Source organism: Halodesulfovibrio sp. (assembly GCF_015482765.1).
Lineage (GTDB): Bacteria > Desulfobacterota > Desulfovibrionia > Desulfovibrionales > Desulfovibrionaceae > Halodesulfovibrio.
This window is the reverse complement of the sequence record NZ_JADMLB010000050.1, coordinates 1-57671: the sequence shown is the minus strand read 5'-3', so window position 1 is coordinate 57671 and position 57671 is coordinate 1. Positions and strand designations below refer to the sequence as shown.

The 57671-nt window shown below is 45.4% G+C and carries 54 protein-coding genes (1 of these 54 running past the window's edge); 21 read left to right on the top strand and 33 right to left on the bottom strand.

The window, feature by feature from the left end:
- The 7 genes from QZY95_RS07820 to QZY95_RS07790 all read right to left on the bottom strand — a co-directional run.
- Nucleotides 1-81, bottom strand: the beginning of a protein-coding gene (locus QZY95_RS07820) for an ATP synthase F0 subunit B (RefSeq protein WP_290921706.1). Its footprint begins 336 nt before the window's first position; 81 of the gene's 417 nt are visible here — the first part of the coding sequence; it begins with the start codon at nucleotides 79-81; the stop codon falls past the left edge of the window.
- A 522-nt stretch (nucleotides 82-603) separates the two neighbouring features.
- On the bottom strand, nucleotides 604-963 hold the full coding sequence (locus tag QZY95_RS07815) for a polymer-forming cytoskeletal protein (protein ID WP_290921703.1): 360 nt from the start codon (nucleotides 961-963) through the stop codon (nucleotides 604-606).
- 53 nt (nucleotides 964-1016) lie between these two features.
- Complete coding sequence (gene rodA, locus QZY95_RS07810; RefSeq protein ID WP_290921700.1) at nucleotides 1017-2132, bottom strand: rod shape-determining protein RodA; 1116 nt, start codon at nucleotides 2130-2132, stop codon at nucleotides 1017-1019.
- Entirely contained in the window at nucleotides 2129-3925 is a 1797-nt protein-coding gene (gene mrdA, locus QZY95_RS07805; RefSeq protein WP_290921695.1) for a penicillin-binding protein 2, read from the bottom strand. The genes rodA and mrdA overlap by 4 nt, the downstream gene beginning before the upstream one ends.
- Nucleotides 3909-4397: a hypothetical protein gene (locus tag QZY95_RS07800; protein ID WP_290921691.1), complete on the bottom strand. Its 489-nt coding sequence runs from the start codon at nucleotides 4395-4397 to the stop codon at nucleotides 3909-3911. The genes mrdA and QZY95_RS07800 overlap by 17 nt, the downstream gene beginning before the upstream one ends.
- Before the next feature lie 26 nt (nucleotides 4398-4423).
- Nucleotides 4424-5245 (bottom strand): rod shape-determining protein MreC, encoded by an 822-nt coding sequence (mreC, locus tag QZY95_RS07795; RefSeq protein WP_290921685.1) that lies wholly within the window; start codon nucleotides 5243-5245, stop codon nucleotides 4424-4426.
- A gap of 73 nt (nucleotides 5246-5318) precedes the next feature.
- Nucleotides 5319-6359: a rod shape-determining protein gene (locus tag QZY95_RS07790; protein ID WP_290921681.1), complete on the bottom strand. Its 1041-nt coding sequence runs from the start codon at nucleotides 6357-6359 to the stop codon at nucleotides 5319-5321.
- An 88-nt stretch (nucleotides 6360-6447) separates the two neighbouring features.
- Between QZY95_RS07790 and QZY95_RS07785 the strand changes: the two genes are divergently transcribed.
- From QZY95_RS07785 to QZY95_RS07775, 3 genes are all read left to right on the top strand, one after another.
- Nucleotides 6448-7470: a TIGR01212 family radical SAM protein gene (locus tag QZY95_RS07785; RefSeq protein WP_290921675.1), complete on the top strand. Its 1023-nt coding sequence runs from the start codon at nucleotides 6448-6450 to the stop codon at nucleotides 7468-7470.
- 29 nt (nucleotides 7471-7499) lie between these two features.
- Nucleotides 7500-7985, top strand: a complete 486-nt coding sequence (locus tag QZY95_RS07780; protein ID WP_290921671.1) for an MGMT family protein — start codon at nucleotides 7500-7502, stop codon at nucleotides 7983-7985.
- A gap of 156 nt (nucleotides 7986-8141) precedes the next feature.
- Nucleotides 8142-8495 carry a hypothetical protein gene (locus tag QZY95_RS07775; RefSeq protein WP_290921667.1) on the top strand — a complete coding sequence of 118 codons (354 nt, stop codon included), beginning with the start codon at nucleotides 8142-8144 and terminating at the stop codon, nucleotides 8493-8495.
- Here the strand turns inward: QZY95_RS07775 and zupT are convergent.
- The 4 genes from zupT to QZY95_RS07755 form a co-directional block, all read right to left on the bottom strand.
- Nucleotides 8473-9309: a zinc transporter ZupT gene (zupT, locus tag QZY95_RS07770; RefSeq protein WP_290921662.1), complete on the bottom strand. Its 837-nt coding sequence runs from the start codon at nucleotides 9307-9309 to the stop codon at nucleotides 8473-8475. The two genes, QZY95_RS07775 and zupT, sit on opposite strands and share 23 nt — an antisense overlap.
- 123 nt (nucleotides 9310-9432) lie before the next feature.
- Nucleotides 9433-9759, bottom strand: a complete 327-nt coding sequence (locus QZY95_RS07765) for a hypothetical protein (RefSeq protein ID WP_290921656.1) — start codon at nucleotides 9757-9759, stop codon at nucleotides 9433-9435.
- 41 nt (nucleotides 9760-9800) lie between these two features.
- Nucleotides 9801-10943 (bottom strand): diguanylate cyclase, encoded by a 1143-nt coding sequence (locus tag QZY95_RS07760; protein WP_290921651.1) that lies wholly within the window; start codon nucleotides 10941-10943, stop codon nucleotides 9801-9803.
- Nucleotides 10944-11121: 178 nt separating this feature from the next.
- Entirely contained in the window at nucleotides 11122-12321 is a 1200-nt protein-coding gene (locus QZY95_RS07755; protein ID WP_290921647.1) for an aminopeptidase, read from the bottom strand.
- 257 nt (nucleotides 12322-12578) lie between these two features.
- Here QZY95_RS07755 and QZY95_RS07750 point away from each other — a divergent pair, with 257 nt between their 5' ends.
- Entirely contained in the window at nucleotides 12579-13427 is an 849-nt protein-coding gene (locus QZY95_RS07750; RefSeq protein WP_290921644.1) for an MBL fold metallo-hydrolase, read from the top strand.
- 3 nt (nucleotides 13428-13430) lie between these two features.
- Here QZY95_RS07750 and QZY95_RS07745 read toward each other — a convergent pair whose 3' ends face one another.
- From QZY95_RS07745 to QZY95_RS07730, 4 genes are all read right to left on the bottom strand, one after another.
- Nucleotides 13431-13706: a hypothetical protein gene (locus QZY95_RS07745; protein WP_290921641.1), complete on the bottom strand. Its 276-nt coding sequence runs from the start codon at nucleotides 13704-13706 to the stop codon at nucleotides 13431-13433.
- Nucleotides 13707-14279: 573 nt separating this feature from the next.
- Nucleotides 14280-15323 carry a hypothetical protein gene (locus tag QZY95_RS07740; protein ID WP_290921638.1) on the bottom strand — a complete coding sequence of 348 codons (1044 nt, stop codon included), beginning with the start codon at nucleotides 15321-15323 and terminating at the stop codon, nucleotides 14280-14282.
- A 4-nt stretch (nucleotides 15324-15327) separates the two neighbouring features.
- Nucleotides 15328-15882 carry a hypothetical protein gene (locus QZY95_RS07735; protein ID WP_290921636.1) on the bottom strand — a complete coding sequence of 185 codons (555 nt, stop codon included), beginning with the start codon at nucleotides 15880-15882 and terminating at the stop codon, nucleotides 15328-15330.
- A gap of 15 nt (nucleotides 15883-15897) precedes the next feature.
- Nucleotides 15898-16365 carry a GyrI-like domain-containing protein gene (locus QZY95_RS07730; protein WP_290921632.1) on the bottom strand — a complete coding sequence of 156 codons (468 nt, stop codon included), beginning with the start codon at nucleotides 16363-16365 and terminating at the stop codon, nucleotides 15898-15900.
- Nucleotides 16366-16692: 327 nt separating this feature from the next.
- On the opposite strand from QZY95_RS07730, the gene QZY95_RS07725 reads away from it, so the two are divergent.
- The gene (locus QZY95_RS07725) at nucleotides 16693-16992 is read left to right on the top strand and encodes an HU family DNA-binding protein (RefSeq protein ID WP_290921962.1); all 300 of its coding nucleotides are present in this window, start codon (nucleotides 16693-16695) and stop codon (nucleotides 16990-16992) included.
- A 134-nt stretch (nucleotides 16993-17126) separates the two neighbouring features.
- Here QZY95_RS07725 and QZY95_RS07720 read toward each other — a convergent pair whose 3' ends face one another.
- The 5 genes from QZY95_RS07720 to QZY95_RS07700 all read right to left on the bottom strand — a co-directional run bounded on the left by QZY95_RS07720 (nucleotide 17127) and on the right by QZY95_RS07700 (nucleotide 22951).
- Nucleotides 17127-18455, bottom strand: coding sequence for a glycerate kinase (locus QZY95_RS07720; RefSeq protein ID WP_290921630.1), 1329 nt, complete (start codon nucleotides 18453-18455; stop codon nucleotides 17127-17129).
- 325 nt (nucleotides 18456-18780) lie between these two features.
- On the bottom strand, nucleotides 18781-19680 hold the full coding sequence (gene lipA, locus QZY95_RS07715; protein ID WP_290921627.1) for a lipoyl synthase: 900 nt from the start codon (nucleotides 19678-19680) through the stop codon (nucleotides 18781-18783).
- The gene (lipB, locus tag QZY95_RS07710; protein ID WP_290921624.1) at nucleotides 19622-20266 is read right to left on the bottom strand and encodes a lipoyl(octanoyl) transferase LipB; all 645 of its coding nucleotides are present in this window, start codon (nucleotides 20264-20266) and stop codon (nucleotides 19622-19624) included. The genes lipA and lipB overlap by 59 nt, the downstream gene beginning before the upstream one ends.
- A gap of 19 nt (nucleotides 20267-20285) precedes the next feature.
- A complete protein-coding gene (locus QZY95_RS07705; protein ID WP_290921621.1) occupies nucleotides 20286-21413 on the bottom strand; it encodes a small ribosomal subunit Rsm22 family protein in 1128 nt (375 codons plus the stop codon).
- Nucleotides 21410-22951, bottom strand: a complete 1542-nt coding sequence (locus QZY95_RS07700; protein WP_290921618.1) for an ASKHA domain-containing protein — start codon at nucleotides 22949-22951, stop codon at nucleotides 21410-21412. The genes QZY95_RS07705 and QZY95_RS07700 overlap by 4 nt, the downstream gene beginning before the upstream one ends.
- A gap of 168 nt (nucleotides 22952-23119) precedes the next feature.
- Here QZY95_RS07700 and QZY95_RS07695 point away from each other — a divergent pair, with 168 nt between their 5' ends.
- Nucleotides 23120-23575 carry a hypothetical protein gene (locus QZY95_RS07695; RefSeq protein ID WP_290921616.1) on the top strand — a complete coding sequence of 152 codons (456 nt, stop codon included), beginning with the start codon at nucleotides 23120-23122 and terminating at the stop codon, nucleotides 23573-23575.
- 210 nt (nucleotides 23576-23785) lie between these two features.
- Entirely contained in the window at nucleotides 23786-24766 is a 981-nt protein-coding gene (fliM, locus tag QZY95_RS07690) for a flagellar motor switch protein FliM (RefSeq protein WP_290921613.1), read from the top strand.
- A gap of 201 nt (nucleotides 24767-24967) precedes the next feature.
- Here fliM and truA read toward each other — a convergent pair whose 3' ends face one another.
- The 11 genes from truA to rlmD form a co-directional block, all read right to left on the bottom strand.
- Complete coding sequence (gene truA / locus QZY95_RS07685; RefSeq protein WP_290921610.1) at nucleotides 24968-25741, bottom strand: tRNA pseudouridine(38-40) synthase TruA; 774 nt, start codon at nucleotides 25739-25741, stop codon at nucleotides 24968-24970.
- Nucleotides 25742-25744: 3 nt separating this feature from the next.
- Nucleotides 25745-26467 carry a hypothetical protein gene (locus QZY95_RS07680; protein ID WP_290921607.1) on the bottom strand — a complete coding sequence of 241 codons (723 nt, stop codon included), beginning with the start codon at nucleotides 26465-26467 and terminating at the stop codon, nucleotides 25745-25747.
- Nucleotides 26394-26828, bottom strand: a complete 435-nt coding sequence (fliJ, locus tag QZY95_RS07675; RefSeq protein ID WP_290921604.1) for a flagellar export protein FliJ — start codon at nucleotides 26826-26828, stop codon at nucleotides 26394-26396. Before fliJ ends, QZY95_RS07680 begins: the two co-directional genes overlap by 74 nt.
- Nucleotides 26829-26936: 108 nt before the next feature.
- Nucleotides 26937-27674: an adenosylcobinamide-GDP ribazoletransferase gene (locus tag QZY95_RS07670; RefSeq protein ID WP_290921602.1), complete on the bottom strand. Its 738-nt coding sequence runs from the start codon at nucleotides 27672-27674 to the stop codon at nucleotides 26937-26939.
- A 2-nt stretch (nucleotides 27675-27676) separates the two neighbouring features.
- Complete coding sequence (locus QZY95_RS07665) at nucleotides 27677-28615, bottom strand: SAM-dependent chlorinase/fluorinase (RefSeq protein ID WP_290921600.1); 939 nt, start codon at nucleotides 28613-28615, stop codon at nucleotides 27677-27679.
- Nucleotides 28616-28747: 132 nt separating this feature from the next.
- A complete protein-coding gene (locus tag QZY95_RS07660) occupies nucleotides 28748-29392 on the bottom strand; it encodes a redox-sensing transcriptional repressor Rex (protein WP_290921597.1) in 645 nt (214 codons plus the stop codon).
- Between the two features lie 92 nt (nucleotides 29393-29484).
- Nucleotides 29485-29793 (bottom strand): ATP synthase F0 subunit C, encoded by a 309-nt coding sequence (locus QZY95_RS07655; protein ID WP_290921593.1) that lies wholly within the window; start codon nucleotides 29791-29793, stop codon nucleotides 29485-29487.
- A gap of 75 nt (nucleotides 29794-29868) precedes the next feature.
- On the bottom strand, nucleotides 29869-30570 hold the full coding sequence (gene atpB, locus QZY95_RS07650) for a F0F1 ATP synthase subunit A (RefSeq protein WP_290921590.1): 702 nt from the start codon (nucleotides 30568-30570) through the stop codon (nucleotides 29869-29871).
- Nucleotides 30571-30573: 3 nt separating this feature from the next.
- Nucleotides 30574-31005: an ATP synthase subunit I gene (locus tag QZY95_RS07645; RefSeq protein ID WP_290921588.1), complete on the bottom strand. Its 432-nt coding sequence runs from the start codon at nucleotides 31003-31005 to the stop codon at nucleotides 30574-30576.
- On the bottom strand, nucleotides 30980-31255 hold the full coding sequence (locus tag QZY95_RS07640) for an AtpZ/AtpI family protein (RefSeq protein ID WP_290921585.1): 276 nt from the start codon (nucleotides 31253-31255) through the stop codon (nucleotides 30980-30982). Before QZY95_RS07640 ends, QZY95_RS07645 begins: the two co-directional genes overlap by 26 nt.
- A gap of 349 nt (nucleotides 31256-31604) precedes the next feature.
- A complete protein-coding gene (gene rlmD, locus QZY95_RS07635; protein ID WP_290921582.1) occupies nucleotides 31605-33005 on the bottom strand; it encodes a 23S rRNA (uracil(1939)-C(5))-methyltransferase RlmD in 1401 nt (466 codons plus the stop codon).
- Between the two features lie 185 nt (nucleotides 33006-33190).
- Between rlmD and QZY95_RS07630 the strand changes: the two genes are divergently transcribed.
- Nucleotides 33191-33331 (top strand): hypothetical protein, encoded by a 141-nt coding sequence (locus QZY95_RS07630; protein WP_162859832.1) that lies wholly within the window; start codon nucleotides 33191-33193, stop codon nucleotides 33329-33331.
- Nucleotides 33332-33435: 104 nt separating this feature from the next.
- Here the strand turns inward: QZY95_RS07630 and rfbA are convergent, their stop codons facing one another.
- Entirely contained in the window at nucleotides 33436-34302 is an 867-nt protein-coding gene (rfbA, locus tag QZY95_RS07625; protein WP_290921575.1) for a glucose-1-phosphate thymidylyltransferase RfbA, read from the bottom strand.
- A 1834-nt stretch (nucleotides 34303-36136) separates the two neighbouring features.
- Here rfbA and rplU point away from each other — a divergent pair.
- The 13 genes from rplU (at nucleotide 36137) to QZY95_RS07560 (ending at nucleotide 56245) form a co-directional block, all read left to right on the top strand.
- Nucleotides 36137-36445: a 50S ribosomal protein L21 gene (rplU, locus tag QZY95_RS07620; protein WP_290921572.1), complete on the top strand. Its 309-nt coding sequence runs from the start codon at nucleotides 36137-36139 to the stop codon at nucleotides 36443-36445.
- Nucleotides 36446-36470: 25 nt separating this feature from the next.
- Nucleotides 36471-36743, top strand: a complete 273-nt coding sequence (gene rpmA, locus QZY95_RS07615; RefSeq protein ID WP_290921569.1) for a 50S ribosomal protein L27 — start codon at nucleotides 36471-36473, stop codon at nucleotides 36741-36743.
- Between the two features lie 300 nt (nucleotides 36744-37043).
- The gene (gene obgE / locus QZY95_RS07610; protein ID WP_290921564.1) at nucleotides 37044-38162 is read left to right on the top strand and encodes a GTPase ObgE; all 1119 of its coding nucleotides are present in this window, start codon (nucleotides 37044-37046) and stop codon (nucleotides 38160-38162) included.
- Nucleotides 38163-38176: 14 nt separating this feature from the next.
- Complete coding sequence (proB, locus tag QZY95_RS07605; protein ID WP_290921561.1) at nucleotides 38177-39319, top strand: glutamate 5-kinase; 1143 nt, start codon at nucleotides 38177-38179, stop codon at nucleotides 39317-39319.
- Between the two features lie 262 nt (nucleotides 39320-39581).
- Nucleotides 39582-40385 carry a bifunctional hydroxymethylpyrimidine kinase/phosphomethylpyrimidine kinase gene (gene thiD, locus QZY95_RS07600; RefSeq protein ID WP_290921558.1) on the top strand — a complete coding sequence of 268 codons (804 nt, stop codon included), beginning with the start codon at nucleotides 39582-39584 and terminating at the stop codon, nucleotides 40383-40385.
- Nucleotides 40386-40666: 281 nt separating this feature from the next.
- Entirely contained in the window at nucleotides 40667-41383 is a 717-nt protein-coding gene (locus QZY95_RS07595; RefSeq protein WP_290921554.1) for a response regulator, read from the top strand.
- A 233-nt stretch (nucleotides 41384-41616) separates the two neighbouring features.
- The gene (locus QZY95_RS07590) at nucleotides 41617-41919 is read left to right on the top strand and encodes a helix-turn-helix domain-containing protein (protein ID WP_290921551.1); all 303 of its coding nucleotides are present in this window, start codon (nucleotides 41617-41619) and stop codon (nucleotides 41917-41919) included.
- Nucleotides 41920-41930: 11 nt separating this feature from the next.
- Nucleotides 41931-42323, top strand: a complete 393-nt coding sequence (locus QZY95_RS07585; protein WP_290921547.1) for a hypothetical protein — start codon at nucleotides 41931-41933, stop codon at nucleotides 42321-42323.
- A 330-nt stretch (nucleotides 42324-42653) separates the two neighbouring features.
- Nucleotides 42654-43427, top strand: a complete 774-nt coding sequence (locus QZY95_RS07580; RefSeq protein WP_290921544.1) for a hypothetical protein — start codon at nucleotides 42654-42656, stop codon at nucleotides 43425-43427.
- Between the two features lie 19 nt (nucleotides 43428-43446).
- A complete protein-coding gene (locus QZY95_RS07575) occupies nucleotides 43447-44226 on the top strand; it encodes a GGDEF domain-containing protein (RefSeq protein ID WP_290921541.1) in 780 nt (259 codons plus the stop codon).
- Between the two features lie 251 nt (nucleotides 44227-44477).
- The gene (locus QZY95_RS07570) at nucleotides 44478-47390 is read left to right on the top strand and encodes an insulinase family protein (protein WP_290921537.1); all 2913 of its coding nucleotides are present in this window, start codon (nucleotides 44478-44480) and stop codon (nucleotides 47388-47390) included.
- Between the two features lie 88 nt (nucleotides 47391-47478).
- Nucleotides 47479-47916: a transcriptional repressor gene (locus QZY95_RS07565; RefSeq protein ID WP_290921534.1), complete on the top strand. Its 438-nt coding sequence runs from the start codon at nucleotides 47479-47481 to the stop codon at nucleotides 47914-47916.
- Nucleotides 47917-48283: 367 nt separating this feature from the next.
- On the top strand, nucleotides 48284-56245 hold the full coding sequence (locus tag QZY95_RS07560; RefSeq protein ID WP_290921532.1) for a VCBS domain-containing protein: 7962 nt from the start codon (nucleotides 48284-48286) through the stop codon (nucleotides 56243-56245).
- A 78-nt stretch (nucleotides 56246-56323) separates the two neighbouring features.
- Here QZY95_RS07560 and QZY95_RS07555 read toward each other — a convergent pair whose 3' ends face one another.
- A complete protein-coding gene (locus QZY95_RS07555; protein WP_290921529.1) occupies nucleotides 56324-57307 on the bottom strand; it encodes an ABC transporter ATP-binding protein in 984 nt (327 codons plus the stop codon).
- Between the last annotated feature and the right edge of the window lie 364 nt (nucleotides 57308-57671).

The window sequence follows — 57671 nt, the reverse complement described above, 5'->3', positions numbered from 1 at the left end:
GATCAGGAGTGCGTTCAAGCCAACCAGCACGATGAGGAAGTTCACCAATTGGATAAGTAACGTAATATCCAAATCGATCATGCCTGCTCCCTTGGTGAGGTTGTGAATTTAAGCTCAAAGTCGTTTCCGAATTAGCTGATTCACTATGTTGTGTCAAAACCTTTTTTAAAAAAAAGGGTTACTGTGCAATTAAACAGTCGCTCGGGAACGCTTGATAATCGTGCGTTCCCGAAATTTGCAATTCACGAGTGGGGCTGTTTAATCTGCCTAACTATGTGAGTTTGATGAGTTACGCAGGCGCGCATTATTGCACAAGGTGGGATGAAGAAATATATAATGGTTGTAAAAAGTTGTGGAGAAAGTTTTTTTATAAAATGTAACCGTACACATCAAAAAGCATCGAAGAATGATTTTTGGTTGAATTTCTCAACATCAAATCTAACGAAAAAAAGGCAAATATTTTTCCGCAGCTAGCAGAAGAATATTTGCCTTTTTGGCGATCATTGATCTAAAGATTTTTCCGTTATCGGGATGGAAAAATCATATTCGGTAATAGAGCACCGAATAACACTTTTTTTACAAATAGGAATTTTCCGGTACTGGTTATGCTGCCGGTTCGGTAACCATAGCTTCAGAAGCACCGTTCATGGAGATTTGGCCTTCCACTTTTGCGCCTTCTTCCATTACAAGAGCAGGGGTGTGCAGTGTGCCTACAAGGTTTGCAGTTTTGTGCAGCACAACACGGTCTGTAGCGTATACTTCCCCTGTGATATGTCCGGACAGGATCATCTGGCTTACACGGATCTGGCCTTTCATTTTGGCATCTTTACCAACTACCAGAGTACCTTCTGAGAACACTTCGCCGGTGAAGTTACCGTCGATGCGGACAGAACCCTGAAAGTTCAGCTTGCCTTCGTAAATGGTGCCAGAACCTAAAAAGGCGTTGATTTCGTCTTTAGCCATTGGGGGACTCCTTTCTACTCACGCACGTTGCGTATCAAAAAACGTATAACAGGTTAATCTGTTTTGAAAACAAATCGTCGCATCGAGACATTTAATACAAGGCCGATGAGGCACAGGTTAACCACCGTAGCACTACCGCCGTAGCTGATGAATGGTAGTGGAATACCAACTACCGGCATAAGTCCCATCACCATGCCCATGTTGATAAGGAACTGCCAGAAGAAGTAAAAGAAAACGCCGGCAGATAAAAAAGAGCCGAAACGGTCTTTTGCATCTCTGCTGGTGGTAAATATTGCCAGTAAGAACAGGCAGAATAGAGACAGCAGCAAAAGGCAGCCGATAAATCCCCATTCTTCTCCGAAAACTGCAATAGCAAAATCCGTATGCTTTTCCGGTAAAAAACGCAACTGTGACTGTGTACCGCCAAGGAATCCTTTACCGGTAAGTTGCCCGGAACCAATAGCAATTTGTGACTGAATAATCTGGTATCCGGCTCCGAGAGGGTCATCTCCCGGATTCAGGAATGTGAGGACTCGTTGGCGTTGATAGTCCAGCATACAGAGCCACGCCACAGGAATGAGGGAGGGGATGACAATTGCACATGTTTTAAAAACACGGCGTGTCAGACCACGGAACAAAATAATTCCGCCAACGTTAAGCAGCATATTCAATGTGGTACCAAGATCCGGCTGAATTAAAATTAATGCAGCTGGAATAGAGCAGATACCGAGCATTATGAATAACTCTTTCCAGTCCAGCGGATGTGCGGAGCGCGAAAGAAGACGTGCTGTAATAATGATGGTGGAAATTTTGGCGAGTTCACTCGGCTGGAAGTTGAAGAAGCCGAGATCAAGCCAGCGGCGTGCGCCGTAGATGGTTTTACCCGCTACAGGAACAAGTGCCAGCGCGATAATTGTGACAATAAAGATAGGCCATGCAAGGCTTTTAAGATGTCTGTAGTCAATAAGCATGGAGAGAACGAGAACACCGAGTCCCATGACGCCCCACACAAGTTGCTTCTGGTAATAGGCTGTTACCGCCATACCTTCCTGAGACATAAATGCACTTGCAGAGTAAAGGTTCAGAACACCGATACCAAACAGGAGGATTGTGATAAGAAGCAATCCCCAGTTCATGTGTGTCAGTAGACGTCTGTCAAATGCAATCATTCGTTATGCTCGTAAATGTAGTTCAATATGTTGCGAATAATTGGGCCTGCTGTTGAAGAACCGCCGCCGCCGTGTTCTACCATGGTGACAACGACAAACTTTTTCCCATTGAATTTTGCCCACGCAGCCATCCAAGCATGGTCACGCTGCCAATATTCAAGGTCTTCGTTTTTGAGGCGGTTATCGTTCGCGTCAATTTTCAGCTTCATAACCTGTGCAGTACCGGTCTTACCACCGACAATTGCTTTTTTGGTACGTAAGATACGTGCGGTACCGCGCTTTGCCTCAACTGTTTCCTGCATTGCTTTTACAATGAACTGTCGTTGGTCAGGAGTAAGTGGTGAAATGCCCTGAACAGTGCGAGGGGTATCCTTAAACAAGTTTGGTTTAAGAAGCTCACCATTATCATTAAGCAATGAGGAGATGAATACCGCAATTTGTACCGGTGTTACCAGTGTAAATCCCTGACCGATAGAAGTAATGACGGTTTCACCGCCCTGCCAAGGTTGGTTAAAGCGTCTACGCTTCCACGCTTTGGAAGGAACAAGCCCTGAACGCTCATGCGGGAGATCAATACCGGTTTTGGAGCCGAAGCCATTTTTTTTCGAAAACGCTTCGATTTTATCGATGCCGATACGTTGTCCCATTTCGTAAAAATATACGTCGCAGGAGTGGACAAGTGCTTCAGTTAAATTCTGCGGACCGTGTCCCCATTTCTTCCAGCAGCGGAATGTATGGTTGCCCAGCTTATATTTGCCTGTACATTTAACTGTTTCATTCGGATCAATGCCTTCTTGCAAATAGAGACCCGCCATAAGCAGTTTCCAAATAGAAGCAGGAGGGTAGACCGACTGGATAACTCTGTTCTGGAGCGGGAACTTCGGGTTGTCTCGCAGTGCATTCCATTCTTTATGGCTTAATCCGCGAGTAAACGCATTCGGGTCAAAGCTTGGTGCTGTTACTAGTGCGTAAAGTTCACCAGTATCTGGGTCCATAACAACGATGCAGCCAGCTTGTCCTTCAAGCTGTTTGGCAGCAATACGTTGAAGACCGAGGTCGATGGAAAGGGTGACAGATGATCCGGCTGAGGGTTCTTCCAAGGTCTGCGAGTTGTATTCACGACCTGAAATGTCCACTTCCATCTGGCGAAGCCCTTTGGTTCCGCGCAGCGTATCTTCTTTAATCAGTTCCAGTCCCTGTTTACCTACAGTATCACCGAGATCGAGTTCTTTATTTGCTTCAAGCTCTTTTTCGTTCGCTTCAGATACGTATCCGAGGATATGCGCAAAAAGCTCACCTTCAGGGTAGAAGCGTTGAGGACGGGTCATTACTTCCAGCCCCGGCCAATCCAGAGAGTTAGCCTCGATAATTGCAAGCTGGGAGAAATCAAGTGTTGGAACAAGTAAGAGGGGTTCAAAGGCTTTTGTGCGCCAACGACCCTTTTTATACCGTTTTTCGATGTTTTCGAGAGGAACACCAGTCCACAGGCTTATCTGCTTGAGTGTTGCGTCTACGTCTTTGACGTCTTCGCGCACAATTCCGAGACCGTATGCGGGACGGTTTTCAGCAAGCAACTCTCCTCCGCGCGCACGAAGCAGTCCACGTGGAGCATAGATTTGTGCTTGTCGAATTCTGTTGTCTCGGGCTTTTTTAGCAAAGTCGTCGCCATGGTGAACTTGCAGATACCAGAACCTAAGCAGAAATATGAGAAAAAGCAGAAGTACCAACCCCTGCAATAACCACAGACCTGTTTTGGGCGGTTGGTATCCTTCTGGATCAAGTTGCATTGACATTGCGCAGGAATCCTTGCCGTAATGAGTACAGAATAAGCCAGACGAGAGGAATAAGGCCGGCCAGCAGGCAGCTGTCGGCTACTAACAACTGGAGATTAACCTGAAAGGATTGCAGGTTTGCCATTAACAGGGTGAGGCCTACGTTCCATACACCCAACGCGCAGGAAACCAGTACAATGAAGAAGAAGTTGTTCGCATCGAACATCCATCGACCATAGTACATAAGCAGCAGGGCGGAACAATACCAGAGTGTAGAGGAGCCGAAAGCAATGGCTCCGGTGCCTTCCTGAATAAGGGCAAACATTGTGATGAGCCAGAATGTCTGGCGGGGATTTTCTTCCTGCATAGAGCAGATAACCGCAGGCATGAAGAAATCCACACCTGCGATTGCAAACTGCATCCAGATAGCTACGACTGTGTAGCCGAGCCACCAGAATATATTTTTAAAGAGGGGACGCTTACTTTTTCGCATGACCCTGTCCGCGCCTGTGAGCAGCGCTAGTTAGTTGCATTCTGTTCTGCGTTTGTCGAAGAAGCAGTTTCTCCGGATAAAGGCTCAAGGTTGGCTTCCAAAGCTTCCGGCGTAGGTTGAAGAAGGATAACCTCTTCAAGATTGCTCAGGCTTGCAAGCGGCACGGCCTTTACCGTTTTAAAAAGCGAAATATCCGAATGCGTAATGGATACAATTTTGGCAATTGGCAGCCCTTTTGGATATGCTCCAGCAAGGCCGGATGTAACGAGCAACTCGCCTTCCTCAAGCTCCGCGTTGATAGGAACGTACTTAAGTTGCAGTTCGTCGCGGGAACCGGAGCCCACAAGCAGACCTCTTGTTCTGTTGTTGCTGCTGATAACAGCTATGCGGCTGTTAAGATCGGTGAGCAGCAGGGCAGAAGAGGTGGTGGGGCCGGATTTGACAATACGTCCTACAACACCTTCGTGTGTAACAACGGGAGTGTTTTTGCCTGCGCCATCCATGTATCCTTTATCGAGGATAATGGAGTCCAGTTCTGCCTGAACTCCAATTCTATACGAAAGCACACGGGCAGCTACTCTACTCCACGTTGGCGGTGGAGAGAGGCTCATTAATGCCCTAAGTCGTTTTAACTCGGCAACGTTTTCTCTGGCATCTGCAAGCTCAAAACTTAAGTCTTTTACCTGCTTCAGCAGAAGTTCATTCTCCTTCTGCACACCCTGTAAGTAGATATACTGATCCCACAGGTCGGTTGCGTTTCGTACAACCCATTTACCGGGTTTGAGTACTGCACCGGTAAATTCAAGTCCTGTGTTGGCAGCAAACCGGTCTACCGCACCGGAACGCATGTTCCAAGAAAGTAACAGCAGGTACAGGAGGAGAGTAGCGAACAGAAAAACGAGGATGCGTTTCAGTGAGGAGTTAATCGACCGTTACCTCCTTCAAAATATCCAGATTATCAAGAGCACGACCGGTACCGATAACAACAGTAGAGAGCGGGTCGTCCACTACAGTAATCGGCAGGGAGGTTTCTTCCCTCAGGAGTTGGTCAAGCCCTTTGAGCAGTGCGCCGCCGCCTGTGAGAACAATACCGCGGTCAACGATGTCCGCTGCAAGTTCTGGAGGGGTCTGTTCAAGTGCAATACGTACAGCCTGAACAATGGAGTCTACCTGCTCGGCAATAGCTTTGCGGATTTCTTCAGAAGTAATAGTAATATGCTGCGGAATACCTGTTACAAGGTCGCGGCCTTTTACCTCGAGAGTTTCTTCTTCCGGCATGTTGTGTGCGGAAGCAATTTTAATTTTGATATCTTCTGCTGTGGCTTCACCGATGAGCATGCTGTATTTGCGCTTAACGTGTGTCATAATGGCTTCATCCATTTTGTCACCGCCAACGCGGACAGATTTGGAGTAAACAACACCGGAAAGAGAGATAACAGCTACCTCGGTTGTGCCGCCGCCGATGTCTACTACCATGTTGGAGGTAGGCTCCTGAATCGGCAGGTTCGCTCCGATTGCGGCAGCCATAGGCTCTTCAATAAGGTATACTTCACGTGCACCTGCGCTTTGAGCAGATTCTTTAACAGCACGTTTTTCAACCTGAGTAATGCCTGTCGGGACGCAGATGATAATTCTCGGACGCACAAGGCGGCGGGAGTTGTGGACTTTGGTGATGAAATGACGGAGCATAGCTTCCGTTATTTCAAAATCTGCGATAACGCCGTCTTTCATAGGGCGAATCGCTTGAATGTTGCCCGGGGTACGTCCAAGCATGCGCTTGGCATCTTGCCCTACAGCAAGTACAACGCTGCCGCCGCGGTTGTCTTTTTTAACAGCAACTACGGAAGGCTCGCGCAGCACAATGCCTTGGCCTTTTACGTAAACGCAGGTGTTTGCGGTACCAAGGTCAATAGCAAGGTCGTTGGAAAACATTCCAAGAAGAAAATTTAATGCGTTGGCCATATGCTCTCGCTTGCTTTGGTCAATAAGATGTGGCTTTTTACATCGTAACCTGTTGAAAACTTGTAAATCAGAGTACGAATTCAAAAAAATGAATAGATATCTCCAATTGGCAACTTACTTTCGCTACCGTTTTGGTGAGCGGGTACAAAAAATCCCTCTGGATGCCGGGGCGACCTGTCCCAACAGAGATGGTACTCTTTCCCGTGCCGGATGCATCTTTTGCAATCCGTCAGGATCGGGTTCTGGAATGGGTCTCCAGGGGATGAATTTGAATGATCAGTGGGATTCCTGGTATAATAAATATACACGCTCTCAAAACGCGAGATTGTTTATAGCCTATTTGCAGTCTTTTTCCAATACTTATGGGCCTGCTGAAAAACTCTCTAAAAATCTAACTTCTATTGCATCTTTACAGGGTGTTATGGGGGTCTCCATTGGTACTCGACCTGATTGTGTTGATGCAGAAAAATTAGATATTATTGCAGAGCAGGATTTGGACGAAATATGGCTTGAACTGGGGCTTCAGTCGGCACATGACCGTACTTTATCGCTTATAAACCGCGGTCATTCTTATCAAGATTTTGTGGATGCTGTGACCCTTGCGGCTGAGCGCGGGATTAAGGTTTGTGCACACCTTATTGCCGGACTTCCTGACGAAACCGCGGATGATTTTTTACGTACAGTGGAAATGGTGAGTAAGCTTCCAGTACGCGGAATTAAATTTCACAGCCTTTACGTTGCTGACGACACGGTTCTTGCGAAGATGTGGCGCGATGGTAAATATATTCCGATGACAGAGGATGAATTTATTGATGCCATTGCCCGTGCGGTTCCTAAAGTGCCAAGCACTGTTATTATCCAGCGGCTTACTGGGGATGCAATGGAGGGTGAGTTACTGGCTCCGCATTGGGGAACAGCAAAAAGGGCGTTGGTCGATAAAATTATGGCAGAACTTTCCAGTCGCGATGTCTGGCAGGGGAAAGAGGTAGATGCTCCGGATGGTGTTCCGTTATGGTTTACTATACGTGAGAATTTACCGCGGCGCATGCGGGACGAGTGGGATGTTCAGTATGACGCTGTTGCCGGACAGATGGGGTTTCTTCCTCGATAGTTGTTGTCAAAAAAGGCATGCGAGAAAATATGTATTTACCAGAAGTTGAACAGATTGTCGGGAATAGGCTTCGGCTTATTCTTAATTGGCAGGATGGCAAACTTATCGAAATATCTCTTCAATGGGCAGACGGTGAAGAGTCCAGCCCTGAGTTGTCTGAGATGGGGACAACACTTCGTGACTGTCTTTTGCAGTATGAAGGCGGCGAACGTGTACAGTGGCCGGATATTTCGTTTGCCCTGGAGAAGATGACGCCGTTCGGGCAAAACGTTCTTACTGCGTTAATGCAGGTTCCATATGGTGAAACTGTATCGTATGGTGAGCTTGCAGCACTTGCAGGGAGTCCAAATGCTGCGCGTGGAGTCGGGCAGATCATGGCACGTAATCGATGGCCGTTAATTATTCCGTGTCATCGTGTTGTTGCAGCTTCCGGATTAGGAGGTTTCTCTGCGCAGGGATTAGATATGAAAAGGTTTCTGTTAGGTATTGAGGGCGTGTTGCCTCGGAGCTTATAGACGGACTGTACCGGATAATACGTTGGGGAAACGGTCTTTGACTGTTTGTAATGTCTTCCTTTTATTGAGGCTGAAATAATCGTCTTAATATCAGGATATGAATTTGTTGCGCCACGCAGTGGTAAATGTGTGGTGCTGTATAGTGCGGAGAAGTGAATGACGAGTAAACAGACATCTATTGAAGCAGTGTTAAAGCGAATGAAGAAGCTGAAAGTTGGGCAGTGTGTTGACATGCGCTCGTTCAAACGCAATCGCTCTGTAGTTATTGTCTGCTGTGGGGAAGATTCTTTTCGGGTTATTGAAGACGGCTTTTATCAGGAAGTCTGGGATAACCAGAGTGCCGATAAGGTGAAGCGTCTGTTGAAAACACTGCTTAAGAAAGAGTTTCCACGATCTAACAAAATTCGTCTGTACACACTGGATTCATATGAAGATGCAAATGTGAACCGTATGGGACATGGAGCAGGGCGATACGGTGAAGAGTGTCCTACAAAAAAAGTAGCAGACTAAGAGCCATTACAGCCATGCCCAGCACCATTCCGTACATAGAAAGATGGTGCTCTCCATATTCTTGCGCAGTGGGAAGCAGTTCATCCAGAGAAATAAAGACCATGATTCCTGCTACGCTGGCGAAGATTATTCCGAAAACAGTCGGCGTCAGGATAGGCATTAACAGTAAGTAGCCGATGAGTGCTCCCACCGGTTCTGCAAGACCTGAAAGAAAAGACAATGTGAATGCTTTGCCCCTGCTTCCTGTTGCATAGTAAATAGGAACAGCAACCGCGATTCCTTCTGGAATATTGTGGATGGCAATAGCAACAGCAATAGCAAAACCAAGGTTCGGATCAGTTAATGCTGCTGTGAAGGTTGCAAGCCCTTCCGGAAAGTTATGGATGCCGATAGCGAGCGCTGTGAAGACTCCCATCCGCAGGAGTTTCTTTTCTTTATTACTTTCGGTTTCCTGCTCCATTTTTGCTTCGAGCGAATCAATTTCTTCAACTTTACGTATTTCGTGCGGGTTTTCTTCTGTAGGCACAAGGCGGTCAATGATACCGATAAAGATCATGCCGCCGAAAAAAGCTCCTACTGTAGCCCATGTACCGTACACCTCACCAAGTTCTGCCTGCAACTCCACCTTTGCTTTCACAAAAATTTCAATGAATGAAACATACAGCATAACCCCTGCGGAAAAACCAAGAGCAAGAGATAAGAAGCTGGTATTTGTTTTTTTTGTGAAGAACGCAAGAATAGAACCGATGCCGGTGGCAAGGCCGGCGAACAGTGTAAGACCGAAGGCAAAGAATATGGTTTGGTAATCGTGCATGGAGTTCCTTACGGGTGAGTGTAGAGGGTGCTTGTAAGGTGTGAGTATACCAAAAATTAATGAAATTTGTTGTATAGACTGTATAAAAATGCCGCTGCAAAAAATGGAGCGGTTTTTTATGATCTAGTGTCCTGAATGATCCATGACATGGTTTAGATCAGCTGTGTTGTGGGTTATGAGACCGCCTTCAATCCAGAAACGCGTCAGGCTCCATTCATCAACATCTATGTAGTCAATGCGGCCTGAGCATTCCTTTGTGAGATGCGGCTTTATTGCTTCAATGAAGTCATCCATCATAAAATAGATGCCCTCAAAGCTTATGGTAAAAAATGAGCCGTCCAGTTCAACAGCATTTTCATCCTGTTCTTCGATCATTGCAAGTGCAGCTTCGTAAAGCTCCTGATTTGCATTGGAAATGCTGCCGTATACTTTAATAAGAATATGTTCCATCAGGAAATGGTGCCTTCTTTACCTGCGGCGATCAAGAAAAATTATGCTGTTTCCGTTGGGGAGACAGTTGTAGTGGAAGGTTCCGCTACGACAAAACAGTTGCGTCCGTTGTGTTTGGCTTCATAGAGAGCCTCGTCTGCCCGTTGATAAAGAGATCCGGCATCATCTTCGTGTGAGAACTCGGTAATACCGATGCTTATGGTAACATTCGGACTTATTGGCGATGCTGGATGGTAGATCATTTGTTTAGCCAGTGCTTCCTGCATTTGGTCAGCAATTTTTACCGCTTCTTCTTGATTACAGGACGGCAGAATAAGAGCAAACTCTTCTCCCCCGATGCGTGCTGCTGTGTCGATAGCTCGGCGGGCGTGTTTCGAAATTATTTTTGCGATAGCCTTAATGCATCTATCTCCTGCCTGATGGCCTAGGTGGTCATTGTATTGCTTGAAGTAATCTACATCAATAAGCAGCAAGGCAAGAGGCTTTTCAAAACGTCGGGCAACTTCAAGTGCCTGTTCTACCGCTTCATTGTACCCTTTTCTGTTGGCTATTTTAGTCAGTTCATCCACACGTACCATAGCCTCTAGCTTGTCCGTAAGTATTTCGTTTTTTACAAACTGTTCTGTACAGAAGGACAGCCAATAGCGAAGTGTGTACAGGCTTGCGAGAATAAGGGCTGGGAATTTGAGAACAGAAAGCAGCATGCCGAACAAGGTCTTATCACTGTATCCGATAATTAAATAAAGATAGGCCATAAGCATTGTGGGAAAAGCTGCAAGGAGCAGCGCAGGGCGGGCGTACCAACCGATAACCAGAGAGAATGCTCCGATAACAACACCGCGTGATGCAGGTTCCGGTTCATTCCAGAAGTATGCGGTGTTCACAGTGGAGATTGCCCAGAAAAAGCCGATGCATAAAGCGGCAATGAGCCAGCCGGGATGGGATGCACGCTTACTTTTGACTGCAAAACGAATGCAGATTGCGCCAAGGATAAGAAACGAGGTGTGAACCGTATTACAGATTGCCCCGACTGATGTTATGACATGATAGTCTTTAATGACGTAGTAGGTGTTTAGTAACTGGAGAACGCAAGAAGAAAAAAGAATCCAGTACGTGCCGACCTTTAAGTTTTTATGATAGATAAAATCTTTAAGGTCTTCAGTTCTTATTGTACTTATCCCCATAACAACCCCCACCTGCATTCTTTTTAGAGTAATTCTAAAAATGAAGTGGGCGCATTGCAGAATCGTGCGCCCACTAGATAGTATGTTTCTATAGGTACTATGGTAGGTAGTGTGTTGAAGTCAATATAAAAGGATAGTTATGTAGAATAGTGCAAAAGTGCATTACTGATAGGCTATTCTATAGTGTGAATATCCCTTTTTCATATATTGTAGTGCGTTTACCGGTTGGTGATATTGCAATAACCCTTTTTTCTTCTGTGTTTACTAAGTCCCAGTGCAGAGCTGATGTGTTAAATCCAAGAGTTTTTCTTGTATTTTCAGTCAGCTGTTCTGTTTCTCCGCTGAAGGTATTTGAGTATGAGTTACCCAAAGCAATATGCATAGAGCCGTGTTCGCCTCCATGGTTTTCATCATATAAGGTGTTTGCCATGAATTTTGATATCGGTGAGAAGCGTTTGTCGACGAGGGCAAATTCACCGACAAGAGCAGCACCTGGGTCTTGGTTAAGCTGTTTTTCTACAAACCCTTGGTTATGCTCAGCCGTTACCTTAGTTACACGACCCTCTTTAAATATGAGTTGAATGTCTCCAATAATGTTGCCGGAGCGGAATGTAGGTAGTGTAGATTTGTAGACACCGTTCGTGTGACGCATATCTGGAGATACGTACATTTCGAATGAAGGAATGTTGCGTCCTGTAAATCCGACCCATTTACGGCGCTGTCCAATTTTTACATTCAAATCTACAGACTCAGATTCAACATGCATGGTGCAGTCACCGAAGCTATCCAGCCATTCTGTCAGTTCATCAACTTTGTGAGCAAACTGCCGCCATGCGCGGGTTGGTTCAGGCTTGTTCAAGTAGCAGGCTTTTTCAATCTGGTGTCCGTATTCTTCAAGAGTTAGGCCTGCCTGTGCGGCAAGAGCCTGTGTAGGGTACATGCACAAAGTCCAGCTGAATGTCCCCATGTCTTCTCGTGTCTGCATAATTGAGCGCAATGGTTGTTGCGCTTTTCCGTGCATTGCAATGAGCTCTGGATCAATGTCTGCCAGATGTCCCAGTGAGGCAGGTGCGTAAATGGAGATAGAGCCATTCAGGTGATTATATAAATCTCGCTGCCCCGGAATAAGCGTTGTGAGCCGCTTATTGTTTGCCTTTCTATATTTATCTACCTGCATGCGTGGAGTTTCGTTCATGCGCGGGACAGGTATCATTCCTTTATCGTACAGTAGGGAGCAGACCTCTTCTGCAAGAGGAAGTCCGTCAATGTCATAATTAACTAAAATTATATCACTCTTTTTATACGCAGAGGTGCGTGCCCGTGAGAGCGCCCAGAAGAGAACTTCAGCGTACCGTTCGAGGGTTGGTGTATCGTACATATATTCTCCTTTCAGACTGGTTGGAATGTCTACCCAGAGTTCTGAAAAAGTTGTTGTAAGCAAGAGATGTTTTTGAATTGTGACTTGAAGAAGCTCTTAGTGCAAGGGGATTCCGTTACATTGAGTGAGTGATTTAGTGCTGATATGTGCATAATACTCTCGCTGTTGTGAGTGCTTCGGGGCGTAATATACTGTTGATTGGTAACATTATACGGTAATACCATAGATGCTTTGACCACTCTTTAAAGGAGGCGCCTATGTTGGTTCGATGCTGGGGTGCCCGCGGTAATATTCCTGTTTCAGGCGGGCAGACACAGTTTTATGGCGGGGCAACACCGTGCCTCGAGGTTCGGACTTCAGATCAATCCGTTATTATCTGTGATGCAGGGACAGGAATTCGTCAGTTGGGTAATGCGCTATTAGCGGAAAAGCAGCTTGAGTATATTTTGCTGTTAACCCATTCGCATGATGACCATCTGGATGGATTGCCGTTTTTTGAACCTCTCTATACGCCGGATGTGCGTGTTACCGCATTTGAACATAAGGCGTTACGTGAGAAGTTGGAGAAGATGTGTGATATGGCAAAAGCGGCTGAATTTTCACCGCAGTGTACACGCTCAATCCAGGCGGCAATAGAGTGGAAGCCTGCCTTGGAATATGGTCATATTGCTGAAGTCGGTAACGCATTGGTGACTTCAATTCCGGCATCACATCCGGGGGGTTGCTCCGGTTTTAAGATATCTGATCGAGGAAAAAGTGTGGTGTACTTGCCGGATAATGAGCTTACTTTTGATCATGGCGCGAGCATGGATTTTTCTGCTTACGTTAAGATTTGTGCCGGCGCAGATTTGCTTGTGCATGATGCTCAGTTTACGTGTGAAGAATATGAAACCTGCAGAGGACGCGGGCATTCTTCATGGAGGCAGGCGTTGGAACTTGCCATTTCCGCAGGTGTGCAGCAGTTGGCTTTATTTCACCATGATGCAGACAGGACAGATGATCAGGTTTCTGCAATCGTAAAAGAGTGTAAGCGCGAAGCTGCGCTCCGTGCCCCTAGGCTTTTATGCTTTGCAATGCGCGAAGGTGCAGAGATCGTTCTTTCCTGATTACTATTCATCTATTGAGACAGTGCTCAAGTGAACCTTGTTGCTGCGGGGAAATTCTTGCTTGAGCAGTGTCTTCATTTCTTTTTTCAATTTTCCTTCATCTACTTCATATTCTGCGTTGGTAAATCCGTGTCGTGTTATTTTTACCGTTGTATCGTTGATTCGACGTATTGTTATGTGTCGATCTTTTTTGAACGTAGCAATGCGGATGCCGTGTAAAATTTCTAACGAGGCAACCTTTGAAAGCACGGTCGGAATGGTGCGGTTAATGTCTATCATTGGTTGATCATACGCTCCAAGTTTTTGAACTTCAAGGTTCCCTATCTGTGTTTTTTATGAAGACATGAAGTCTCGTGTGACAGTTATCTTCCCGTATACCAAGGGAATGAGCCTGTTGATAAGAAACAAAGAATTTATACAAAAAATAGTATGTGGAAAACACATTGAATACACAAAGAATATAGTCTGTTAGCGTTAGATTCTGTTTTAGCAATCTACTTTGTTTAACGAGAAAAAAAGTAGTCACTAAGAACGCAGAATATAATGGCGAACTCCTTTTTTCAGGGTATGGTGGATACATGGATGCTTGTTTCCGAACGTTTGCGGAGACAGCAGAGTTAGTCCAAGCCGACAGGCAGCAGTTGGCTTGCGTGTGGCAAGGCAGCGATGCCACACAACTCATCCTCCTCCCTTGCAGCGTCGGCCGTGCCCCTTACCCCTCGGGCACGGCCGACTCGTCTTTTGAGCTTTAATACGAAAAGAGGTGAAGCAGCTGCTTCACCTCTTTTTTGTATCGAGAAAGTCGGATTAGTATGAAAGCATCACAGGATGCTCTCTGGTTAGTATCGGATATCAGCGCTTACAGAAGCCTCGAGCAATTCCCCAGTTGAGTTCATTGCAAAGTCCCAGATCACAGCCTTTACGGTAATTGTTGCACATGGATGCGTAGTTCTTAAGAACAAGGTCCGCAGATCCGTGTGATATGTAAAGGTGAGGGTTTCGCGGAGAAAGCGAAATAGCCTTGTCGTAGTCAACGAGAGCCATGTCTGCCAGATTCGCGCGAACGTAGGCAGTCCCTCTGTCATGAAGTGCAATGACTAAATCCGGTTCAAGATCAATTGCTTCATTGTAGTACCGAATTGCCTCAACGGTATCCTTTAATTGGAAGTTAAGGCTGCCTTTAGCATGAAGCAGAATTGGTTCGTCCGGCGCAGTGCGCAAGAGTGTGTCAATTTCAGCCAATGTCTTTTGGGGATTTTCCCAAAGTCCTTGTCCATATCGCGGTATCAATTTCCTATATGCCTTAAGGGCACGTAGGCGATTGGCGATGTTGTCAAAGAAGAACTTTGATGTGGGGTTCAGGTTCAGCAAGTATGTATGTTGCTTGTCCTCGAACACCGCTGTCGAGAAGCTTTGCAGATATTTTTCTTCGGCTTTGAAAACAGCTTCGTAGATTGTAGAACAGCTAGTCGGCCTTAGAGCAAGAATTCTCTTTTCATCGAATTGTTCTTTCGGGCTGATTGTTACTTCAACATTGATATAGGTTCCGTCGATATCTTTGGAACGGAATATTTTTGAGCGATGAAACTTGTAAAGCTGCGTGGCAATGATCGCTTCGTCTCTTGATGCCAGAGCGGGAGGGATATTTGACGTCCATGCCAACTGCTGGCGGTGCTCTAGCCATCGGGAAGCACGTTTAAATGCACCATGCAAAGCAAAAGCTTCTGCAATGACAGTCGCTGCCTGTTCGGTAAGCGAATACCCGTAAGGAATTTTAACTGTGTGTGAAAAGGGCACAGGCGCAAGACGTTCCGGTGTCGCATGTGCAGGAGTACCGGCGCATAAAAGTATGCTTACGATAGCAAGGGCAAGGCGTAGAGAGCGAAGTATTTTCATGGCACTATTGAGCAGCAAGAATTGTCGGGACAGCAGGAGCAATTGCTTCCTGTAACAGCTCCGCTAATAACGGTTCAATAATATTGGTGTACGGTACACCTTGTTTTACAACCGTTGCCTTGTAGGTTGTAGGGAGGTCGTCGTTTATGGCGATGGTCAGCGTCAGCTCTCCCCTGTATTCACCGGCAGAAAGCGGTGTAACCTGAAGTTTACTTATGGTTCCTGTTACCCGTGTAGGAATGTCTGTAATCTGTTGTGTACTCAGGACGTACGTAACTGTTGCGCCTTGGCGTTTCAGTTCTTTTTCAAGACCGCGTGTAACCCAAGCGGCTACATTGGAAACAGCGGTTAATTCTTTTCCTTTGTCGATGCCGAGAATTTGTGTCGGACGTGCGTCAGTGAACTGCACAAGTCCAATATTTTCGTGCTGCATAAACGTGACAGCAGGGAGTTCCTCTGTCGGAACATAGCGAAGACGTACTTGAGATGATGCACAGCCGGTAATGGTCAGCAGTACAGCGCAAAGCAATAACACTAAAGAGCGATGTGCGCGAAGCATGTGGCCTCCAGAAGTTTATATGGGCTGAAGTGGGAGTAGTAATTTGGTCATGATTTCTTTATCGGCAGAAAAGTTCGTATCACTTAGGTAGATTTCGATATTTGGCTGGTCAGCCGGAGTTCTTCCGCTATTGGGAAGCCATTCCCAATAGAGCTTGTTCCACGCATCGTTGATGGTTTCGTATGATCCTTGATGTGTGTACATGGCAAATTCGCCACCGGGAACGATCAGCTCCCGTGCTACTCCGGTGGAGTCAATTTCTTCAGATACGCTGACAGCAGCGTCATATCGTACTTGGTCATCCGGTGTGGTTGTCGGATCGTGACGCAGTCCTAAGAATATCGAGTGCCTCGATAACATGCCGTTTTTTGCAATCCACAAGGATAGTTGACTCCACGCCTGAGGGGCGGATGTGTTGTAGGGACCGACTTCTCTTACAGCAGCTACGCGGATATCGGGTAGCGTTTCTATGACAACTTCCATGCAGATTGCTCCTTGTAATGAGCTTACTTGTATAGCGAAATGGTATATAACAGCAACCCGTGAGTATCCGTTCAGAAAAAGTATACCAATAGAGTGTAGCAGTGCCGGAATGAGGGGATTTAGCGTACATGTGACATTGTACCGACATTATAGAAAAAGAAAGAAACCGAATTTTGGGGACAAAAATGACACAAAAAGCCCTCAACGCCTGAGAATTAACAGTTTTCAGGGCATTCGTTGTTGACAAACTGATAAAGCTTTGCGATTGCTCTTTGCTGGCGCGAGCGCCCCATTAAAAATTATCAGACCCACTGGTCTGTTAAACTCATACATTATGTAACGGAGAACTTCATGACAAAAGCTGAATTCGTAGAAAAGCTTTTCACTAAAGCTAACCTTGCTTCTAAATCTCAGGCTGAAACTGTACTCGAATCCACCATCGAAACTATTACTGAAGCACTCATGGACGGTGATTCTGTAGTATTCACTGGTTTCGGTAGCTTCAAAGTTGTTGAGCGTGCAGCACGTAAAGGCCGCAACCCTCGCACTGGTGAAGAAATTGAGATTGCAGCAACTAAAGTTGTTAAGTTTACTCCAGGTAAAACTCTTAAAGAAGTTGTAAAATAATTCTTTGAGATTTACCTGATACGCCGATAGCTTATCGGTGTACTGTTCAAGCATTTTTTGCTTTGAATATAAAATCCCGGGCTGATGTTCATCAGCCCGGGATTTCTGTTTTATGTGAATTCTAAGCGCATATCTTAAAAAGGTTCATGCTGTACCAGCGTAATGCATATATCCATAACGTTGGTGAGTGTAGGGCCGGTCTGTAAGAGGTCGCCTGTACTTTTGAGGTAGTTGTAAGAGTCGTTATCTGCCAGATAAACCTGAGGGTTTATACGGCACTCTCTCGCTCGCAGTAAGGAATCCGGAAGGGCAAAGCCTCCGGCGGCATCTGTAGGACCGTCTGAACCGTCTGTACCGGCACAGAGCATCGCAATATTCGGGCATCCGTCAAGGGCAACTGCTGCTGCAAGTGCCATTTCCTGATTTCGTCCCCCGAGCCCTTTACCGGTGAGTGTCACAGTGGTTTCACCACCTGACAACAAGCATAGTTTTTCACTTTTAGAGTTTATTGAACTTCGTGCCTGTTTTGCTATGTCAGCTCCTACAGTTCGAGCTTCACCTGTCATGGAAGAGGTGACAATTCGCGGTGTAAAGCCAAGTTCTTTGGCGCGTTCTGCAGCCGCTTCAAGCGCTTGTTCATTTGTTGCTACAAGCAGGTTTTGTACAGAATCAAAAGATGGGTCGCCAACTTTAGGTGTTTCAAAGATAGCTCCCTCAATCCCTTTTTCCATATGTGCCAAGATGTTGACAGGCACTTTATCCATGAGTTTGTAGCGTTCAAAAATGTCCATGCAATCTTTAAATGTTGAGCTGTCCGGAGACGTAGGGCCGGAAGCAATAACATCAAGATTGTCCCCGACAACATCTGAAATAATCAATGCTGCAAGCGGGGCAGGGTAGGCAGCACGGGCAAGATTGCCGCTGCCGAAAATGGACATATGTTTACGTATCGCATTAATTTCATTTATTGTTGCACCGCAGTCCAGAAGAAGTTGTGTTGCAAGCTTGCCTTCTTGTAAAGAAATGCCGTCCACCAGCGCAGGTGTCAGCGCACTTGCCCCGCCCGTAATACAGCAGAGAACAAGGTCTTTTTTTCCGGCAGTTGCAACCAGATCAAGGATAGCACGGGCGCCGCGCTCTCCGTTAGCATCGGGAACAGGGTGTGCTCCTTCAATTACACGGATAGTTTGCAGCGGAACGGTGTGATCGTATTTTACGCAGATAACACCGTCAGTTATTCTGTCACCGAGAATTTCTTCCAGTTTTGCAGCCATGGGAGCGGCACCTTTGCCGGCTCCGACAACAAAAATGTTCTCAAAGGTGTTTAAGTAATAGGTTACGTCATCAATAAGTAACGTATCTCCATCAAGGGATACAAACTTACTGACGGCTTTGTCTGGCGCAACCGCAGTAAGCGCCGCACCGAGAATTTCGTGTAACATGTCTTTTGGATGTGCGTTCATAGTTGATTTTCTCTGGGAATAATCGGTTGACGAAAAGTGCTGCGATTACCAGAAAAGGAGAACTTCTCCAGTGTAAACAGCAAGAAAAATCCAAACTTACACGTAAAAGATAGCTATTGCGGAAGCTGAAAATTGCGGAAGTATCAGCTTTAGGTGTTTTCCTCCTCTAGTATAATGGATTACAGCGATTCGTGTCACCGCAAAAAAATCGGTAACATCGACGGGGGCTTTGGGCTGCACCGGATAGGTAGTGTGCTTTTGCAGCGCGCCATACTAAAATACGCCGCTCCCCCTTATGCGGGGGAACGGCGTACATAAGAGAGTTCTATAAAGCAGCGTCTACTGTTTTAGATTTTTCTTCTTCTGCAAACATAGCAGCGTTGTAAGAAGAACGGACAAGCGGAGCACTGAACATATGAGAAATGCCTTTGCTTTTTCCGTATGCTGCATATTCATCGAAAACATCAGGGTGAACATAGCGTTTCACTTCCGGATGCAGACGTGAAGGGCGCATGTACTGTCCGATTGTTACGATGTCACAGTCGATTGCTGCGAGGTCGTCAATAACACCGCGCACTTCTTCATCTGTTTCTCCAAGGCCGACCATAAGACCGGACTTTGAACGGCATCCGGCTTTTTTTACGCGCTTGAGCAATGTAATACTCTGTTCGTAATCAGCCTGAGGACGAATGGAGTCGTAGTACATCGGAGGAGTTTCTACGTTATGGTTAATGATGTCCGGCTGGGCATCAATGACCATCTGGAGTGAAGTTTCACTGCCCTGAAAATCAGGAATGAGAACTTCGATGCTACAGTCTGCAATAGTTTCGCGGACGGCACGGATTGTTTTTGCAAAGTGGTCTGCACCGCCGTCAATCAAGTCGTCACGCGTAACAGAAGTGATAACCACGTGCTTCAGTCCAAGGCGCTTTGCCGCTTCAGCCACTCGTGCCGGTTCATCGGCATCAAGCTTTTCAACAGGGTCATTACTGATATTACAGAATGCACAGTTACGCGTGCAGGTATTGCCCATAATCAAAAACGTTGCAGTATGCGCGGTAAAGCACTCGAACATGTTCGGGCACTTTGCGCTTTGGCATACGGTGTTGAGATTAAGGTCTTTTACCAGTTCTGTTGTTGCAGAATATGTCTTGTTGCAAGGGATTTTAACCCTGAGCCAAGGCGGAATCCGCAAATACGGTTCGGAACGCTTCTGTGAGCACATGTTTCACTTCCTGCATGTCTATATCATTGCGACCAAGCTCACTTTCAAGCGAGGTAGCCTCGGCATCGGCAAGGCCGCAAAGAGTGATTAAAGAAAATAAATCGACATTGTTTCCAACGTTAAATGCAAGTCCGTGGTAGCTGGTCCATTTACGCATAGCTATGCCTATGGAGCAGATTTTTCTGTTCTCAATCCATACACCGGGTCTTCCTCCCTGCCTAGCAGTTTCCAATCCGTAATGAGAACAGGCACGTATGACGACCTCTTCGAGGTCTGTAAACAACCCGCGCATTCCTCCCGGTTTTTTAGCGACGCGGAATATGGGATACGCCACCAGTTGACCGGGGAAATGACAGGTAATGTTCCCGCCACGTGCAGCTTGGGCGAGTTCAATATTGTGTTGTTCAAGGAACTCGTCGCTGACCAGCAGATTCTCTCTGCCGCCGTTTCTTCCGAATGTAATTACCGGCGGGTGCTCAAGGAGGAAGAGAGTTTCCTCAGCACCTTCAACGACTTTCTCCAATGTTTCTATTTGAATTTTTTCAGCCTCAGCATAGGAAATGAGTCCGAGATCAACAACACGCATTGTTTATTCCTATTTGTAACTATCGGCGCTTAGGGAAAACTTCCAACGCACCGGATTTAGCATCACGACGTGGCTTATCCTGCCACTCGACATCGACAAGACTGCCGCTTTCAAAGTTCTCGGCTTCATGAAGTAGAGCAAGACCTTTATTTGAGCAGGCGTAGCGGGCTTTCTGGTTTCTTCCCGGAATAAGAACCGGATCAGAAAGAACACGTACGTTTTCTGCATATTCAGGATCTGCCTTGCTTGCGAGTAAGAAGCTGAGGCTTACATTTTTGCGGTTCATGCGTGCACGCTGTGTCAGATCGCGCAGCCACATAGGTGCATGATCTGCGGTCATATTAAAATGACACCAGCCGCTTGCGTTGCGGTCGAGCATAGGGCATTCCATTTCGTGTGGACAAGGTGCTTTAGGCAGATAGCCTTCTTCAAGAAGTCCTTCACGGGTCAGCCCGATGATTTTACCGCCAAGACGCGTACCCGGTTCTACAAAAAGAATAGAACCGTCTTCTTTGCATGCACTTGCCATATTGTATGCAAGGTCAAGAAAGCGGTCTTCCATGGTTTGTCCACGGCTTGGTGAAAGTTCGTTCAGAACATTTGCACCGGCAACTAACGCCATTTTTCCGTAGCTATTACGAAGACTTTTTTCAAGAGTTTCACGTACTAGCTTGACTTTCCAAGGACCTTTTCCAGGTTCAACACCGGCCATTGCTTCAAAGATACGGCGACCGTGTTCCATTGGTTTTTTCGCAACATCAGTACAGATGAATGTAAGATCTTTATTGCGGAGGTCAGGACGGCTGAGCCAGAGAGCCTGAACAAACGTTAATGGACCGGAACCCAGATCAAGAATTGTATCGCCGTTTTTTAATGGAATATGTAACTGCGGAAGCAGCCACGAAAGCCTGTACAGGTTCCATGGTAAAAAGAAGCGAAGATATGCAGAAAGAGTACGCGGGGTAGACCAGTAGTTGGCGCGCATACCACCACGCTCATTTGTAAGCATGCGTGAAAGATCTGCGACAGCATAAGGCAGATCGCGTCTGTGAGCCGCCTTGAGAGGCATGGCTTTGTTTAATGTTTTGTCGTAACCGTCTAAGACGCTACGGATTTTTGCTGTCGGGAATGAAAGAACTGTGCTCATATAAATGTAAAGCGCATATGGCGCATAAATGTTTGCGTGAAGTCGGGGTCTGCGGTGAGATCAACGGCTTCACAGTTTGCGGTCAGGCTTTCTGCCATGCTGCGTAGGGTGGGGTCAATAAGCATCAGTTCAGCTCCCTGCAGGGAGGTGTTGTTTACAGCTTCCACTCTGGAGCCCATTCCAGCCGGAATGAATCCTAATCCTTCGAGATCCTGCACATCTGAGTGCTCTCCGAGAGCACCGGCAAGATAGATATTTTTTAATTGCGATGCGGAAATATCCGCTGTTTCTAAAATTCGTGTAAATGCAAAGGTAAATGCTGCTTTAACCTTGAGGAACTCTTCAATGTCTTCAGCAGAAAGGAACATGTTGTCAGGCAGTGCAAGGTGTTGGATGCCGTGTCGAATTTCCAGACGCTCCGCAAGACGCGCTCCGAGTCCCTGTGTCTGCTTTTCAATGAATAAGCCGTCACTGGAAATGAAGTTGATTTTGCGAAGAGCGTGGATAAGAGAGAGGTACCCTGTTCCGCTGATACCGTCTGCATAGGTCGCTCCCATTACAGACGGGACAAGCCCTGTGGGGGTGAGTTTGTATGAAGTAGCAATGCCTTTGGCGGCGGCTGCTCCGTAATGCAGTCCGACACCTTCCAGAGCTGGGCCGAGTGCTACACTTGTAACAAGGTAGTTGTCCGGACTAAGTGCGAGAATGAATTCGCCATTAGTACCCATGTCTGCAAGGATAAAAGGATATTCAGGGTCTTTTTGCAATATTGAAGTAAGACCCGCGGTTAAGTCTCCGCCGACAAACGGTGCTGCCAATGGAGCAATATACGCTGGAGGCAGATCTGCAATTTTTTCTACAGTCCCGCCTTTGTAGGAGAGAGAGTAAGGGGCAGTAGCAAGCCCTGAGGTATCCAGCCCTAAAAGCAGGTATGTCATGGCAGGGTTAGCTGCAATGGCAAGTGACTCGACCGAACCAAATGAATTTTCAGTTAACTCTTCAATTAACCCTGCTATTCTGCTGACAACAAGGTCTTGTAAAATTTCTTTTCCGGATTCAGATGCTGCAAAACTCAGGCGGGACATAATTTCCGAGCCGGCACCCATCTGCGGGTTCGGTTCTGAACCGTAAGCAATGCGTTTAGCGCCTTCAAGCAATGTCCAGTGCATGCTGGTGGTGCCGAGGTCTATCGCAAGGTGTAAAGCTTTACTACTGGAATCCGCGACTTCAACGTGCCGAACATAGGTGTTTTCCGGTATTTCAATGACCATACCGTCCTGTGGTTCGTGCCTGCACGCCAGACGCCAGCCCGCGTCAATTGCGTGTTCTTTAAAGATGAGTGTGTCTGGTCCAACAGGAAGTGGCGCATTTTCAACGAAGCGTACTCTGCATTTTCCGCACTGACCCAATCCTGAGCAGAGGGGAGGGGCAGGAACAAGTCCGCTGGTAAAAATAACCTGAGCCAAGGTACGCGGCTCTGCCTGAGGAACTGTAAGGGACTTTTTCCGACCTGTGTAATCAATGATGGTAATCTGCATAGTAGGGAGACCATGCCACAAATCATGTCAGGAAGAAAGCGTAACTCCTCTTACGCTTAATCTTGAAGGTTGAGAATATGCTTGAAAGCAGGTAAGTTGCTCTAGTTTCACTAAAGTATAGAATGGGGTGGAGTGTCCCTGGTCTAATGTTTATGAAAAGAGGTGGGAATGGACCTTCTGGTACTAGGATTCTGTGGACTTATCGCTGTATGTTTTATTGCAGGGTGCAATTTTTACGCGACAGCCAAAATGAATGAGAAGATTAATACATTCAAGCAATCGCGTCGCGCTTTGCACAGTGAAGTTTCTGAACTTCAGGCTGCGCTTATTTCCAAGCGTGAAGAGAAAAAGATAGTCATTAATAAGTTGCGCATGGCAAGGGCTGAGTCCAGCTCGCAGAAGGAGGTGGTATTGGATGAAAGTCCCAGTACCCCCAGCAGCGCACAAGGAACATTCGAACAGGAATTGGTAAACCAAAGGGTTGTAACTGAGCGTGAACTTGAAAAGGTGAAGCAATATCGCAGGTCAACTTCTTGTCCTTACAGTGTTGCAGAAACTATTGTTATGCTCGGGTATGCCAGTCAGCACGAAGTAGACGGAGTGAAGGCAAGACATTCTCAGTAGTGCGTATGCAGTGCGGTATGTTGCCAGTAATGCCGTGTGCAGTTTTTTAATGCAGTTGGGCTTTTCTGCAAGTGTGACTGAGTCGAGTGGTTGGCATTAATAGTGCATAAAAAGAGCTTAGGCACATGTTGTGTCAAAAAATTCCTACTTGATCACTCGCTGCGTGCTCTGCACTAAGTATGAGTACAGGTTTTCGGAGATACAGGACGTATGAATAAGATTTTAGCACAAGACGAAGTAGATGCTCTGCTGCGCGGGCTTTCAGGCGGCGAAATCGAAAGTGAAACAGATATTCCGGAAGATGAGACCGGTATAGTAGCATTTGACCTTGCGAATCAGGATAGAATTATCCGAGGGCGAATGCCGGTTCTTGAGATTGTGAATGACCGTTTTTCACGTCTTTGCACGAACGCGCTTTCTAACGCAGTGCGTAAGCGTGTTGAATTGAACCCGATTTCTATTGATATGACGAAATTCGGGGACTTCATGCGTTCTTTGCCTGTTCCTACCAGCATCAATATTTTTAAAATGGAACCCCTGCGCGGGAATGCCATAATCGTTGTAGACTCCCGCCTTGTATTTGCTCTGGTTGAAAACTTTTTCGGCGGTGCCGGAAGTCAGCCAAAGATTGAAGGTCGAGAATTTACACGAATTGAGCAGGCTATTGTTGATCGTGTGATTAAGATTGCACTGGATAACATGGAAGAAAGCTGGCGTCCTGTGCATGAAGTTAATCTTGAGCTTGTACGTTCAGAGATTAACCCGCAGTTTGCTGCGATTGTGCCGCCAAGCGACGTTGTGGTTGTTATTACCTTTGAAGTGGAACTTGAAAGCGCTATCGGTTCATTAATCATGTGTCTGCCTTATGCGACAATTGAACCGATCCGTTCCAAACTGCATGCCAGTTTCCAGACAGAGCGTCTGGAAGTTGACCATGCCTGGGTTTCTCGTTTGAAGGAACGCCTGCTGGAGACACCTGTGGAAATGAAAGTTCGCTTCGGTGAATCAAAAATAACAGGCAACCAGTTGCTTCGTCTTAAAATAGGTGACGTGCTTCTTTTGGATACGGACACTGAAGACTTGCTTGAAGCAACCATTGAAGGCGTCAAAAAGTTCCATGGAATCAGCGGTACGGTAAAATCAAACAAAGCATTCCAGATTGTGAATGAAGAAGAGCCAAGCTACACGTAGCTAGTAATTATCATTAAAAATGTAATAGCTACAATGCACCAACAACCGTACAGTAATTCCATACTGTGCAGAGGGCACGGTGCGCGTATATTGGACAAATGGTTATGCGTGTTCAACTGAAGGCCGGATTTATCCGGCCTTCTCTTGTGTGTAATGGTATGAATTTATTGTGAAAAGAAAGGATTTGCTGGTGGTGGGCTGCTAAAAGAATACTTTGTGCATGGATAACCCGCAGGCAGGAGCGGTAGCAGGTGCAGCGGTGCGATCTTTGGCTGCAAGTATGTTCGGCACTGAGTCTGGTGATATTTTATGCCTGCCGCAGGCAACAAGAGTGCCCATTAAATTACGAACCATTTGTTTGAGAAAACCAGAAGCCTCAAATGTCCAAACGAGTTCATCAGGAAGATCGGACAGCGTTGCATAGTTTGGACAGTCGTGAGTCATGCGGCTGATAGTGCGCACGGTGTTTGTTATTTCGGTGCCTGCATTCTGATATGTGGCGAAATCATGTTCACCCAGCAAATGGTTTGCTGCTTGTTCCATTGCAGCAATATCCAGCGGGCCAGTTTTCCATACAAACGGATAGCGGGCCGGCAACACGTATTTATTATTAAGCCATAGGGTGTACGTGTAGCATTTTCCTTTAGCGCTGAATCTTGAGTGAAAGTCATCATCTACTCTTTCAACACTTGTGACTGCAATATCGTGCGGCAGTTTGGTGGTAAATACTTTTTGCCAGTTTACACGTGCCCATTGCTCTGACAGATCAAAATGGGCGACCTGCGCATCCGCATGGACGCCGGAATCAGTGCGACCGCTGCCATGCACCCTTACGAGGGTGCCGGTGACAGCGGTCAAAACTTTTTCAATTTCGCCTTGAATTGTAGGCTGGCGGTGCTCAACCCTTGGAGGTTGAATTTGCCACCCTACGTATCGGGTGCCGATGTAGGCGACAGTAATTTTTATTCGGGGCATTCTCTACTCAAATGGTAACTGCATATTTGTCAGTGCTTCGGAAAGACGAGCTGCCTTGTCCGGTCTGACAAAAGTCAAGATTTCACCTGCTTTGCGTCCGCGCATGCCTGCCAGAATTTTAACAGAAATTTCTTCATCGAGGGTTTCAAGAACCTGGGCTGCCTGTTTGCCTTTCATGTTTGAATAGACATCTACAAGGTGTTCCATCTTCTTATCTTTTGTCTTCTTTGCACTGTTAAGCATAGTTTGAAGACGCTTTTCAAGTGCTTGTAGTTTTGCAAGCTTACCGTCGATAGTCGCCTGAAGTCGTGTGAGTTCCTGTTCGCGTCTATTAAGCTCAACCTGTTTGGATTTGAGCAGGTCGCGAGTCATGGAATCTTCTTCAGCTTTAGGCGCCGGAGCAGGTTTTTTAGGCGTTTCTTCTTCTGCATGCGCTTTGCTGGTAGTAAGCGTTGCAGGAGATGAAGGCAAGTTCTGTTTCACCTGTGCAAAACGTTCTTCAAGCGTGAGTGATGGCTTTTCCGCTACTTTCTGCACAGGAGCTGGAGTGCTGGAAGGCAGAATAGAAGCAATTTCTGTATCAGCATCAAAAACAATAGTGCCGACAAGAATGAGCTTGAACAGAATTGCACATCCAAGAAGCTTGCAGATTTTAGAAAGCTTGAGCTTTGAACCTAAGTGTTGCTGTTTCGTCGAGCTGGAGTTGTTCTTTTGTCTTTTCTTCATGAGCGTGCCGCTTTGCTTGGTTTTCTTTGAGTTTTTCCAGTAGCTTTTTTTCCTGAGATTTCTCAGTCAAATCTTGCCGTGCAGAATGCAGTTCCTGTGCGAGTGTAAGCAATCGGTGTTCAGCGGTGCTGATATCTTGACGCACACCTTGCAGGAAGTTGCGCAGAATCCATGTTTGAGCAGGATCTGACGTAGTGCTCATAAGAGTTTGATTTTCTGCGAGTGCGTCTCGCAGGCCATCAACACGCCGTACTTGTTTTTCGTACTTGCGCTGCACTTCCGCCAGCACCAGCTTGGCCTGATCTTCCAGCTGGGTGCGGTATTCGAGCACCTGCTGCAACTTGAACTTGAATGGTGCCATAACCCTTCCTAGTAGTGTCAATCGAATGACATGTTCCCTAGATGTATACTATTATAGCAGATTCCGTGCCGAAGTTGTCCGCAAGGAGGTTTCAAAGAAAATGATTTGCTACATAAGAAAGGAGAGCATTGCGGCAAGTTCGCCGCCTATGACGGTAGCTCCTAGAAAATCACCGTTAATACCACCCTGTTGTTTGGCGAGTCGGAGATATGACCAGATAAGCAAGGCGCATAATAATACGGTATAGAGAGTTGGGAGAAAGCCGCATAGCGCAAATCCGGTAAGAATTGCCAGAGTTGTCTGGATAAGAATGGTTGTGCGTGTTGCTCCTTCAAGAAACAAGCGACCTTGTGTAGAGGCAGCCGGTGCATTGCCCAGCCCGCCGATGATAACTGCTGCAACGCGTCCTGCAATAGGGGCAAAGATAAGAACCTGCCATTGATTAATGGCGAAAAGTTCGTGAGCCAGTAACGTTTGTCCAAGAATGCCGATAACCATTGCTATGGCTCCGAAGGCACCCACTCTGCTGTCTTTGACTATTTCCCAAAAACGTTCGCCTTGAGCACAACTTCCCCATCCATCCCAGATGTCAGCCCAACCGTCCCAATGGAGGGCACGGGTAACCCAGATGGAAAGAAAGACCCACAGCCATGCTTGAATCCACGGGTGGTTAGAAAAGGCGCCCAACGCAAAGGGAAGCGTTATGAGGGCGCCTATTGTAAGACCTACGGTATAAAATTGACGCATTGTGGCCGCAATTTCTTCACTTGTGTACATGCGGGCAGGGCCAAGACGCGTCATAAAACTGAGCGCGGCAACATATTCAGACCAAAGTTGTGTCAGCATTCTTACATCTCAGGCGGAACAGAGAGAGCAATTTTGATTGGTTCGCCTAGCTGAAGGTTGATAAATTGTGCTGCTGAACACATATTGCATGCTATTTCTAAGTATCCCTGACTGCCGCAAATGATACCTATTTGGTTTTCAGATAGCTGCGCATACGCAGAAATGAATCGTAGAGGTCGGCTGGTTTGGGTGTACAAAGTAAGTTCGCCGCCATCGGCAATTTTTTTACGCCATTTTTCGCTTTGCAGTGCGAGTATGACATTGCCGAAGCTGTCAATGTGCAGCACATGGGTTTCTATAATATTCTTTTCAATGTGTGCCACATACTCCGGCAACATGACAATAGTATCGGCAACAGGGTGACCGTTGCGTTTCATGTACGGCGTGAGAATAGAGTCTGTCTGCGTCGGTTGCGGTGGAAACATTTCTAAACGGCAATCTTGCGTTGAATCTTTACTGAACGGTGCAGGGGCGGTGCATTCCATATACGATGGGATTTGCTCAATATGCAGTGCTAGGTCTGCAGCCAGTGGAGAAAAGAGTGTTCTGCCGTGGAAAGTACATGAGTGGGAAGTGTACTCGAGCGGCAAGTGATGTTGCATTATTCTATAAATGGGTGCTTCAGGATAGCGGGTTCGTAAGAAGGAGAGGCAGCCGTTATCTGGAGCGAGGATGGCTTTATTGTCTAAAACCATACACAGGATGTCTCGGCTGGTTCCAACCCCCGGGTCTACAACGCAAATTGTGATAGAATGAGGCGGGAGATGTTCGACTGTTGAGTCGAGAAAGAATCCTGCTTGAGCGATGTTATAGGGGGCGATGTTATGGGTTATGTCGAAAATTTGATACTGTGGCGCAAGCGTGTTGAGCACGCCTTTCATCTGCGCAACATAAGGATCTGTACTACCAAAGTCTGTAAGTAGAAAAAAGCTCAGTGACATGTTTTTTCCTCCAGAAAGTAGAAACCAGACTCCATCATAACGTTTTTACCCCGTACACAACAGTATACGGGGTAAAAAACGAAAAAAATTTCGACCGAAAGGGCGCTGTAATCTTTTATTCTTCCAAATGTACTACTTAGAATTCGGATGAGTGATGTTGAAAGAGAGAGCGTACAAATGGTGGAAAAAGTCTACGTATTCTACATTTACATGATCCGGCACAGTAATTCGGGACGGAGCAAAGTTGAGAATACCATTAATACCTGCTTCCACAAGGTGGTTAGCAGCACGTTGAGCGCGTTCGGGCGGGGTGGTAATAATACCGATCTCAGCGCCGTTATCGCCTATCATTTCGCGTAAACGCTTTGTACAAACTACTTCGAGTCCGGATACTTCTTCACCGATTTTAAAAGGATCGCAATCAAATGCGCCGACGATATTAAAACCGCGGAGACGGAACTCTTTATGATTCAGAAGAGCTTTACCAAGGTTACCTACACCAACGAGAACGGTTCTCCATTCTCTATCAACACCAAGAGCGCTGGTGATAGAGGCAATGAGGTTTTTTACGTAGTAACCAACACCACGCACACCGAATTCGCCAAAGTAGGCAAGGTCTTTTCGTATCTGTGAAGCGTTAACATTGCACGCTTTTGCAAGCGGCTCTGAGGAAATAACTTCTGTGCCTTCGCGCTGAAGATTTTCCAACACTTGAACATATACGGCCAGACGTTGAATGGTCGCTCTTGGAATATGTTCACTTTTCTGTTGTGGCATGAACGCTCCAAATTTGTGAAATAATTCTCATATCTTAAGGTAAAAAGAGGAGGCCGCAGCAACGGCCTCCTCTAAAAAGGCAAGTTGTAGACTTACGCAGTAAGAAGCATAAGGTTAACAACGAGAGCGTAAATAGCAAGGGATTCTACGAATGCCAAGCCAAGAATGAGAGCAACGGTAATTTTGTTAGATGCTTCTGGGTTACGTGCAGTACCTTCACAAGCAGCTTTCAGACCGAGACCCTGACCGATACCACAACCAGCAGCAGCAATAGCCATGCCGAGAGCAGCACCGAAGTATACGAGATCGCCGTAAGTGTTAGCACCTTCAGCAGCGAAAGCTACTGCAGCGATGGAGATCAGAGCAACGGTGTTGAGAGCAATCATAAGAAACTTACGCATTTTGAAACACTCCTAAAATTATTTTATGTTAGTTGGTCGAAGACCATTTCCCCCGGAATAAGGCGGAACAGCAGACTAATGTGCGTGTTCGAGAGAGCCTTTGAGGTAGATCATGCTGAGCATGAACCAGATAAATGCCTGCAAACACTTAGCAAGACCGAACAAGAAGTAGATCGGAATAGTACCAACAAGTGGTGCAAGCAGGAAGAACAGGATCAGAACGATTTCTTCACCTCTGATGTTACCGAAGAGACGGAGTGTCAGAGAAAGTGGACGAGCACAGTGAGAAATGAGTTCCAGCGGTAACATCAACGGAGTAAGCCACCAGAATGGCCCACAGAAGTGTTTGATGTATCCCACGCCCCAGCGTCTGAGGCCGATCCAGTTATAGTAACCAAATGTAAACAGAGCCATTGCTGCGTTCGTGTTAACGTTCGCGGTAGGGGCGTCGAAGCCCGGTACAAGGCCCATGAGGTTCATTGTAATAATAAAGAGGAACAGTGCGATAAGAACGTGGAAGATTTTTCTTCCGTCTTCACCGATGTTACCCACTACGAAATCTTCGAGACCGCCAATGATGACCTCGAAAACGTTTTGTAACTTTCCGGGGACAAGTTTTATTTGTCCGCGTACAAGGAAGGCTAAAGTGAACAGAATAGCCATTGCGATCCATGTGTAGAACACATGGCTGAAGTTCACTACTTCCCCGTTAATTGTAATGCTGTCCATGCCTGCGAGAGGCGCGAGCAGCAACGGATGAGGCAAACCACTTGCCATATCCTATGCCTCCTTGGTTTTCCGCCCATTCTGTCTGGAGATCATCCAGATGAGCATCGTTACCATACTTGTAGCCAAACCGGACACAAGTGCCATCATAGGAACATGAAACTTTACAATCAGCATGGCGACAGCCACACCGACTATAAGCAGACGTCCATAAAATCTGAATAGCATTCCCCACAGCATGCTTCTGTCATATTCACGCAAGATGATTTGCTGAACAAACTTCGCAACTGAAAAGAAACTAAACGTGGCTATTACTGCCCCAATTGCAAATGTAATTGGCCACTTACTAAACCAGACCGTGATAAATGCTGCAATAATGGCAATGCCGCAGAGTTGAATCTGAATGCGAAGAATCGAGCGGATGTCCGGCAGCCTGAATCCTTTGAAGTACAGACGCTGTTCAATCTTTTCGCTGAAATCTTTCATTATCTTCTTTATCCTGATTCCTCATTACCTTCTTGGTATCAGCATACACAGCTCTGAATCCGGCGATCACACCGAGAATCAGAAAGGTTATGAACATCCAAGGTTTTGTTCCTAACCAATCATCCAGAAAATAACCTGCCACCGCCCCCACTGCGGGGTGAGATACCATATGGAGACCAATCGTACCGACTGTTCCCATTGTATCGACGTATTTTCCGGGATTAGTTCCCTTGTTTTTCTTAACGACCATAAATGATTTTCCTTAGCATGCGAAAGTGCTGCATAAGCTGAATCACTTCGTGCAATCGTTCACAAGTTGGTTTGGAGTTATCACGCACGATACTTTGCGTCAACTTATGAAGCCGCTTTTTTGTTCTTTTTTTCACACAAAACAAGTGGGTTGAGTGTGCAAACAGCAGCGTTTTTCAGCCAGTAGAGGCAACGTTTTTGCTATAAATTTTTGTTGATGAAAAACTGCTTTTTCGCCTTTGCATTTTTTAATGAGGAGTGGTGTCTTTTTTAGATGTACTGCCTACGCTAGTGGTAGAGACAAAAGAAAAAAAGAGTGAACCTTTCGGTATCACTCTTTTTTTTGTGTGCTAAACTGTAAGATCAAGTCGGATGATGTTTTCGATATGTGCCGTTTGCGGGAACATATCGACCGGTTGAACAGTTGTTACTGCATATTGGCTATTCAAAATGCCAATATCTCGAGCTTGCGTAGCAGGGTCGCAGGATACGTAAATAATTCGTTTAGGTTTGCGTTCCATGATGAGTTCAACAACTTCCGGATTCATGCCTGAGCGCGGTGGGTCAACAAAAACTACATCCGGTTCGGAAGGCTCGTTTTCCAGCGCACTGCGAACATCGCCGCTTACAAAGCGCACGTTGTTGATGTTGTTGATGGTTGCGTTCTCATTGGCAGATTCGATTGCTTGCGGAGTAATCTCCATAGCAAACACATCGGTAGCATTAGGGGCAGCAGACAGAGCGATGCCGCCCACGCCACAGTACAGATCCCATACTTTTTCTGAGCCTGTGAGTTCTGCAAGCTCAACAGCTGTACCGTAGAGGCGTGCTGTTGCGTCAGTATTGACCTGGAAGAACCCGTCAGCGTGAGATGTTAACGACAGTGAAGGCATGCCGTTTTCAAAGTTGAGGACTTCTGTGAGTGATTTTTGTCCCAGCACTGCAACGGTTTTTTCACCGTATGCTACCTGTGTAGTATGGGTGCGTATAGAATGGATGAATGTTGTTACATTCATACGTTCCTGCAGGAGTTGACCGAGCTGTTTGATAGCGCGGTGCTGCTGGTCTCCATTTGTGGTGTCTTTTCCGGTGATAACCTGAACCATACACTGGTTGGTATGTTTTGTTTCACGTATAACCAGAAAACGCAGGTATCCTCTGCGAGCATTGGCGTCGTAGGCAGTGAGTGCAGGTGTGCTGTTGACGAATTCACGCACAAGATCAACAAGCTCCATAGTGTGTTCACTCTGGAGGTAGCACTCGTGTAAATCAACAACGTTATGGGTGCCGTAACGACGAAGACCTACTGAAATTTGACCCTGCTTGTCGCCAAAAGCAAATTCCATTTTGTTTCTGTAGAAAAATGTATCGGGAGATGGAATAGGGTCGTTTACAACAATATCCTGAGCACCGGCGATACGGTTAAGGCTGTCGGATACGAAACGTTTTTTCCATTCAAGCTGTTTACTGTATTCCATATTCTGCCACAGGCAGCCGCCACAGGTACCGAAGTGGCCGCAGCGTGGAGCGATCTGATCAGGAGCATCGCTGATGACTTTGGTAAGCACAGCTTCTGCGAATCGCTTTTTCTTTTTGGTAATTTTTACTTCAACAGTCTGGCCAGGGATACCTTTGTCCATAAAGATGACCATGCCGTTCAGACGGGAAAGAGCTTTGCCGCCGGTAGCCAGCGCATCAATGGTCAGGGTAAGGGTGTCGCCTTTGGCGAACTGTGAATCATTGGTTGTCATATAAAATCCGGATAGATGAAAACTTGAAGAAGGGTTATAAAAAAACAATATGCCTTGTGCTACAAGGGATAACAGGAAAATTGTTTTGCTGAATTTGCAAAACTGATCTTGACATTTTTACTAAATAGCGCAACTACTTTTTTTGCGTTGCAGGGGTTATTGGAAAGAGTAAAAGGAGTGGAGCTATGTTAGGAGAGCTTTTTGAAGGCATGATGCATTCAACACCTCAGGGCTTTGTGGGTGTTGGCCTTATTTTTATCTACTTTGTGGTCATTTTTTCCACCGCGATTTATCGTGTGAAAAAAGGCGAGCATCTTGACCATTAGACTCTAATTTTGGGGGGAACCCCGTTTCCGGTGCGCACCGGAAAGTATGTCTATCAAGAAAAAAAAGACCGTTACATGTTGGCAAGCATGTAACGGTCTTTTTTTTATGCTTCAACAAGCCGCATTAAATATTGTCCATAATCATTTTTAAGCATTGGCTGTGCAAGTGCTTTAAGCTGCTCTTTATCTATATAGCCCTTAAAGTATGCAACTTCTTCAATGCAAGCAATCTTCAATCCTTGCCTGCTCTGCACTGTTTGAACAAAAGATGATGCCTGCTGCATTGAGTCAAATGTTCCAGTGTCCAGCCATGCCATTCCCCGACCCAGAACTTCTACTTTTAATGAGCCGTCCTGAAGATACATGTCTACCATGTCGGTAATTTCCAGCTCTCCACGTGGAGACGGGGTAATTTTTTTAGCAAATTCCACTGCACGGTTGTCGAAAAAGTACAGACCGGTAACAGCATAGGATGATCTCGGGTTTTCCGGCTTTTCTTCAACGCTTAATGCGTTAAAGTTTTCATCGAATTCGACAACGCCGTATCGTTCCGGATCAAGAACATGATATCCGAAAACAACGCCTCCGTGAGTAATGGAGGCACAGCGTTCCAGCATTTCTGTTAAGCCGTCGCTGTAGAAAAGGTTGTCGCCGAGTATCAGACTCACCGGAGAGTCTCCGATAAAATTTTCCGCAAGAATAAATGCTTGAGCAAGCCCTTCCGGTTTGGGTTGTTCTATGTATTCGAGTTTTAGACCCAGTTGTGAGCCGTCTCCGAACATGCCTTTGAAACGTGGCAGATCATCAGGGGTGGATATAATGCAAATTTCACGAATGCCTGCGAGCATCAGTGTTGAAAGCGGGTAGTATATCATCGGCTTGTCATAAACTGGCAGCAGCTGTTTACAGACACCGCGTGTAATCGGGTACAGTCTGGTGCCGGAACCGCCGGCGAGGATAATGCCTTTCATAGAATATAGTCCTTATTCTTCAAGGTGGTCGATGTGCTTTTTTACGTGCAGCTTACTGCTTGTGCAACAGATTTTATCTCTGTTCAATTGCTCAGTCGTGAAAATACGAAATTTCGTATTCTCATAGTAAGTCTTCAGGTGTTGCTCATTTGGTGGACGGGAAATTGTAATGTAACGTTAAGCTGTGTCTTTCGTGTAATGGAACAAAAGTGCGTTGCCTGAAAATACAACGACCATAGAGGTGAGCTGGACGGTTATATTTTTCCGTTCATCATGAGCCGATAGTGCAGCGAAAGAGGTAGAAGGAGCTGTGAAGGTGATGATGAGTGATGCGTAAGAAGGGGAAGCGTGTGATCTGCTTTGCGTTGTAATTGCTAAAAAAAAGAGCCCGCTTTCTGCCACGAAAGCGGGCTGAAATGTTAGACATGTGATGTAGTGTGCGGTTATCCGGAAAGTGGAGAAGAACCGGATCTGCCTAGTAAAAATCGGTATCGTATCTCATCTTAATACGTAGGCCACTATGAACACAGTCTTACAAATTTCTATTATCGGGGTGTAACGGAAATGAAAGCCAAGTGGAGTTAGCTGTCTACCGTTTGGGTCGAGAACTGCTTGTATGGAACAAGGAGTGCTGCACCTCAATAATGTGAGTGTTAGATAAGGCTATTTTTTTCAAGATGCAACCCTTAAACGTGTTGCATTTACATCATTTTTTAGAGCTTTCCGTTTAGACGTCCGAAAAGATTGCATATATTTGTTTTGGAAAATGAAAATGTGTTACGAGCTGTTTCACTTTGTGGAAGCGGTTTCGTGAAGAGTGTATCAATGAGACACAATAGTTATGGAAGTGTAAATGTTATAAGTTGAGTGTCTAGTGTTTAAAATGAAAGCGCCAGATCACTTTTTGTCTGTGACTTATAGAACGTTGTGCTGAGGGGGGTAGCATACGGCAGGTCTTTTAGACTAACGATACTGATTGTAGTTTTTTCAATAAAAAATCTGTAATTATTGTGTGTTATCATTTTGAGGGCTGTGTGTCCTATGGGTGAGCGCTCATTGCGGCTTGTGATGTAGTACTGTGAAATGGAGTTTGTTGTTATGTGGACAGATTGTATTGGTAGTTTACGTACTACATTCTATTGTTTGTCAGTGAAGCAAGCGAAATCCGATGTAACAGGTTCCACGGTACAGTATGTTTTTTTGCTGCATTATGCGTTGTAGCGCATGTAACTGATTGCTTGACCAATCATTTTTTAGATGTGTCCGGTTACAGGAAAAGGGGACCAATCGGCATCCTTCTGACAAAAATGCTTGGTGCTGGAGTGGTCGCGTGGTGAAGGTTCGCTGTTTATTTTAATGAGCGTATGTATGAATTTTGTAGAGGATAAAAAAAAGCAGTCCTGACGTTCGTCAGGACTGCAAATATAGTGATAAGGATAAATCCTTATTGCTTACAGGGTCCGGAGAGAAAAGCCTTGGGGGAGGGCCTTGGTGCGGTACTTCTCTCCGGACACGAGATGAGACACACTCAGTTAGTGACTACTAGAACCGTATGGTGCTGTCAGTTATAAATTTTCTTAGCGACAATGATATTTACTCTTGCAAATTTGAAAATGGTTCTCATGTATTCAGCGCCAAGGTGTTTTATGCGGAGTCATTAGGTTTTTCTTGGATGAATTGAGGGAAAAGTGTAAATAGATACTTGTCAATCGCAAGGCAGCATGATAGGGCATTGCTTCCCTTTTGACATTGCTCTTAAAAAAGCAAACCAGGTTGACACCCTTTCCTTGGAAAGAGGTATAGTCTACCTTTCTTTCTTTGGAGGATAAATATTATGTACGCAATCGTCGAAACTGGCGGTAAGCAGTTCCGTGTTGAAGAAGGCGGAAAAATTTTTGTTGAGAAGCTCGAAGCAGAAGCTGGTAGCGAAATCGTTCTCGATAAAGTTCTTTTGGTTGGTGGTGATGAGCTTTCCGTAGGCGCTCCTTACGTTGAAGGTGCTAAAGTTACCGCTGAAGTGCTCGAGCATGGCCGCGGCAAGAAGATTGTTATCTTCAAAAAACGTCGTCGTCATGACTCCCGTAAAAAGCAGGGTCACCGTCAGGCATACACTGCTCTTAAAATCAAAGGCATCGAAGCCTAGTAAATTTTTGAAAGGAGTGTAAATCATGGCACATAAGAAAGCTGGTGGTAGTTCCAGAAACGGCCGCGACTCAAACGGCCAACGACGTGGCGTTAAATGCTACGGTGGTCAGAATGTTCTTGCTGGCAACATCCTTGTTCGTCAGCTCGGCACCAAAGTTTTCCCTGGTGAAAACGTAGGCATGGGTAGAGACTTTACCCTGTTCGCAAAGGTTGACGGCGTAGTTAAGTACGAAAAGTACCTGCGCAAGAAAGCTGTGAAAACTCGTGTAAGCATTGTTCCATTTGCTGCTGAGTAATCCACTTTTATAGTGACCTGACAGGCGGAAGTCGCAATGCGCTTCCGCCTTTTTTTGTGTATAGAGCGGGTCTTACTACGGGCAGTAATTCCGTACCCGTTACCCAATATCTCACCCTGTACGCACGCGGGCACATACGATATAATTCCGCAAAAATCTAACCAGAAGAAGATTGAAGACAATTGAATATGCCGTGGCAGTTTCTTATGTCCGGATCATAGTCACCTGATTTTATACTTATTGCAGCAAGTTTGCGTGCACAGGTGCATTGTCCACAATCTCAAGGTAAGGCAATACATTATGCGTTTTGTAGATGAAGCAATCATCAATATTCGTGCCGGCAAGGGCGGCAACGGCTGCGTATCCTTCCGCAGAGAAAAATTTATCCCTAAAGGCGGACCGGACGGCGGTGACGGCGGTGACGGCGGTAACGTGTTTGTTCGCGGCTCCTCTAAGCTGCTCTCCTTGTATGACTTCCGTTTAAAGCGAAATTACGCGGCAGAAGGCGGTCATTCCGGTGGCGGCAGCCAGATGTTTGGTCGTAAAGGTAAAGATCTTATTCTTGATCTGCCTGTAGGTACTCTCTTGTACGCTATCCGCGAAGATGGTGTAGAAGAACTCGTGGCTGACCTGTCTGAGCCGGATGAAGAAATTCTTCTTTGTCGCGGTGGTCGTGGCGGTCACGGTAACGAATTTTTTAAATCAGCAACAATGCGTACTCCACGCTTTGCCCAGCCGGGTGAAGAGGGCGAAGCTATTAAAGTTCGCCTTGAGCTGAAAATTCTTGCTGACGCCGGTCTTCTCGGTCTTCCGAATGCCGGTAAATCAACTTTTATTTCAAAAGTATCCGCTGCTCGTCCAAAGATTGCTAACTACGCATTTACGACGCTTACACCAAACCTCGGTGTAATGATTAACGAGTACGATACTGACCAGAGAATGGTCATTGCTGATATTCCCGGTTTGATTGAGGGCGCTCACGAAGGACAGGGATTGGGGCATCGTTTCCTCAAGCATGTGGAACGAACCCGTTTTCTCGTGCATATCCTCAGCATAGAAGACGTAGATCTTGAAGATCCATGGTCCGGTTTTGATCTTATTAACGAAGAACTTCTCAAATTCGACGCTGTTCTTGGTGATCGTTTACAGCTTCAGGTTATTAACAAAATTGACCTTGCTGATGAGGAGATTGTAGAGCATCTTAAGGAAAAAGCTGCTGAAGACGGACGTACCGTCTACTTTATGTCTGCATTGAATAATGTCGGCGTGGAAGAAGTGGTTGAAGAGATGTGGAAACTTCGTGATACCCTCGACATGAGCGTTCCGGTTAACACTGCACGCACATGGGAACTTGAGGACGAAGATGAAGACGAAGATGACTTCTCCGATGTGGAAGTTGTATGGGTGACTGAAGAATAAATCGCAGGTGAATCATGGATTGGGAACAGGAGCGCGAGCAGGTTCTGAACCGGGCTAAATGTGTTGTTGTTAAAGTTGGTAGCGCTGTCCTTACTTCCGGTTTGGGAGTAGATCTTACAGTAATTAAAAATCTCACACAGCAGCTTGCACAGTTGCATGACCGTGGAACACAGGTTGTTCTGGTGTCTTCCGGTGCTGTTGCAGCGGGTAGAACCGTTTTAAAAACCTGTTGTGAGATTAAGGGTATGCCGGATAAACAGGCTGCCGCTGCTGTCGGACAGGGACGACTCATGCATTTTTATAATGAAGAGTTTACTGCCAATGGAAAAATGTCTGCGCAGGTTTTGCTGACCCGTGATGATCTTAAAGATCGCAACAGATTGTTGAACGCACGAAATACCTTTGCTTCTTTGCTTGGGTGGCGTGCTATTCCGATTGTTAACGCTAATGACACGGTTGCGACAGCCGAGTTGGCCTTTACGGACAACGATAATCTGGCTTCATTGCTGTTGAATGTCGTTAATGCAGATCTGTATATCAATCTTACATCAGCAAAAGGTGTGTACACTTCCAATCCGGATGGTGACCCCGATGCCAAGCCGATTGAAGTGATAGAAGATATTCAGTCTCTCAATCTTGAAGCCATGTGCGGCGGCAAAACCACTGTCGGCACAGGCGGCATGTTGTCTAAGCTTACAGCCGCGGGTAGGGCTGCTCAGTTAGGTGTTCCTACTTTGATTCTTTCAGGGTTACAGAAGGATGCCATTGTGCGTGCATTTTCCGGTGAGAAAATGGGTACATGGGTTCGTCCGGACAGTAAAAAAGTTTCCAGCCGTAAGTACTGGCTCGCATATCATTCAGATCCTGAAGGTTCCGTAGTGGTTGATGCCGGTGCAGAGAAAGCTCTTGTCGAACGAGGAAAAAGCCTTCTTCCGGCAGGGATTTCCAGTGTTGACGGTACATTTGAACAGGGCGCTTTAGTTCGTGTTGTTTCAGAAGAAGGTGTCGTTATCGGCATGGGACTGACTAACTATGCATCGCGGGATTTGAAGAAAGTTTTACGCAAGCATAGCGATGAACTGGAAGATATTATGGGTGCTCATTGTTACACGGAAGCAATCCACCGTGATAACCTGTTAATGGACGCCGTTGTTTAAGAAAAATGAAGCCCTGCTGCATACGCGGCAGGGCTTTTTTATGAAATATTTTTTTGCGTAGTTGATTAGAAAGAGTATATATCTGCTTGAGCTGTGTTAGACATTGAGTTCTTGAAAATTTGCTTAGTCATATTACACGGTGTATGGAGTAGCCGAAACGTCCCTTGTTTTTCTGTAAAGCGTTTTCACGTGGGTATGGAAAGATAATGGGGTAAACGAATTACTGCTTTTGAAAGACGTTACATTGTGAGGAGATCATAGAATGCAGAAGCATCCATGTGTACTCACTATCGCCGGTTCTGATTCCGGTGGTGGTGCTGGTATTCAGGCGGATTTGAAAACAATGACTGTACTCGGCGGTTTTGGCATGAGCGTTATTACAGCTCTGACAGCCCAGAATGGTCTTGGTGTAACTGGGATTCATGCTCCGGAACCGGAGTTTGTGGTTCAGCAGCTTACAACTGTACTTGATGGATTTCCTGTAGCTGCAGCAAAGACAGGTATGCTGTTTTCTGCACCGATCATAACTGGAATTGCTGACGTGTTGAAAGATCAGAGCTTTCCTCTTGTTGTTGATCCGGTTTCTGTAAGCACCAGCGGGCACGCATTGTTGCAACAGGATGCCGTGGATGCTTTGGTTGAACGAATGTTGCCTCTTGCTGCAGTTGTTACGCCTAATAAGCCTGAAGCAGAAATGCTTGCCGGTATGAAAATAGAAACAGAGGCGCATGTACAAACAGCTATAGAACGTATTCTAGCCTTAGGGCCTAAAGCTGTACTGTTGAAGGGGGGACACTTTAATGAAGATGAAGAAGAACTTATAGATTGGCTTGGCTTTCCCGGTGAAAAGCCTTGTGGCCTTCATCATGTGCGTGTTGATACAAAAAACACTCACGGAACAGGGTGTACTTTGTCAGCGGCGATTGCCACATATCTTGCCCATGGTGCAGATTTGAAGTCGGCTGTTAAAAAGGCTCAAGTGTATCTTTCCCGTTGCTTACGCAAAAGCTACACGCCTGGAGAAGGCTTCGGGCCGCCTAATCATGCTGCACCGTATGATGGTTAAGGCACCTCGAAGAACGTTTGTTTGATGGACGAGTAGAAAGCCCCGATACAATCGGGGCTTTTTTTGTGTAATTACTCAATAATGAATATGTTGTATTATGGTGCAAAAAAAAATTATTAGATATTAACGTATTGAATAAAAGAAAAAAATCTGCTTACGTTACGAGCGGGGAAGAATTGCTTGTAAAAAATGGTTGAGATGTTTTTATACGAACCAAAAAGCATATATTTTTTTGTTTAGATAAATGTCTAAATGAATAATAATGATGGAGTAAGATAGTAATGAGTGGTCTACAAGTGCTTGTTGTAGAAGATGATGCTGTCAGTGCGACATTACATAAGGCTATGTTGGAAAGTGAAGGGCATAGTATAGTAGGAGTTGCACGATCTGAAGAGGAAGCAATAGATCTTGCTAGAACAAAATCTCCTGATTTAGTATTAATGGATATTTATCTGGAAGACGGTACATCAGGAGTTCATGCTGCAAAGGATATGTATGCATCGTATTCGTTACCGGTAATTTTCATTACATGCGGCAGTGCTGTTGAGCAGTTGCAGGATCTTGTCGATAGTGATGCCTTTGCATTGATCAAAAAGCCAGTCAGCCTTGAAGAGTTGCGGGTAAACTTGAGTATCGTAATGCGTAGAGCTGCAGAGATCAAAAAGAATAAAGAACGGTTTGCTTGTTACGAAGCTCTGATAGATCTCTTGCCGGTCGCTATGTTTTCAATTCAAAAAGATAGGAGCATCGATTGGTGTAATATGGCATGTGCCAAAGCGTTACAGTATGATTCTCCACACGCATTGCGTGAACGGTGTTCAGTGATCGATGACATGCTTGCCGAGGGGGATGAGACTTTGCTTTATGCCCAGTCAGAAACACGTTTTACTCAGGCTATGTATACCTCCAAGAGAGAGGTGGTCTTTAAAACGCTCTATAAAATAGAGCGAAACTCGTTAACTGCGCATGGAGATTGCTGTTTCTTTGTGCTTGAGTAGTCAGGTAGCGGTGAGTGTTTGAAAGTCGATAATTATGCCCTGGATCATGATATTGTTTTGTGGAGTGTTTTAAAAAATGCACAGGTTGTGTACAGTGGTGTAGATGTGTGCAAAGTTGACATCAGTTGATTGAAGGTGGTAATATTCACGACAATCCACTAAAAATCGACAGCAAGGTGTTCTGATAGGCAGAAGTACCTTGTGTCGCGTTGTAATCGCATTTGGTATGAACATTGAGTATTGGCATAAAGCATACGTACACACTTGGTGAGGCAGCAGAGCTTCTCAGCTGTCATAAAGAAACCATTCGCAGAGCGATTAAAGACGGTAGCCTGCAAGCTGCAAAGCTTGGCCGTGGCTACAGGGTCTCTCGTGTTGATCTTGAAGCTTTTTGGCAAGCTCAGGGGGGCGGTGTGTTGTTCGAAAAGGTTGAATCCATCGAACAGCAGGTTCTAGAGCCGGAACCAGAGCCGGAACCGGTAGACGAAAAGCCTAAAAAACCGCGGGGGCCGGAACAGCTGACGTTACCCACCTAAGGAGGTTCGGGATGACTGTGCTTTCTGAATCCAATGGCATGAGAACATTTATGCTGCCTAATGACATAGGCGCTGATCTGGAATTTACAGGAGTGTTGTGCTCTGAAAATTCTTACCATGATCATGAGGCAGGAACTATCACAAAGCAGCGGCTTTACCTTACTGACACTAAAGAACAAGTCTATTCCGTCGTTGTCTCTGACGGGGTGAATAAAGATCAGAGAGTTTACAAAATGCGGGTTGAAAAAGATCAATGCCGTATTGATAACGGACTCTTTGATGTTGCCTTGGATATACAGTTGTTAGCTTCTGTTGTCCGCGATCTTTGCGGGCTGGACAGTGCTTCGCATGCAGATGACTTTTTTTCTACCATGGTAGAGACACTGCAAGCTGCGAATGGCTAACACTGTTTTTTCTTTTATGATGTGATGACATGCCTGCAAGGAACGGGCTTGCAGAGGGAATACTGCGTTGCAATGTACAGTGCTGTGTTGTGATTCTCTTTACACTCGCTTTACCCTTTGAGATGGACAATGCTCACGGTACGCTTGTCAGCGAATTACCATTTTCAATATTTTTTTGTAGTGCTGTCAGGCTGAAGGTATGAGGCTTTTGCTGTGAGTAAAAATGCAGGCATGGAACATTTCAAATGTTGCGTTTAGCATATTGCTACGGTATCACTGCAATTATGGTGGGCTGGACGTCTCTATTGTTACAGTGAAAGGTGTAGTTGTATGGCGGAGATTAAACGCGATTTTGATTTGCTCGAGATGCCTGTTGAGGGGCTAGCCGCCTACTGGCTTTCGTTAAAAAAGTTGGTAGGCAATAAACGAAATTTTAAACCGATTCATGAAGAGGCACAGCATACTTCAGAAGAATATATTCGGTATTTACTTGAGATAAGTTTTGGAAACTTTTCTGAAGAAACAATTCGAAAATTAGCTGAAGTTAAGGCTCAGACGATGCTCAGCTCCATGGAGCGAAAGTTTGATTGCATGCGCGTTGCGATACTGGATGTTGCAACCGCAGAAAATCCGCATAGAAGTATCGCTAAATTATATGCTGAATTTCCACAGCCGCCGGTAGCGGGGGATAAAGCTATCCGGTTCGCACAGGAATTGCTTCGGTTGATGCCTGATAAATACAAGGGGCGTGAACGGTTCTTTGACGTTGGGTATCGCGTACCTGATGACAAGCTTATTGTAGCACTGTTGTTTTATGTTTTTTATGCAAGACATGAAGGAAAGGATGCTTGCCAGAGTTTGTTGCCGTTAATTTCTTCTGCGTATTTCAGAGATGCCCTTTCGATGGTGATCGATGGATTTGATGTTCCTTTTGTCCGAAAATGGTTGAAGAAACATAAAGAAGCGCTGCTTCAAGACATTCAGTTCAAATGTTCGATGTCTACAGAGCTATGTATAGGAATAGCCTCGCGTATTGATTACGACGACTTGCATTCAATCGCGAGAGCATACCTGCCTTCCAACGGGGGGACGCAAGGTAGTTAGCTGCTTCTGAGGAGTCAATATGCTGTCCATTATCCAGAAGTTATTTTGTCTGAATGAAGAAAGCCGTTTTCAACGTGCTGCTCAAGCCTTCTTGCTTGGATTGTGTGCTCCACTGGGGTGGCTGGCCATAACTCATGTGTTAAAAATTACCGCTACCGACCCTGTGTATGAAGTGGCGTTGTACTCATACATTACCATAGGCAGTATTCTTGCCATGGTTGGTTTTGCTCTTTGTATCAGTAGAAGCGAAGAACATTTTGCAAAAATGAGCCTGCTTGATCCGCTTACAGAACTCTATAATAGCCGCTATCTGCTCTCGCGCGCTGATCAGGAGTTTTCTGTATTTGAACGCACAGGGCAGACCATGGCGTTGCTGATGGCGGATATAGATCACTTTAAGTATGTGAATGACAGGTTTGGCCATGCTGTTGGAGATGTTGTTTTACAGCAGGTGGCTAAAATTATGCAATCATCAGTGCGAAAAGCAGATATTGTAGCTCGTGTCGGAGGTGAGGAGTTTGCGTTGCTTCTTCCTAACTCGACGACAGAAGGAGCCATGATACTTGCCGAACGCATTCGTGAGAAAATTGAGCATACTCCGATTCTGTTGCCGGACGGAGAGGCTCTCAATGTAAAGATTTCACTTGGCGTTTCTTCGACCGAGGAATTTGTTCCTCAGGTATTTAACGAACTGTACGAAAGTGCAGATAACGCGTTGTATCGAGCCAAACGTGATGGCCGCAACAGAGTTGTTAAGGCTGTTGAAACAGACCCGCTGACGAATGATGTTGCGTGTTAGATTTTGTATGAACTTGCTGTGTAACAGGTGAGTGTTACATGGCAAAGTGGTGGTGGAAAAACGTACTATCATAAGCCGGTGCAGTGTTGTACCGGCTTCTTGATTTGTGGAAAACAGTACAAATGTTGATTCAGATTCAAAATGTATTGGACGGCAGACACGCCTGTCTATATCTTATTGTATCATAAAGAGTACTGCTCTCTGCAGGCAGGCAGAGACGAGAGAGAAAAAAGGATATTCCGGAGGAAGAAATGACAGAACAGTTCGGCTTTGAACTTGTTGATGAACAGCGCGTTGAAGAGTTGGCAACTACTGCCCGTCTGTGGAAACACAGCAAAACTGGTGCGCAGGTGCTGTCCATGAATAATGCCGATGAGAACAAGGTGTTTGGCGTATCCTTCAGGACTCCACCTTCAGACTCAACAGGTGTTGCGCATATTCTGGAGCACTCCGTACTATGCGGATCAGAAAAATTCCCTGTAAAAGAGCCATTTGTAGAATTATTGAAAGGCTCATTACAAACGTTTTTGAACGCGTTTACCTATCCGGATAAAACTTGTTATCCTGTGGCTTCTACGAACCTTCAGGATTTCTATAACTTAATTGATGTGTATCTTGATGCTGCATTTTTCCCGTTGATTAATGAGCATATTTTTCAGCAGGAAGGCTGGCATTACAATGTAGAAAAGGCTGAAGACCCGTTAACCTACCGTGGCGTTGTGTATAACGAAATGCGTGGTGTCTACAGTTCTCCGGACAGCGTGCTGCATGAGCGTTCTCAGCAGTCCTTGTTCCCGGATATGACATACGGTCTTGATTCTGGTGGTAATCCGGATGTTATCCCGCAGCTTACCTACGAACAGTTTAAGAATTTCCACGAAACATACTACCATCCTTCTAATGGTCGTTTCTTCTTCTGGGGAGACGATGATGAAGCGAAGCGTCTTGAAAAGCTTTCCGGCACGCTGGAACGTTTCTCTGCGCTTGAGGTAGATTCGGAAGTTCCACTTCAGGAAGAATTTGAACGTCCGGTTGCATTGCTTGAAGGGTATGCTGCCGGCCCTGCAACAAGCGAACATCAGGGACGCGCTATGTTCACTGTGAACTGGCTGCTTCCTGAAACCGCTGAGGCGGAGCTGAATCTTGCATTCCAGATGCTTGAACAGATTCTTATCGGCATGCCTGCTTCTCCTCTTCGAAAGGCGCTTATCGAATCTGGTCTTGGTGAAGATATTGCTGGAGTCGGACTCGAGAATGAGTTGCGCCAGATGTACTTCTCTACTGGTCTTACCGGTATTAAATCCGAAAATGCTGACGTTGTGGAAGCGTTGATCTTTGACACCCTTAATGGGCTTGTGAAAGACGGAATCGATAAGGAGTACATTGAGGCGGCTGTAAACAGCATTGAGTTTGGCCTGCGTGAAAATAACTCCGGTCGTTTTCCTGTCGGACTATCAGTAATGGTTCGTTCTTTAACGACATGGCTTTATGATGCTGATCCATTAGCGCTTATTGCTTTTGATGAACCAATGAAATTCATCAAAGATCGCCTCGCGAATGGAGACCGTCTGTTCGAAGATTTGATTAGCGCGTTCCTCGTTGGTAACAACCATCGTACTACGGTTCTTCTCGTGCCGGACGAAGATCTGCAGGAAGAACGTCAGAAAAGAGTTGAAGCTAAGCTTGCAAATATTCGTGAAGAAATGAGCGAAGAAGATGTTGCAGCAGTAGTTGAGAACACAGCACTGTTACGAAAAATGCAGCAGACACCGGACAGCGAAGAAGCTGTAGCGAGCATTCCGCGTCTTACCATCGATGACATTCCTAAAGAAAACAAAACAATTCCTCAGCAGGAAGCAAAACATTCAGATATCACTGTGTATACACACGAGCTGGATACAAACGGTGTTGTGTATGCTTCCGCTGCTTTTGATATTGCCGGTGTTGATGCCGCATTGCTTCCGTATGTTCCATTGTTGGGCAGATGCTTAACAGAGGTTGGAACTGACTCATTGAATTTTGTTGAGTTAGGAATGCGCATTGCTGCTAAGACGGGTGGTATCAGTGCAGATTTGATGACGGCAACAACTCTTGGTGAACGTAATCCGCTCGCTAAACTTGTGCTGCACGGTAAATCTACAGAAGATAAAGTTTCTGACTTGTTTGAGCTGTTCCAGACAATTGTTCTGGATACAAATCTCGACAACAAAGAGCGTTTCCGCTCTATCGTTCTTGAAGAAAAAGCACGAGTTGAGCAAGGCGTTGTTCCTTCCGGCCACATGATCGTTATGTCTCATCTTCGTGGTTGTTTTGATGTGGCAGGTTGGGTTTCTGAGCAGGCAGGTGGTATCAGCTATCTTGGGTTCTTACGCAAGCTTGCTGATCGTGTCGCCGGGGACTGGGATTCTGTGCTTGCTGACTTGGAAAAAGTCCGCGCAGCGATTTTGAAAAAATCTGAGACGTTATTGTCTGTAACTGCCGAAGCAAGCGGTTTGGCTGTGACTGATGCGCATGTAAAACGATTTGTTGATGCGTTACCGGAGCGCTCCACTCCTTCTGTGATCTGGCAGCCTGAGTTTGTAACTTCCAATGAAGCATTTCTTATTCCTGCACAGGTTAACTATGTGGGTAAGGGTGCAGATCTTTACGCTTTGGGCTACAAATACCATGGCTCTGCAAATGTTATTTTTAAACACTTGCGTATGGGCTGGTTATGGGATCAGGTTCGTGTTCAAGGTGGTGCTTATGGCGCATTCGCGGCGTTCGATCGCAGTACTGGCGTTCTGGCACAGGTTTCATATCGTGACCCGAATCTGGAAAATACGCTGAAAGCATTTGACGGATCTGCTGAGTATCTTCAGAAGTTAAAGCTTGGTAAGGCAGAGTTGGAAAAAGCTATCATCGGTGCCATTGGCGATCTTGATACACATATGCTGCCGGACGCAAAAGGTTCTGCAGCAGTAACACGCAAGATGCTTGGTGATACAGAAGAGTTACGTCAGCAGATGCGTGATGAAATTCTGTCAACAACTCTTGATCACTTCCACTCATTTGCAGATGTTCTGCATGCCGCGGCAAAATCAGGACATGTTTGCGTGTTGGGTGGCAATGGAGTTCGCGAAGCAGCTGAATCTAATGGCTGGAATCTTCGCGAAATTTTATAGAGTGTATACTTTTGAGTAAGCTTGCTTGCGATTTGTGTTGAGTAAGTATATTGTCCGGTATCATTTGTGAAACACAAGCCGAGGACGTATGAAAGAGCCAATTCAAGTCTTTGCAGACTATATTGCAAAGAATAACCTGAAGGTTACTCCGCAGCGTATGCTGATTGTAGAAGTGTTTTTAAAAGACGAAGGACACTTAACTACAGAAGAGTTGTACGAACGAGTTAAAAAAGCCGACCCGTCTGTGGGGCAGGCAACCGTGTACAGAACCATGAAGCTACTTTGTGATTCTGGTATTGCCAAAGAAGTTCACTTTGGTGACGGTGTTGCTCGTTATGAGCAAAGTTACGGCAGTAAGCATCATGATCATTTGATCTGTGAGCGGTGCGGAAAGAATCTGGAAGTTATTGATGACCAGATTGAACGCCTCCAGGACGAACTGGCTGCTAAGCACGGGTTTGTTCTGACAAGTCACAGAATGTACCTTTATGGTGTGTGTAGTGATTGCCGATCAAACAAGTCGTAAGTAATATAAGATGATAGATGCAAAGAAGCGGAGGGATTTTTCCTCCGCTTCTTTTTTTGTCTGAGAATATGTGACAAGAGGTGTTAACAAAAAATTACATTTTTTATTTAGATAGTAGATTTGAGATAATAAGATGTAACTAATTAAAAAACATGAATAAAAATAAATAAAAACGTATTTTCATGTATAGCGTACCGTAAATATAGAGAAAAAAACTATTGAAAAATAGATAATCTAATGTTCTTAATTAGTTTCATTCAATATGTTCTTAATGATAACAACGTCACAACTGTTTTTTTAAACATCCTTAGAGGTTGAAGCTTGGGGAAGCTCCGATCTCATTCGCATTTCCCATAGGGGGGGAATCATGGTTGCACAAATAGATAATGATAAAAATGTTCAAGTGTTGAATAAACCTTCCGCTGGCGAAGTGCGCGAGGTTGTTGTTGGTTCTGAATTGGATGTTTCATTCAGCTTTGATTTAGATTCAGTTCAAGCCGCAAAAGATGGTGATGACCTTATTTTAACATTTGAAGATAAGGCTACCTTAAAAATTTTAGGCTTCGCGGACAGCGAACAGCCTGTAGAAGTTGTACTTGATGACGGTACCGTTCTTCCTGCTGATGCAATCATGGATGCCATCGGTGAAGACGGATTTATTGATACAGCCGCCGGTACAGCCTCTTCTTCTCCTCAGGGCTCCGGCTCTTCAAGTCTTAACGGTTTCGGTTCTGTCTACTCAGGTATTGATGGAGTTGAAATCTCTCATTCATTAGACACACCTACCACCGAAGGATCGGGTCTGGATGACCTGAATGGAGTAGAAAATACTCCTGTAGATGCCATTGATGATTTGGCTGATGTTTCTGCTTTAGAACTTACTGCAATTCAGGATGGAGCTGCGAACCCAGTTGTCTCCGGTAATGTTTTAGCAAACGATATTGATCCGGATGGCGATACACTGACTGTGACTGGATCAACTTCTAATGCGCAGTACGGTTCATTTACGTTAGCTTCTGATGGTACTTGGACCTACACCTTAGATAATACTAATCCCGAAGTTGTTGGACTTGGAGAGGGTGACTCTCGTACGGAAACCATCACGTATACTGTTTCAGATGGAAAGAGTTCTGATACTGCAACGCTAACAGTTACAATTAATGGAACCAACGATCTTCCTGTCTTCGAAAGCGGCCTTACCGGCGGCGTGAAAGAAGATGTGACCACCACTGAAGCGGGGGTGCCGAATCAGCTCGTGGCCGAAGGACAGATTGTCACCAGTGACCTTGATACCGGTGAAGTAGCCGGCCATGTCTTCAGCTTCGCAGACGCAGAAGACGGCGCTGGTCAGTACGGCACCTTGACTCTCGGGGGAGACGGCCACTGGAAGTACGTAGCGGATAACGCAGGCGTGCAGGGTCTCGGGAAAGACGACTCAGTTGTTGAGAGCTTCCATGTGAAGGTAGATGACGGTCATGGCGGCGTAGTTACTCAAGATATTGTAGTTACAATACATGGTACTAATGATGCGCCCAAAGTGTCAGTTGCAACTCTTACCGTTGGTGATAATTCAGTTGAGTTTGCTGAGGATGACGCCATTTCTGCAACTGTTGTGGAACATGGCTTTGATGCGGCTTCTACCTCACCGGGAACAGAGGGAGGGGACGGTGAGCCAATAGATCCAGATTCCATTAATAACTCAAAAGAAGTTGGCAATGATATCGCTTCTGGTACTGTCAAATTTTCAGATGATGATAACGACGCGAAAGGAAATGGTGAAGGTGCCGAGGCAACCGGATCTGAGCTTACTTATTCAGTTTCAAGCAGTTTATCAGAACAAGGGCAGTCAAATTCTAGTGATGTATTATCTTCTAAGGACGGAGCAACTGAACTTTTAGTTGAGGGTAAATATGGAACTCTTCACTATAATACAGAGAATGGTACCTGGAGGTACGAGTTAGATGATAACGACCCAGATACTCAGGCGCTAGATTTTAATGATACTCCTGGTCAGGATAAGTTTATTATCTCTGCCTCTGATAAACATGATGGAGTAGATTCTAAAGAAATTATTATTAATGTTGAAGGAAGCTTTGATCCCGTAGAGTATACTCTTACTTATGGAGAGGAAACAGCCTCTTCAAATCGGGCAGGATGGCATAATGCTGTGGGGTATACTGTTACGTATGCTGACGGTACTTCTTCCTCACATGTTGCTTGGAGTGATGCTCATAGAAGCGTGAATGAGGAAGGTGGCGTTGCTAAGTTCATTATTACAAAACCATATACCGACATAGAGTTTTTTGTAATTCCGCAGGGTGCAAAATTTCTAAATTCAGATTCAAAAATTATTGTTGAAAACGGTATACTTAAATACGCCGTTCCAGATGGTTCTGAACCTAGTGGTTTTTCTTGGGTAACTTCTCCGATTAAGGCAGGTGGCAATGTTAATGGCCACATTGCAGAACGCGTGCACACTAAGGTGGGCGAAGGACTCCCAGGTGAAGGTGAGTACGACTTTGAAGACTATGTTGCTGGTGAGAGTACAAGTGCTTCAAACTATGGCGATGTAAATTTTTCTGTTTCTGCGAAACCTCTTATAGAAACTGACTACAATTCTGACGGGAGCGTTAAATTTACAATTACTGGTCACGAGCAGCGAGATGAACTTCATGGTACTGATTACGATGATGATATTCATGGTGGGGCTGGTGATGATGTTATTGTAGGAAATGGTGGAGTCAATCACCTTACAGGTGGAGACGGTAGTGATACCTTTATAGGCGGAGAGGGTGAAGATACTTTCCATGGTGATGCTCTAGATTGGGTTTCTTATCAGAATTCAACGGAAGGTGTTACTGTTGATTTAAGTGGGCAGCTTGAAAATACAGGTGACGCTTCCAATGATACCTTCCATAGTATTAACAACCTGAAGGGCTCAAATTTCAACGATATTCTCCTTGGCAATGCTAACAGTAACCACTTTGAAGGCGGTGCGGGCAATGATGTTCTTAAAGGAGCGGATGGTTCGGACGACCTTAAAGGCGGTACAGGCAATGACTTCATAGAAGGTGGTGACGGTCTTGACACGCTTGAAGGTGGTGCTGGTAATGACATAATTTTCGGTGGCACATCGAAAGGGACAGATTCTGAGCTTGATCAAGCCTTGAGTGATTTGGCTTCGGCGTCAAATAGAGACCAAGTAAAAGCTGTTGGCGATGATCTTTTTAGTTATGGCCAAGACAACGTGAGCGGTCAAGAAGATGGTAAAGATGTAATTACCTCAGGTCGTGGCAATGACGTTGTTTTTGGTGGGCGTGGTGATGATGAGATCTCAACAGGTGATGGAATTGATTACATACGAGCTGGCTTTGGAGATGATGTCATTGATGCAGGTTCTGGTGATGACATTATATACGGCAGGCAAGATGATGACACCATAAATGCAGGTGCAGGTAATGATTTAATAGACGGTGGAGCTGGTTATGATTCTGCGGTCTATGTTGGTAATGGTAGTGGGAGTGATATAACTTACACACATAATTCAGGGAAAAAAGCTACGGTTATCGATACGTTTGGAGATACAGACACCCTGAAAGATGTTGAACAACTTATTGGTTCTGACCAAAACGACATATTAAATATTGCTGGTGATGGTCCTTTTACTGTGACCATCCATCATCGTGACGATGGTGTAGAGTCTGCTACTATAACAGATGGAAATAAGGTAACGCTTATTTCTGCTCTAGATTTTGAGACAATAAAATTTACTGAATCAACAGATGTAAATGTGATTGGTGAAGCAAATGCATCTGGAATAAAAATTGAGACCGCTGACGATTTGTCTGTAAAGGTAAATGTTGAAGCACACCAGAATAGCCGGTTGGAAATTGAAACAGGAAGTCAAGTAGATCATATAGATCTTACAGCCCAAGGGTCTGATCCCTCAGCGCATGTAGAAATTAACGCTGGAGAAGGTGATGACTTCATTTATGCAGGTAAGGCGGTTGAGGATATTGATGGAGAAGGTGGAACCGATACTGTTAATTACTCTGCATCAGACTCTGCTGTAACTGTCGATTTAGCCGATGCCAATAACGATGGAAGTGCTGATGATGCCGGAGAAGGTGGAACCGCTAGTGGTGATACATATTCCGGCGTCGAAAACATTACAGGAAGTTCTCATTCAGATGTTCTGAAAGGGGATGACGGAGCTAATGTTCTTATTGGTGGAGATGAAGTTTCAGATCAAACTGAAGGACCACTTCCTGCTGAGTCGTTCTCTGACTTTACTTCAGCCAAAGGTATTAACTCTTCTTCAGAAAACGGATCTGAGAATAGCAAGGTAAACCTTAACGGGTGGACTACAGAGTCTTCTCTTGAAGTTTGGCATGATGGAGCAGCTGATCCCAATTACTTTATAGAGCTGGATGCGAATACCCATAAAAATGGAAATGAATCGTATGGTGCTAGTGATCTGTCAAAATCTATCGAAACGACAGTTGGAGAAAGCTACACATTAAGCTTTAAGGCCGCGGCTCGAGAATCAGGCGAAGGGATGTATATCAATATTGACGGAGTAGAGTATCAAGTACATCCTGCAGATGCTGTGTTGCATACCAAGAGCGCTAATGTGAAATACTATGATCCATCAGACTGGAATACCTATACAGTATCGTTCACTGCTACAAGCGAATCTACTCGTATCACATTAGGGCAACGCTCAGAGCAAAACCTTGACGGTAAAAATTTACATGAAGGGATTTTGGTTGATGACATCGCAGTCTCTGTTTCAGCAGGTGATAAACTGTACGGGCGTGGTGGTAATGACACGCTAAGTGGTGGAGACGGGGATGACTTCCTAGAAGGCGGCGCAGGACACGATACTCTTTGGGGGGGAGATGGCTTTGATACAGCATCTTATGCAGGAGATAATGGTGGAGAAGGTGTAACCTATACTACCAATGTTGATGGAAGTGCTTTGGCAAATGGTGGGGACGCGGTAAACGAAAGTATTGATGGTGTTGAGCACGTTATTGGTTCTAAGCACGACGATACACTTAACGTCACTGGTGATGGTGACTATATTGTTACCCTTTCAATAGTTGATGGCGTTGAGCACGCTGTTGTTACAACTGCACTTGGTGAACATGTCATTACAACAACTGATTTTGAAAACATTCACTTTACAGAATCTTCAAATGTGAAGGTCGTTGGACTTGATAATGCGCAAAATATTCATATTTCAACTGCAAACGATAAGCCTGTCGAAGTTGAAGTTGAAGCACATCAGAATAGTCGGTTGGAAATTGAAACAGGAAGTCAAGCAGATCATATAGATCTTACAGCCCAAGGATCTGATCAGTCAGCTCATGTAAAAATTGAAGCTGGAGAAGGTGATGACTTCATTTATGCAGGTAAGGCGGTAGAGGATATCGATGGAGAAGGTGGAACCGATACCGTTGACTACTCGACTTCTGATTCTGCTGTAACTGTGGATTTGACCGATGCCGATCTGGATGGAAGTGCTGATGTTACCGGAGAAGGTGGAACCGCTGCCGGTGATACCTACTCAGATGTTGAAAATATTGTTGGTAGCAGTCATGCAGATACGTTAACTGGTGACGGTCAGAATAATATTATTCGTGGTGGTTCTCCGGACGACTCTAACTCAAATTTGATTATAGATGGTAGCTTTAGCTCATTGGGTGAAGAGTTCTCGTCAGGCCATTGGGCAAATGTTGGCGGTGGAATTACTTGGACGCATCAAACTCCAACAAATCCAGAGGAGAATCCAGCTTGGAGATCAAGCTCCGAGATTGAGTTGTGGAGACAAGGTAGTGGAGAGGATACGAACTACTTCGTTGAAGTTGATTACAACCGTAGTTTGGATACTGTTTCTCAGACTGTGACTGATGTGCAAAGCGGTTCCTATCTCCTTACGTTCAAAGCAGCTGCACGTAATAACTCTCATGTAGCAGGCAATGAGCAATTGTTAGTTACCGTTGTAATTGATGGTGTTGCTCAGACTCATACCGTAACTCCAGAAAGTATTAATGATGGCTGGCAGAACTTCTCTATTAAGGTAGATGTTTCTGATGATTCTAATATTGCAGACCACACAGTAAGTGTTGAGTTCTCAGAAGCCGCAAGCCAAAATAATAGCTACGGCATCTTACTTGATGATGTTGCGCTCAAGTCAGTTGATGACACCATCCATGGCGGTGGCGGGAATGATACTGTCTTCGGCGAAGGTGGGCACGATCAGCTTTATGGAGAAGGTGGTAATGACCTCCTTATTGGCGGTGAAGGTGATGACCTCCTCATTGGAGGGGCAGGTGAAGATCATCTGATCGGCGGTTCAGCTACAATTTCAGAAGGAAATGTAAGTCTCGGAACTGATACAGGCATAGATACCGTCAGTTATGAAAATTCTGCCAGTGCTGTGAACGTTGATTTGAATCTCACAACAAAACAAGTTGACTTTACTAAAGCTGCAGGCGGGGATGCTGTTGGTGACATCCTGAATGGTATTGAAAATGTTCTTGGTAGTGCACACAACGATGTCCTTGTTGGCAATGAGCAGGCTAACGTAATTGTTGGTGGATTAGGATCGGATATTATCAATGGGCATGACGGTAACGACGTGCTGTATGGAGATATGACACCACATTCTTCAGTTGTTGGTGACGCGAATCAAGAGCTTATTGTTGATGGCGGGTTTGATCGCTTTGGTGATTACCCTGAACATGCATCCGGCTCCGGTTGGACTCATGTAACTATCCCTGAAGGCGAAGCATGGAGCTCAGCTAATGGTATTGCAGAGCCTTTCCACCAGCATGATAATAACTTTGTAGAAATAGATGTTGCTGGCTCTATGGACTCTCTTAGCCAGACTATCTCGACCGTTGAAGGTTCAGAGTATATTTTGACCTTTAGAGCTGTCGCAAGAGATAATGCTGGTGTAGAGGCTGATGAGCACTTGGTTGTTCGAATTGGAGATGAAGAGCATATTTTCACACCAGGAAAGGGCGATACTGACAACGGTTGGCAAGAATATACATTGCGCTTTACAGCTAAAGAAGGTGACGAAACTACTTTGACATTTACTGAAGATGCCGATCAGAGTGGTAGCCATAATGGTATATTCTTAGATGATGTATCAGTTAAAGCTGTAAATGATGTTCTAGATGGCGGTAAAGGTCATGATCAGTTATTTGGCCAGGAAGGGCACGACGTGTTGACTGGTGGTGCTGGTGCCGATTTGATTGATGGTGGTGTGGGCTCTGACACTGCTAAGTATGAGCTTTCTGACGCCGCTGTGACTATAAATCTTGCTGACCATACAGCATCTGGAGGGCATGCAGCTGGTGATGTTTTACATAGTATCGAGAACATCACAGGTAGTGCTCACAATGACTCCCTAACCGGCGATGCTAACTCCAATATTCTAGAAGGACTTGGTGGTGCCGATACAATCAATGGCGATAAGGGAAATGATATTATTTATGGCGGGGATGAAGTTGCTACAACTCTTGTAAGCCAAAACTTCACATCAGATAATCAAAGAGGCTGGAGCTTCGACGGTGATGTTGATGGACATGCTGATGGGTTTGTGAATGTGGGCAGAACATTGCTGCACGATGGAAAAGTCTCTTACTCTTCGCCTAAAGAGATGATTGAACCTGAGAGTGAATATATTCTTCGTTTTGATGTGAGAAATGAAGATGGTGGTAATGATGGACTTCATGTTGGGGTAGAGGGTGTTGATTATCTTGTCCCGAAAGGGGCAGGTGACGGACACTGGGAAAGTCATGCTCTTACCTTTAACGGCCATGATAACACACTAAATTTGGATTTCTTACATAATTTCGATGTTATGGGCGGCGTTCCCTGTGATGGTATAGATTTAGATAACATCTCAGTAGTAAAGGTGGATGATAATATTGACGGTGGCGCCGGTAATGACATTTTGAATGGTGGCAGTGGAAACGATATTTTAAATGGTGGAACAGGCGCAGATGTTTTTATGTTCACAGCTAATGATTTTGAAAATCCTGGTGAAATTACGGTGATCAAAGATTTTAGTTTTGATGAGCATGATAGCTTAGATTTTAGTGAAGTATTGAATGACGATGTTACTATTTCTCTAGATGGAACTGAGGCGCTTGCTACATCATATAATCAGGCTGAGCATACAGCGATTGTGAACCTGTCAGTGGATAATGGCGCAACCTCTCATACTTTGATGTTCCAAAATATAACGAGTGATGATGAATTTGCTAATCTTGTTAATCATGTAGAGCAGATGATTAAAGCAGGGGCATAATTTTGTGCCAAAAAGCCCCGCAGTAAACTGCGGGGCTTTTTTTATTGTAGTAGCGTTGTTGCAACCAGCTTGGAAAGGTTACTCGTAGAGCCAACAACGGACTTCTCGTGAGCCGTTTGGAGAGAATAAGGGAGGCTCGGTTAGCTTACATTTATCAAAAACATGTTTGCATCGTTCGTGAAAACGGCAGCCTGTGGGCTGGGCATAGAGTGGTGCAACAACCCCGGGGATAGTTTCCAGCAGACCTTTGTGAAGTGGTGTACCTTTTTTGGGAATGGTCGGAATTGATTTCATTAAACCTTGAGTATACGGGTGCAACGGCTTTTCGAATAGTTCTGTTGTACTTGCCTGCTCAACAACACGCCCACCGTACATGACAAGCACGTCATCGGCATTCTCTGCCACAACTCCAAGGTCGTGTGTAATTAACAACAGAGCTGTTCCTGTGTCTTCTGCAAGTTTATGCATCAGATCGAGGATTTGCCCTTGTATGGTTACATCAAGAGCTGTTGTCGGCTCATCTGCTATGATGAGTTGTGGAGAGCAGGCCAACGCCATTGCAATAACGACACGTTGCCGCATTCCCCCACTTAATTGATGGGGGAATTCTTTTGCCCTTTGTGCAGGTGAAGGTATTCCGACCTGATGGAGTAATTCAATTGCACGATCTAAAGCTTGCTTTTTGCCAAGTCCATCATGCAGGCGAACTACCTCAGCAATCTGTTCACCGATTTTGAAAACAGGATTCAACGACGTCATTGGTTCCTGAAAGATCATCGAAATTGCATTGCCTCGAATTTGTTGCATTTCCTTTTCCGAAAGGGGCAACAAATTTTTTCCTTCAAATAAAATTTTACCCTGCGTGATTTTGCCCGGAGGGGATGGGATGAGCCGCATAATAGAGAGAGAGGTGACACTTTTCCCGCAGCCTGATTCACCTACAATACTTAAAGATTGCCCAGCATTGAGTGAAAAACTTACATCGTCTACTGCTGTAAGTCTTCCATGAGCAGAGGTGTCAAAAACCGTTGTCAGCCCTTGAACGGAAAGCAAAGGAGGCATAGCGTTTCCTGTGATCTAGATGTTGATGAATAACCAATGACTTGACTCAACTGTGCAGCGTATTAGATACAGTGTAGCAGCTGTAATTGTATCAGAAAATTGAGATAGCTCACAGTTTTTGTGTAAGCAACCCAGTATTACTACAGCTAAGAATACGGGTGGAATGTTGCTGGGGCAAGGAGTCTTTCTTCGCCGTTGCATTCGTTTATTTGATGGTGTGTTTTCAGGAAATAGCGTTGATATTTTACATGAGTACACACTGTGGTTGAAAATAATTTTCAATTACATTCTCAATGTCCTTGACAATCATTTTCAATTTGACTACTCACTAGTCATACGTTTTGGAGGGTCACATATGCCATGT

Bases quoted from the DNA above. Each gene is read 5' to 3' on its own strand.
- QZY95_RS07815 (WP_290921703.1), bottom strand. From the start codon at position 963: ATGGCTAAAGACGAAATCAACGCCTTTTTAGGTTCTGGCACCATTTAC.
- rodA (WP_290921700.1), bottom strand. From the start codon at position 2,132: ATGATTGCATTTGACAGACGTCTACTGACACACATGAACTGGGGATTG.
- mrdA (WP_290921695.1), bottom strand. From the start codon at position 3,925: ATGTCAATGCAACTTGATCCAGAAGGATACCAACCGCCCAAAACAGGT.
- QZY95_RS07800 (WP_290921691.1), bottom strand. From the start codon at position 4,397: ATGCGAAAAAGTAAGCGTCCCCTCTTTAAAAATATATTCTGGTGGCTC.
- mreC (WP_290921685.1), bottom strand. From the start codon at position 5,245: ATGCGTTCCGGTGCGGTAGACCGGTTTGCTGCCAACACAGGACTTGAA.
- QZY95_RS07790 (WP_290921681.1), bottom strand. From the start codon at position 6,359: ATGGCCAACGCATTAAATTTTCTTCTTGGAATGTTTTCCAACGACCTT.
- QZY95_RS07785 (WP_290921675.1), top strand. From the start codon at position 6,448: ATGAATAGATATCTCCAATTGGCAACTTACTTTCGCTACCGTTTTGGT.
- QZY95_RS07780 (WP_290921671.1), top strand. From the start codon at position 7,500: ATGTATTTACCAGAAGTTGAACAGATTGTCGGGAATAGGCTTCGGCTT.
- QZY95_RS07775 (WP_290921667.1), top strand. From the start codon at position 8,142: ATGACGAGTAAACAGACATCTATTGAAGCAGTGTTAAAGCGAATGAAG.
- zupT (WP_290921662.1), bottom strand. From the start codon at position 9,309: ATGCACGATTACCAAACCATATTCTTTGCCTTCGGTCTTACACTGTTC.
- QZY95_RS07765 (WP_290921656.1), bottom strand. From the start codon at position 9,759: ATGGAACATATTCTTATTAAAGTATACGGCAGCATTTCCAATGCAAAT.
- QZY95_RS07760 (WP_290921651.1), bottom strand. From the start codon at position 10,943: ATGGGGATAAGTACAATAAGAACTGAAGACCTTAAAGATTTTATCTAT.
- QZY95_RS07755 (WP_290921647.1), bottom strand. From the start codon at position 12,321: ATGTACGATACACCAACCCTCGAACGGTACGCTGAAGTTCTCTTCTGG.
- QZY95_RS07750 (WP_290921644.1), top strand. From the start codon at position 12,579: ATGTTGGTTCGATGCTGGGGTGCCCGCGGTAATATTCCTGTTTCAGGC.
- QZY95_RS07745 (WP_290921641.1), bottom strand. From the start codon at position 13,706: ATGATAGACATTAACCGCACCATTCCGACCGTGCTTTCAAAGGTTGCC.
- QZY95_RS07740 (WP_290921638.1), bottom strand. From the start codon at position 15,323: ATGAAAATACTTCGCTCTCTACGCCTTGCCCTTGCTATCGTAAGCATA.
- QZY95_RS07735 (WP_290921636.1), bottom strand. From the start codon at position 15,882: ATGCTTCGCGCACATCGCTCTTTAGTGTTATTGCTTTGCGCTGTACTG.
- QZY95_RS07730 (WP_290921632.1), bottom strand. From the start codon at position 16,365: ATGGAAGTTGTCATAGAAACGCTACCCGATATCCGCGTAGCTGCTGTA.
- QZY95_RS07720 (WP_290921630.1), bottom strand. From the start codon at position 18,455: ATGAACGCACATCCAAAAGACATGTTACACGAAATTCTCGGTGCGGCG.
- lipA (WP_290921627.1), bottom strand. From the start codon at position 19,680: ATGTGCTCACAGAAGCGTTCCGAACCGTATTTGCGGATTCCGCCTTGG.
- lipB (WP_290921624.1), bottom strand. From the start codon at position 20,266: ATGCGTGTTGTTGATCTCGGACTCATTTCCTATGCTGAGGCTGAAAAA.
- QZY95_RS07705 (WP_290921621.1), bottom strand. From the start codon at position 21,413: ATGAGCACAGTTCTTTCATTCCCGACAGCAAAAATCCGTAGCGTCTTA.
- QZY95_RS07700 (WP_290921618.1), bottom strand. From the start codon at position 22,951: ATGCAGATTACCATCATTGATTACACAGGTCGGAAAAAGTCCCTTACA.
- QZY95_RS07695 (WP_290921616.1), top strand. From the start codon at position 23,120: ATGGACCTTCTGGTACTAGGATTCTGTGGACTTATCGCTGTATGTTTT.
- fliM (WP_290921613.1), top strand. From the start codon at position 23,786: ATGAATAAGATTTTAGCACAAGACGAAGTAGATGCTCTGCTGCGCGGG.
- truA (WP_290921610.1), bottom strand. From the start codon at position 25,741: ATGCCCCGAATAAAAATTACTGTCGCCTACATCGGCACCCGATACGTA.
- QZY95_RS07680 (WP_290921607.1), bottom strand. From the start codon at position 26,467: ATGAAGAAAAGACAAAAGAACAACTCCAGCTCGACGAAACAGCAACAC.
- fliJ (WP_290921604.1), bottom strand. From the start codon at position 26,828: ATGGCACCATTCAAGTTCAAGTTGCAGCAGGTGCTCGAATACCGCACC.
- QZY95_RS07670 (WP_290921602.1), bottom strand. From the start codon at position 27,674: ATGCTGACACAACTTTGGTCTGAATATGTTGCCGCGCTCAGTTTTATG.
- QZY95_RS07665 (WP_290921600.1), bottom strand. From the start codon at position 28,615: ATGTCACTGAGCTTTTTTCTACTTACAGACTTTGGTAGTACAGATCCT.
- QZY95_RS07660 (WP_290921597.1), bottom strand. From the start codon at position 29,392: ATGCCACAACAGAAAAGTGAACATATTCCAAGAGCGACCATTCAACGT.
- QZY95_RS07655 (WP_290921593.1), bottom strand. From the start codon at position 29,793: ATGCGTAAGTTTCTTATGATTGCTCTCAACACCGTTGCTCTGATCTCC.
- atpB (WP_290921590.1), bottom strand. From the start codon at position 30,570: ATGGCAAGTGGTTTGCCTCATCCGTTGCTGCTCGCGCCTCTCGCAGGC.
- QZY95_RS07645 (WP_290921588.1), bottom strand. From the start codon at position 31,005: ATGAAAGATTTCAGCGAAAAGATTGAACAGCGTCTGTACTTCAAAGGA.
- QZY95_RS07640 (WP_290921585.1), bottom strand. From the start codon at position 31,255: ATGGTCGTTAAGAAAAACAAGGGAACTAATCCCGGAAAATACGTCGAT.
- rlmD (WP_290921582.1), bottom strand. From the start codon at position 33,005: ATGACAACCAATGATTCACAGTTCGCCAAAGGCGACACCCTTACCCTG.
- QZY95_RS07630 (WP_162859832.1), top strand. From the start codon at position 33,191: ATGTTAGGAGAGCTTTTTGAAGGCATGATGCATTCAACACCTCAGGGC.
- rfbA (WP_290921575.1), bottom strand. From the start codon at position 34,302: ATGAAAGGCATTATCCTCGCCGGCGGTTCCGGCACCAGACTGTACCCG.
- rplU (WP_290921572.1), top strand. From the start codon at position 36,137: ATGTACGCAATCGTCGAAACTGGCGGTAAGCAGTTCCGTGTTGAAGAA.
- rpmA (WP_290921569.1), top strand. From the start codon at position 36,471: ATGGCACATAAGAAAGCTGGTGGTAGTTCCAGAAACGGCCGCGACTCA.
- obgE (WP_290921564.1), top strand. From the start codon at position 37,044: ATGCGTTTTGTAGATGAAGCAATCATCAATATTCGTGCCGGCAAGGGC.
- proB (WP_290921561.1), top strand. From the start codon at position 38,177: ATGGATTGGGAACAGGAGCGCGAGCAGGTTCTGAACCGGGCTAAATGT.
- thiD (WP_290921558.1), top strand. From the start codon at position 39,582: ATGCAGAAGCATCCATGTGTACTCACTATCGCCGGTTCTGATTCCGGT.
- QZY95_RS07595 (WP_290921554.1), top strand. From the start codon at position 40,667: ATGAGTGGTCTACAAGTGCTTGTTGTAGAAGATGATGCTGTCAGTGCG.
- QZY95_RS07585 (WP_290921547.1), top strand. From the start codon at position 41,931: ATGACTGTGCTTTCTGAATCCAATGGCATGAGAACATTTATGCTGCCT.
- QZY95_RS07580 (WP_290921544.1), top strand. From the start codon at position 42,654: ATGGCGGAGATTAAACGCGATTTTGATTTGCTCGAGATGCCTGTTGAG.
- QZY95_RS07575 (WP_290921541.1), top strand. From the start codon at position 43,447: ATGCTGTCCATTATCCAGAAGTTATTTTGTCTGAATGAAGAAAGCCGT.
- QZY95_RS07570 (WP_290921537.1), top strand. From the start codon at position 44,478: ATGACAGAACAGTTCGGCTTTGAACTTGTTGATGAACAGCGCGTTGAA.
- QZY95_RS07565 (WP_290921534.1), top strand. From the start codon at position 47,479: ATGAAAGAGCCAATTCAAGTCTTTGCAGACTATATTGCAAAGAATAAC.
- QZY95_RS07560 (WP_290921532.1), top strand. From the start codon at position 48,284: ATGGTTGCACAAATAGATAATGATAAAAATGTTCAAGTGTTGAATAAA.
- QZY95_RS07555 (WP_290921529.1), bottom strand. From the start codon at position 57,307: ATGCCTCCTTTGCTTTCCGTTCAAGGGCTGACAACGGTTTTTGACACC.